This window comes from Streptomyces sp. DH24, from assembly GCF_029813775.1.
In the GTDB taxonomy this organism is placed as follows: Bacteria; Actinomycetota; Actinomycetes; order Streptomycetales; family Streptomycetaceae; genus Streptomyces.
Genome location: NZ_JARVKW010000026.1, coordinates 1 through 56,596 on the forward strand (window position 1 = coordinate 1; position 56,596 = coordinate 56,596).

Annotated in this window: 51 protein-coding genes (1 of these 51 cut by a window edge); 21 read left to right on the forward strand and 30 right to left on the reverse strand. The window is 72.4% G+C overall.

The genetic code is table 11. The annotated features are described in order from the left end of the window. Window positions 1–421 precede the first annotated feature (421 nt). A complete protein-coding gene (locus QC282_RS20925) occupies window positions 422–1,429 on the reverse strand; it encodes a stage II sporulation protein M (RefSeq protein ID WP_279551052.1) in 1,008 nt (335 codons plus the stop codon). 128 nt (window positions 1,430–1,557) lie between these two features. Here QC282_RS20925 and QC282_RS20930 point away from each other — a divergent pair, with 128 nt between their 5' ends. Next, window positions 1,558–2,517, forward strand: a complete 960-nt coding sequence (locus tag QC282_RS20930) for an RDD family protein (protein ID WP_279551053.1) — start codon at window positions 1,558–1,560, stop codon at window positions 2,515–2,517. Window positions 2,518–2,587: 70 nt separating this feature from the next. Here QC282_RS20930 and QC282_RS20935 read toward each other — a convergent pair whose 3' ends face one another. Together QC282_RS20935 and ahcY are read right to left on the reverse strand one after the other, a co-directional pair. Beyond that, a complete protein-coding gene (locus QC282_RS20935) occupies window positions 2,588–3,202 on the reverse strand; it encodes a hypothetical protein (RefSeq protein WP_279551054.1) in 615 nt (204 codons plus the stop codon). A 175-nt stretch (window positions 3,203–3,377) separates the two neighbouring features. Continuing rightward, entirely contained in the window at window positions 3,378–4,835 is a 1,458-nt protein-coding gene (gene ahcY / locus QC282_RS20940) for an adenosylhomocysteinase (RefSeq protein ID WP_279551055.1), read from the reverse strand. A gap of 351 nt (window positions 4,836–5,186) precedes the next feature. On the opposite strand from ahcY, the gene QC282_RS20945 reads away from it, so the two are divergent. Continuing rightward, the gene (locus QC282_RS20945) at window positions 5,187–5,348 is read left to right on the forward strand and encodes a hypothetical protein (RefSeq protein ID WP_279551056.1); all 162 of its coding nucleotides are present in this window, start codon (window positions 5,187–5,189) and stop codon (window positions 5,346–5,348) included. A 68-nt stretch (window positions 5,349–5,416) separates the two neighbouring features. On the opposite strand, the gene QC282_RS20950 is transcribed toward QC282_RS20945, so the two are convergent. The 6 genes from QC282_RS20950 to QC282_RS20975 all read right to left on the reverse strand — a co-directional run bounded on the left by QC282_RS20950 (window position 5,417) and on the right by QC282_RS20975 (window position 11,112). Further along, window positions 5,417–6,397, reverse strand: a complete 981-nt coding sequence (locus QC282_RS20950; protein ID WP_279551057.1) for a cation diffusion facilitator family transporter — start codon at window positions 6,395–6,397, stop codon at window positions 5,417–5,419. 123 nt (window positions 6,398–6,520) lie between these two features. Continuing rightward, complete coding sequence (gene manA / locus QC282_RS20955) at window positions 6,521–7,672, reverse strand: mannose-6-phosphate isomerase, class I (RefSeq protein ID WP_279551058.1); 1,152 nt, start codon at window positions 7,670–7,672, stop codon at window positions 6,521–6,523. 86 nt (window positions 7,673–7,758) lie between these two features. Continuing rightward, a complete protein-coding gene (locus QC282_RS20960) occupies window positions 7,759–8,886 on the reverse strand; it encodes an SIS domain-containing protein (RefSeq protein ID WP_279551059.1) in 1,128 nt (375 codons plus the stop codon). 31 nt (window positions 8,887–8,917) lie between these two features. Continuing rightward, window positions 8,918–9,088 carry a Trm112 family protein gene (locus tag QC282_RS20965; RefSeq protein ID WP_007382472.1) on the reverse strand — a complete coding sequence of 57 codons (171 nt, stop codon included), beginning with the start codon at window positions 9,086–9,088 and terminating at the stop codon, window positions 8,918–8,920. A 149-nt stretch (window positions 9,089–9,237) separates the two neighbouring features. After that, on the reverse strand, window positions 9,238–10,602 hold the full coding sequence (locus tag QC282_RS20970; protein ID WP_279551060.1) for a phosphomannomutase/phosphoglucomutase: 1,365 nt from the start codon (window positions 10,600–10,602) through the stop codon (window positions 9,238–9,240). Between the two features lie 138 nt (window positions 10,603–10,740). Next, entirely contained in the window at window positions 10,741–11,112 is a 372-nt protein-coding gene (locus QC282_RS20975) for a DUF3499 domain-containing protein (protein ID WP_279551061.1), read from the reverse strand. Between the two features lie 340 nt (window positions 11,113–11,452). On the opposite strand from QC282_RS20975, the gene QC282_RS20980 reads away from it, so the two are divergent. Continuing rightward, window positions 11,453–11,902 carry a metallopeptidase family protein gene (locus QC282_RS20980; protein ID WP_279551132.1) on the forward strand — a complete coding sequence of 150 codons (450 nt, stop codon included), beginning with the start codon at window positions 11,453–11,455 and terminating at the stop codon, window positions 11,900–11,902. A gap of 53 nt (window positions 11,903–11,955) precedes the next feature. Here QC282_RS20980 and QC282_RS20985 read toward each other — a convergent pair whose 3' ends face one another. The 3 genes from QC282_RS20985 to QC282_RS20995 all read right to left on the reverse strand — a co-directional run bounded on the left by QC282_RS20985 (window position 11,956) and on the right by QC282_RS20995 (window position 17,606). Then, window positions 11,956–13,476: a DUF5719 family protein gene (locus QC282_RS20985; RefSeq protein WP_279551062.1), complete on the reverse strand. Its 1,521-nt coding sequence runs from the start codon at window positions 13,474–13,476 to the stop codon at window positions 11,956–11,958. Beyond that, the gene (locus QC282_RS20990) at window positions 13,473–17,147 is read right to left on the reverse strand and encodes a glycosyltransferase family 2 protein (protein ID WP_279551063.1); all 3,675 of its coding nucleotides are present in this window, start codon (window positions 17,145–17,147) and stop codon (window positions 13,473–13,475) included. The genes QC282_RS20985 and QC282_RS20990 overlap by 4 nt, the downstream gene beginning before the upstream one ends. Window positions 17,148–17,342: 195 nt before the next feature. Next, entirely contained in the window at window positions 17,343–17,606 is a 264-nt protein-coding gene (locus tag QC282_RS20995) for a WhiB family transcriptional regulator (RefSeq protein ID WP_010034659.1), read from the reverse strand. Window positions 17,607–18,299: 693 nt separating this feature from the next. Between QC282_RS20995 and QC282_RS21000 the strand changes: the two genes are divergently transcribed. The 4 genes from QC282_RS21000 (at window position 18,300) to QC282_RS21015 (ending at window position 22,255) form a co-directional block, all read left to right on the forward strand. Continuing rightward, on the forward strand, window positions 18,300–18,812 hold the full coding sequence (locus QC282_RS21000; protein WP_279551064.1) for a cysteine dioxygenase family protein: 513 nt from the start codon (window positions 18,300–18,302) through the stop codon (window positions 18,810–18,812). An 89-nt stretch (window positions 18,813–18,901) separates the two neighbouring features. Next, entirely contained in the window at window positions 18,902–19,861 is a 960-nt protein-coding gene (gene cofD, locus QC282_RS21005; RefSeq protein WP_279551065.1) for a 2-phospho-L-lactate transferase, read from the forward strand. After that, on the forward strand, window positions 19,858–21,168 hold the full coding sequence (locus tag QC282_RS21010) for a coenzyme F420-0:L-glutamate ligase (protein ID WP_279551066.1): 1,311 nt from the start codon (window positions 19,858–19,860) through the stop codon (window positions 21,166–21,168). Before cofD ends, QC282_RS21010 begins: the two co-directional genes overlap by 4 nt. An 85-nt stretch (window positions 21,169–21,253) precedes the next feature. Beyond that, window positions 21,254–22,255: a DNA-3-methyladenine glycosylase 2 family protein gene (locus QC282_RS21015; RefSeq protein ID WP_279551067.1), complete on the forward strand. Its 1,002-nt coding sequence runs from the start codon at window positions 21,254–21,256 to the stop codon at window positions 22,253–22,255. A gap of 602 nt (window positions 22,256–22,857) precedes the next feature. Here QC282_RS21015 and QC282_RS21020 read toward each other — a convergent pair. Both QC282_RS21020 and QC282_RS21025 read right to left on the reverse strand, forming a co-directional pair. Beyond that, window positions 22,858–23,940, reverse strand: coding sequence for an NDP-sugar synthase (locus QC282_RS21020; RefSeq protein WP_279551068.1), 1,083 nt, complete (start codon window positions 23,938–23,940; stop codon window positions 22,858–22,860). 223 nt (window positions 23,941–24,163) lie between these two features. Further along, the gene (locus QC282_RS21025; RefSeq protein ID WP_279551069.1) at window positions 24,164–25,609 is read right to left on the reverse strand and encodes a peptidoglycan recognition protein; all 1,446 of its coding nucleotides are present in this window, start codon (window positions 25,607–25,609) and stop codon (window positions 24,164–24,166) included. Window positions 25,610–25,769: 160 nt separating this feature from the next. On the opposite strand from QC282_RS21025, the gene QC282_RS21030 reads away from it, so the two are divergent. The 4 genes from QC282_RS21030 to QC282_RS21045 all read left to right on the forward strand — a co-directional run bounded on the left by QC282_RS21030 (window position 25,770) and on the right by QC282_RS21045 (window position 31,637). Further along, window positions 25,770–26,525 (forward strand): TIGR03089 family protein, encoded by a 756-nt coding sequence (locus tag QC282_RS21030; RefSeq protein ID WP_279551070.1) that lies wholly within the window; start codon window positions 25,770–25,772, stop codon window positions 26,523–26,525. Between the two features lie 161 nt (window positions 26,526–26,686). Next, window positions 26,687–27,895, forward strand: a complete 1,209-nt coding sequence (locus QC282_RS21035; RefSeq protein WP_279551071.1) for an LCP family protein — start codon at window positions 26,687–26,689, stop codon at window positions 27,893–27,895. 231 nt (window positions 27,896–28,126) lie between these two features. After that, window positions 28,127–29,869 (forward strand): LCP family protein, encoded by a 1,743-nt coding sequence (locus QC282_RS21040; protein ID WP_279551072.1) that lies wholly within the window; start codon window positions 28,127–28,129, stop codon window positions 29,867–29,869. A 160-nt stretch (window positions 29,870–30,029) separates the two neighbouring features. After that, the gene (locus QC282_RS21045; RefSeq protein WP_279551073.1) at window positions 30,030–31,637 is read left to right on the forward strand and encodes an LCP family protein; all 1,608 of its coding nucleotides are present in this window, start codon (window positions 30,030–30,032) and stop codon (window positions 31,635–31,637) included. 58 nt (window positions 31,638–31,695) lie between these two features. Here the strand turns inward: QC282_RS21045 and QC282_RS21050 are convergent, their stop codons facing one another. Next, window positions 31,696–32,724, reverse strand: coding sequence for a glycosyltransferase family 2 protein (locus QC282_RS21050; RefSeq protein WP_279551074.1), 1,029 nt, complete (start codon window positions 32,722–32,724; stop codon window positions 31,696–31,698). 127 nt (window positions 32,725–32,851) lie between these two features. Here QC282_RS21050 and QC282_RS21055 point away from each other — a divergent pair, with 127 nt between their 5' ends. Both QC282_RS21055 and QC282_RS21060 read left to right on the forward strand, forming a co-directional pair. After that, on the forward strand, window positions 32,852–34,351 hold the full coding sequence (locus tag QC282_RS21055) for an LCP family protein (protein ID WP_279551075.1): 1,500 nt from the start codon (window positions 32,852–32,854) through the stop codon (window positions 34,349–34,351). 106 nt (window positions 34,352–34,457) lie between these two features. Next, window positions 34,458–34,817, forward strand: a complete 360-nt coding sequence (locus tag QC282_RS21060) for a four-helix bundle copper-binding protein (RefSeq protein ID WP_279551076.1) — start codon at window positions 34,458–34,460, stop codon at window positions 34,815–34,817. A 51-nt stretch (window positions 34,818–34,868) separates the two neighbouring features. Here QC282_RS21060 and QC282_RS21065 read toward each other — a convergent pair whose 3' ends face one another. Together QC282_RS21065 and QC282_RS21070 are read right to left on the reverse strand one after the other, a co-directional pair. Beyond that, window positions 34,869–35,495, reverse strand: coding sequence for an HAD-IA family hydrolase (locus tag QC282_RS21065; RefSeq protein ID WP_279551077.1), 627 nt, complete (start codon window positions 35,493–35,495; stop codon window positions 34,869–34,871). Continuing rightward, the gene (locus QC282_RS21070) at window positions 35,488–36,756 is read right to left on the reverse strand and encodes an LCP family protein (protein WP_279551078.1); all 1,269 of its coding nucleotides are present in this window, start codon (window positions 36,754–36,756) and stop codon (window positions 35,488–35,490) included. The genes QC282_RS21065 and QC282_RS21070 overlap by 8 nt, the downstream gene beginning before the upstream one ends. Before the next feature lie 117 nt (window positions 36,757–36,873). Between QC282_RS21070 and QC282_RS21075 the strand changes: the two genes are divergently transcribed. Next, entirely contained in the window at window positions 36,874–37,431 is a 558-nt protein-coding gene (locus QC282_RS21075) for an acyl-CoA thioesterase (protein ID WP_279551079.1), read from the forward strand. A gap of 59 nt (window positions 37,432–37,490) precedes the next feature. Here QC282_RS21075 and QC282_RS21080 read toward each other — a convergent pair whose 3' ends face one another. Continuing rightward, window positions 37,491–38,648 carry an acyl-CoA dehydrogenase gene (locus QC282_RS21080; RefSeq protein ID WP_279551080.1) on the reverse strand — a complete coding sequence of 386 codons (1,158 nt, stop codon included), beginning with the start codon at window positions 38,646–38,648 and terminating at the stop codon, window positions 37,491–37,493. A gap of 211 nt (window positions 38,649–38,859) precedes the next feature. On the opposite strand from QC282_RS21080, the gene QC282_RS21085 reads away from it, so the two are divergent. Then, on the forward strand, window positions 38,860–40,203 hold the full coding sequence (locus QC282_RS21085; RefSeq protein ID WP_279551081.1) for a UDP-glucose/GDP-mannose dehydrogenase family protein: 1,344 nt from the start codon (window positions 38,860–38,862) through the stop codon (window positions 40,201–40,203). 115 nt (window positions 40,204–40,318) lie between these two features. Here QC282_RS21085 and QC282_RS21090 read toward each other — a convergent pair whose 3' ends face one another. Next, window positions 40,319–40,825: a CGNR zinc finger domain-containing protein gene (locus tag QC282_RS21090; RefSeq protein ID WP_279551082.1), complete on the reverse strand. Its 507-nt coding sequence runs from the start codon at window positions 40,823–40,825 to the stop codon at window positions 40,319–40,321. A gap of 90 nt (window positions 40,826–40,915) precedes the next feature. Here QC282_RS21090 and QC282_RS21095 point away from each other — a divergent pair, with 90 nt between their 5' ends. Together QC282_RS21095 and QC282_RS21100 are read left to right on the forward strand one after the other, a co-directional pair. Continuing rightward, the gene (locus QC282_RS21095) at window positions 40,916–41,275 is read left to right on the forward strand and encodes a VOC family protein (RefSeq protein WP_279551083.1); all 360 of its coding nucleotides are present in this window, start codon (window positions 40,916–40,918) and stop codon (window positions 41,273–41,275) included. A 13-nt stretch (window positions 41,276–41,288) separates the two neighbouring features. Beyond that, entirely contained in the window at window positions 41,289–41,678 is a 390-nt protein-coding gene (locus QC282_RS21100) for a VOC family protein (RefSeq protein ID WP_279551084.1), read from the forward strand. A 63-nt stretch (window positions 41,679–41,741) separates the two neighbouring features. On the opposite strand, the gene QC282_RS21105 is transcribed toward QC282_RS21100, so the two are convergent. The 5 genes from QC282_RS21105 to QC282_RS21125 form a co-directional block, all read right to left on the reverse strand. Beyond that, window positions 41,742–42,875 (reverse strand): dipeptidase, encoded by a 1,134-nt coding sequence (locus tag QC282_RS21105; RefSeq protein ID WP_279551085.1) that lies wholly within the window; start codon window positions 42,873–42,875, stop codon window positions 41,742–41,744. Between the two features lie 93 nt (window positions 42,876–42,968). After that, window positions 42,969–43,097: a hypothetical protein gene (locus tag QC282_RS21110; protein WP_279551086.1), complete on the reverse strand. Its 129-nt coding sequence runs from the start codon at window positions 43,095–43,097 to the stop codon at window positions 42,969–42,971. Between the two features lie 21 nt (window positions 43,098–43,118). After that, window positions 43,119–44,306 carry a dipeptidase gene (locus tag QC282_RS21115; RefSeq protein ID WP_279551087.1) on the reverse strand — a complete coding sequence of 396 codons (1,188 nt, stop codon included), beginning with the start codon at window positions 44,304–44,306 and terminating at the stop codon, window positions 43,119–43,121. A gap of 5 nt (window positions 44,307–44,311) precedes the next feature. Continuing rightward, window positions 44,312–44,839 (reverse strand): 5-(carboxyamino)imidazole ribonucleotide mutase, encoded by a 528-nt coding sequence (gene purE / locus QC282_RS21120; protein ID WP_279551088.1) that lies wholly within the window; start codon window positions 44,837–44,839, stop codon window positions 44,312–44,314. Further along, on the reverse strand, window positions 44,836–45,975 hold the full coding sequence (locus tag QC282_RS21125; RefSeq protein WP_279551089.1) for a 5-(carboxyamino)imidazole ribonucleotide synthase: 1,140 nt from the start codon (window positions 45,973–45,975) through the stop codon (window positions 44,836–44,838). Before QC282_RS21125 ends, purE begins: the two co-directional genes overlap by 4 nt. A 165-nt stretch (window positions 45,976–46,140) precedes the next feature. On the opposite strand from QC282_RS21125, the gene QC282_RS21130 reads away from it, so the two are divergent. Continuing rightward, on the forward strand, window positions 46,141–46,647 hold the full coding sequence (locus tag QC282_RS21130) for a GtrA family protein (RefSeq protein WP_279551133.1): 507 nt from the start codon (window positions 46,141–46,143) through the stop codon (window positions 46,645–46,647). Between the two features lie 46 nt (window positions 46,648–46,693). On the opposite strand, the gene QC282_RS21135 is transcribed toward QC282_RS21130, so the two are convergent. Together QC282_RS21135 and QC282_RS21140 are read right to left on the reverse strand one after the other, a co-directional pair. Beyond that, complete coding sequence (locus QC282_RS21135; RefSeq protein WP_279551090.1) at window positions 46,694–47,971, reverse strand: ATP-binding protein; 1,278 nt, start codon at window positions 47,969–47,971, stop codon at window positions 46,694–46,696. Window positions 47,972–48,029: 58 nt separating this feature from the next. After that, window positions 48,030–48,707 (reverse strand): response regulator transcription factor, encoded by a 678-nt coding sequence (locus tag QC282_RS21140; RefSeq protein WP_279551091.1) that lies wholly within the window; start codon window positions 48,705–48,707, stop codon window positions 48,030–48,032. A 507-nt stretch (window positions 48,708–49,214) separates the two neighbouring features. Between QC282_RS21140 and QC282_RS21145 the strand changes: the two genes are divergently transcribed. Further along, entirely contained in the window at window positions 49,215–50,711 is a 1,497-nt protein-coding gene (locus QC282_RS21145) for an oligopeptide:H+ symporter (protein WP_279551092.1), read from the forward strand. A gap of 320 nt (window positions 50,712–51,031) precedes the next feature. Here the strand turns inward: QC282_RS21145 and QC282_RS21150 are convergent, their stop codons facing one another. Next, window positions 51,032–51,649, reverse strand: a complete 618-nt coding sequence (locus QC282_RS21150; RefSeq protein WP_279551093.1) for an ATP-binding protein — start codon at window positions 51,647–51,649, stop codon at window positions 51,032–51,034. 244 nt (window positions 51,650–51,893) lie between these two features. Then, on the reverse strand, window positions 51,894–52,271 hold the full coding sequence (locus QC282_RS21155) for an STAS domain-containing protein (protein ID WP_279551094.1): 378 nt from the start codon (window positions 52,269–52,271) through the stop codon (window positions 51,894–51,896). A gap of 240 nt (window positions 52,272–52,511) precedes the next feature. On the opposite strand from QC282_RS21155, the gene QC282_RS21160 reads away from it, so the two are divergent. Both QC282_RS21160 and QC282_RS21165 read left to right on the forward strand, forming a co-directional pair. Next, a complete protein-coding gene (locus QC282_RS21160; protein WP_279551095.1) occupies window positions 52,512–53,438 on the forward strand; it encodes an RNA polymerase sigma factor SigF in 927 nt (308 codons plus the stop codon). A 260-nt stretch (window positions 53,439–53,698) separates the two neighbouring features. After that, a complete protein-coding gene (locus QC282_RS21165; protein WP_279551096.1) occupies window positions 53,699–55,258 on the forward strand; it encodes an RICIN domain-containing protein in 1,560 nt (519 codons plus the stop codon). A 52-nt stretch (window positions 55,259–55,310) separates the two neighbouring features. Here the strand turns inward: QC282_RS21165 and hutI are convergent, their stop codons facing one another. Further along, window positions 55,311–56,483 (reverse strand): imidazolonepropionase, encoded by a 1,173-nt coding sequence (gene hutI / locus QC282_RS21170; protein ID WP_279551097.1) that lies wholly within the window; start codon window positions 56,481–56,483, stop codon window positions 55,311–55,313. Window positions 56,484–56,530: 47 nt separating this feature from the next. Further along, window positions 56,531–56,596: the end of a formimidoylglutamate deiminase gene (locus tag QC282_RS21175; RefSeq protein WP_279551098.1), read on the reverse strand. Its footprint extends 1,275 nt past the window's final position; 66 of the gene's 1,341 nt are visible here — the last part of the coding sequence; the start codon falls outside the window, past its right edge; the stop codon is at window positions 56,531–56,533.

A 56,596-nucleotide genomic window follows, 5' to 3' on the forward strand; every position in this document is an offset into this window, starting at 1 on the left:
ATCTGGCGTTGACTTTTGGCACGCTGTTGAGTTCTCAAGGAACGGACGCTTCCTTTGTACTCACCCTCTCGGGCTTTCCTCCGGGCGCTTCCCTTCGGTCTTGCGTTTCCGACTCTATCAGATCTTTCCGATCCGATTTCCTCGGTGCTTTCCAGGTTCGCGCTTTCGCGTTTCCCTTTCCGGCGGGTCCGACTTTATCAGAAGTTCCGGGCCGGACTGACCGACCGTCGTTTTCCGAATCATCGGGAGGAGCCTCTTCGGAATCTGAACGTTCCGAGAAGCAGACAGATTACTCACTGTCGCCGGTCCGGGCTCAACCCAACTCCAGGCAACTGTTCAAATCTACCTCCCCGAGCTCACCGTGTCAACGGCGTTTCCGGGGCGAGGAGGAGACTAGCAGCTCCACGGAGGTCTCCGCACATCAGGCCGCCGTCGGCACGCTGGCGCTGCGCTCGGCCGCGTCGACGTCGCCCGTCTCACCCGTGCGAGCCGCGCGTCCGCCGAGGACGTAGACGTAGGCCAGGAAGGCCAGTTCGGCGACCACGCCGATCGTGATGCGGGCCCAGGTGGGCAGGCCGGACGGGGTGACGAAGCCTTCGATGGCACCGGAGACGAAGAGGACCAGGGCCAGGCCGATCGCCATGCCGATGGCCGCGCGGCCCTCTTCGGCGAGTGCCGCGCGGCGGGTGCGCGGGCCGGGGTCGATGAGGGTCCAGCCGAGGCGCAGGCCCGTGCCGGCGGCCACGAAGACGGCGGTCAGTTCGAGGAGGCCGTGCGGAAGGACGAGTCCGAGGAAGGTGTCGAGGCGGCCGGCCTCGGACATCAGGCCGATGCCGATGCCGAGGTTCAGCATGTTCTGGAAGAGGATCCAGAGAACCGGCAGTCCGAGGAAGACGCCCAGGATCAGGCACAGGGCGGCGGCCCACGCGTTGTTCGTCCAGACCTGAGCGGCGAAGGAGGCCGCCGGGTGACTGGAGTAGTAGGTCTCGTACTGGCCGCCGGGGCGGGTCAGCTCCCGGAGTTCGCTGGGTGCCGCGATGGTGGCCTGCACCTCGGGGTGGGTGCCGATCCACCAGCCGAGGAGGGCCGCGACGACGGTCGACAGCAGTGCTGTGGGTACCCACCAGTGGCGCGACCGGTAGACCGCGGCCGGGAAGCCATGGGCGAGGAAGCGGGTGACGTCCCGCCAGGAGGCGCGACGAGTGCCCGTCACGGCGCTGCGCGCGCGTGCCACCAGCTGGCTGAGCCGGCCCGTCAGCTGCGGGTCGGGGGCGCTGGACTGGATCAGGGACAGATGGGTCGCGGTGCGCTGGTACAGGGCGACGAGTTCGTCGGTCTCCGCTCCGGTGAGGCGGCGCCGGCGGCGGAGCAGGGCGTCGAGGCGGTCCCACTCCGCTCGGTGGGCGGAGACGAAGACGTCGAGGTCCATCGGTGTGCCTGCTCCTGGGCTGCTCGTCGGCGGCTCGTCATGGGTCAGCTTGTCGTACTGGGGCGCGATGTGCCCTCAGCTTGGCAGACTGGCCGTGTTCGGGGCAGGTCAGGGGAAGGGCGGCAGGCGTGAGTGAGCTGGTGACGGGCGAGGCGGTGGCGCTGGAACTGCGCCCTGCGAGGTTGCCCAGCAGGGCGCTGGCCGTGCTGCTCGATCTGGTGGTGGCCGTGGCGGTGTACATCGCCGTGACCCTCGCCCTGGTGGCCGCCACCGCTTCGCTGGACGAGGCGGCTCGGACCGCGCTGTCGATCGCGGCGTTCGTGTTGCTGCTGGTGGGCGGGCCGATCGCGGTCGAGACGCTGAGTCATGGGCGGTCGCTCGGAAAGATGGCGTGCGGGCTGCGGGTGGTGCGTGACGACGGCGGGCCCATCCGGTTCCGGCACGCGCTGGTGCGCGGTTTGATCGGGGTGATCGAGATCCTGATGACGTTCGGGGTGGTCGCCTGTATCGCCTCCTTGGTGTCGGAGCGCGGGCGGCGGCTCGGGGACGTCTTCGCGGGGACGCTCGTCGTGCGGGAGCGGATACCGGTGGCGCGCGCGGGTGTGGTGCCGCCGCCTCCGCCCTGGCTGGCCGGGCGGTTCTCGGAGCTCGACCTGTCGGCGGTGCCTGACGATCTGTGGCTTGCCATACGCCAGTACCTGACGCGCATGCAGCAACTCGATCCGCAGGTCGGCCACGCCATGGCACAGCGGCTGGCGGCCGATCTCGCGGCGCGTACGGGGACTCCCGCGCCGCACGGGGTTCCGGCGGGGCCGTATTTGGCGGCAGTGGTGCAGGAGCGACAGGCACGGGAGGCTCGGCGGGCCTTCGGGAACGGTCCTGCCAGGAATGAGGCGGCGCCCCCGGCGGCCTACGCGCCGCCGTACGCGGGGCAGCCCGCGTCTCCTGCCCCTCCGGCGATGCCGCCCGCGCCCGTGGCCCCGCCTCCGGGCGGACAGGTGGCCGGTGCCGGTCCCGTCGAGGCTCCGCCGCAGGACGGGCAGCCATTCGAGCGGCGCCCCTCCACCGGGTTCGTGCCGCCCGCCTGAGCCGCTGCCGATGCGCTTTCGGGCGGCGCTCCCGGGTCGCCGCTTCCGACCGGCCGACGACAACTCCTCGTCAGGGGAAGACGGACGGCGGTGACTCCAGGTCCTCCAGCTCGATCCCGGGTGCCGCGAGGACCACGTCGCCGGCGAGGTGAACGGTGTGCTGCTCGCCGGTGTCCAGGGCTGTGACCTGGTATTCGTCCACGGTCAGGGGGCCGTTGTCAGTGGCGTGTGCTTCGCTGTTGACCAGTGCCCAGGACTGGTCCACGGTGCGCGGAGCGAGGACCGGATCCGTGAAGGCGACGAGGCGTACGCGGGTGGCCGACCCGGAGGGGGTGAGGCGCAGGAGACGGCTGATGGCGACGAGGAACGCGGGGGACGTGCCGGTGAAGGCGTGGGCGCGCACATTGCCTTCGGTGGCTTCGGTTCCGGTGGGGTCGGTGCGGACCCAGGTGACGCCGTCGATGGCGGCGCCGCGCACCTGCCAGCTCGCCGCGTGGAGTTCGAGACGGATGGGGCGGCCGAGTTCGTCCAGGGCCAGGTCGACGGAGCCGCGGTGATCGCCGGACGGGGCGGTCAGCTGGGAGACGTAGCGCCAGCCGGAGGGGCCGACGGCGCAGTGGAAGTGCTCGTCTGCGAGGGGGGTGTGATCGTGCGGATCGTGGAGCGAATAACGGCCGCGGGGCATCGAGGTCCTGGGTCCTGACGGGCTGGTCCGGCAGTGGGTGTCACTGGCGGGGCGGGGAGCCAAAGGGGCAGGCCCCCGGCACGGGGGTGCGGGGGCCTGCCTCTGGTGAACGTGCCGCTGAGGTGCGCGTCCGCGCGCGGGGCACGGACGCGCTCACCGCGAGCTGCGGCGGGGCTCAGTAGCGGTAGTGGTCCGACTTGTACGGGCCCTCGACCTTGACGCCGATGTACTCGGCCTGCTCGGGGCGGAGCGTGGTCAGCTTCACGCCGAGCGCGTCGAGGTGGAGGCGGGCGACCTTCTCGTCGAGGTGCTTGGGCAGCACGTAGACGCCGGTCGGGTACTCGTCGGGCTTGGTGAACAGCTCGATCTGGGCCAGGGTCTGGTCCGCGAAGGAGTTGGACATCACGAACGACGGGTGACCGGTGGCGTTGCCCAGGTTCAGCAGGCGGCCCTCGGACAGGACGATGATCTTCTTGCCGTCGGGGAAGGTCCAGGTGTGGACCTGCGGCTTGATCTCGTCCTTGACGATGCCGGGGATCTTGGCGAGGCCGGCCATGTCGATCTCGTTGTCGAAGTGGCCGATGTTGCCCACGATCGCCTGGTGCTTCATCTTGGCCATGTCCGAGGCCATGATGATGTCCTTGTTGCCGGTCGTGGTGATGAAGATGTCGGCCGTCTCCACGACGTCGTCCAGCGTCGTGACCTGGTAGCCGTCCATCGCCGCCTGCAGCGCGCAGATCGGGTCGATCTCGGTGATGATCACGCGGGCGCCCTGACCGCGCAGGGACTCCGCGCAGCCCTTGCCCACGTCGCCGTAGCCGCACACGACGGCGGTCTTGCCGCCGATCAGGGTGTCGGTGGCGCGGTTGATGCCGTCGATCAGGGAGTGGCGGCAGCCGTACTTGTTGTCGAACTTCGACTTGGTGACGGCGTCGTTCACGTTGATCGCCGGGAACAGGAGGATGCCGTCGCGCTGCATCTCGTACAGGCGGTGGACGCCCGTCGTGGTCTCCTCGGTCACGCCGCGGATCTCGGAGGACAGCTGGGTCCACTTCTGGGGGTTCTCGCCCAGGGTGCGGGTCAGCAGTTCGAGGATGACGCGGTGCTCGTCGGACTCGGCGGTGTCGGGCGAGGGGACCTTGCCGTCCTTCTCGTACTCGACGCCCTTGTGGACGAGGAGGGTGGCGTCACCACCGTCGTCCAGGATCATGTTGGGGCCGCCGGTGGGGCTGTCCGGCCAGGTCAGCGCCTGCTCCGTGCACCACCAGTACTCCTCCAGGGTCTCGCCCTTCCAGGCGAAGACCGGGACGCCCTGCGGGTCGTCCGGCGTGCCGTTCGGGCCGACGGCGACGGCGGCAGCGGCGTGGTCCTGGGTGGAGAAGATGTTGCAGGACGCCCAGCGGACGCGGGCGCCGAGGGCGACCAGGGTCTCGATGAGGACGGCGGTCTGCACGGTCATGTGCAGGGAGCCCGTGACGCGGGCGCCCTTGAGGGGCTGCGCCTCGGCGTACTCCTTGCGGATCGCCATCAGGCCCGGCATCTCGTGCTCGGCGAGGGTGATCTCCTTGCGGCCGAACTCGGCCAGGGACAGGTCGGCGACCTTGAAGTCCTGTCGGTTGTCGACAGTCGTCATTACGAGCTGCTCCTCGGGTTGGGGCGAGGTGGGTACGGCTGATCTGCGCGGCGGCGGACACAGGGGTGCCCCGAAGAGGACACCGGGCATGCCCGCGTACGCGCAGCGCAGTCCGTCGGAGGCCCTCTCTCCCTCGGTCGGCCCGCACGGGGGCCGCCCGACCGCCATCAGCAGCGACGTCTGGCTCCCACCCAAGCTACACCGGTCGGCCCGGCCGACCCCAGTCCGCCTCCGAACACATCGCGTCGATCACGGACCGTGAACCGCCCGGGTGCCGGACCGTCACGCCGGCGGCATCGGTGGCCTCGCCGCGCTCGGAGGGGCCGGCGGGAAACGGGCGGGGAAGGGGTGGTGAGCGACGAACGCGCGGGGGTTGTGCTGCCGGCGGTGGCGTCGGTGGCCGGGTTGCTGCTGGCGGTGGCCGGGCTGTGCTGCGTGCCGGGGGGCGAGGGCGGCGGTCGGCGGCGGGGGCGGCCGGCGGAGTTCTGCGACCTGTGGTCCGTGCAGCTCTGAGGCCGTGACGGCCCAAGGGGCCCGCCGAGCAAGTCGGCGGGCCCCTTCGGTGAACAGCGTCAGAGGACTCAGTGGGCGGCTTCGGGCGGGATGGGCCCGCCCGGGGTGGCCTCGCGGTCGCCGCCCTTGGCGGCCTGGGTCTCGCTGTAGATGTCGGGCTCGAGGTAGATCACGCGGGCGATCGGGACGGCTTCGCGGATGCGGGCCTCGGCGGCGTCGATGGCGGAGGCGATCTCGGCGGCCGTGTCGTCGTGGTCCACGGCGATCTTGGCGGCGACCAGCAGTTCCTCGGGGCCGAGGTGCAGGGTGCGCATGTGGATGATGCCGGTGACGGTCTCGCCGTCGACGATCGCGGCCTCGATCTTCTTGACCTCGTCGAGGCCGGCGGCCTCACCGAGCAGCAGCGACTTGGTCTCGACGGCCAGCACGAGCGCGATCAGGATGAGTAGGACGCCGATGCAGAGGGTGCCGATGCCGTCCCAGACACCGTCGCCGGTGAGCAGGGCGAGGCTGACGCCGCCGAGAGCGAGGATCAGGCCGACGAGGGCGCCGAGGTCCTCCAGCAGGACGACGGGCAGCTCGGGCGCCTTGGCGTGGCGGACGAACTCCTTCCAGGAGCGCTTGCCGCGCACGGCGTTGGACTCCTTGATGGCGGTGCGGAAGGAGATCGTCTCAGCGATGATCGCGAAGACGAGGACGCCGACCGGCCAGTACCAGTGATCGATCTCGTGCGGGTGCTTGATCTTCTCGTAGCCCTCGTAGAGGGCGAACATGCCGCCGACCGAGAAGAGCACGATGGAGACGAGGAAGGCGTAGATGTAACGCTCGCGGCCGTAGCCGAAGGGGTGCTGCGGGGTGGCCTCGCGCTTGGCCCGCTTGCCGCCGAGCAGCAGCAGGCCCTGGTTGCCGGAGTCGGCGAGCGAGTGCACCGACTCGGCGAGCATCGACGACGATCCGCTGAAGAGGAACGCCACGAACTTCGCTACCGCGATCGCGAGATTCGCGACGAGTGCCGCAACGATCGCCTTGGTGCCGCCTGACGCGCTCATGTGTTCGCGTTGTCCCTTCGCCTTCGTACGTTACGCAGTCCAGGCGTTTGCCCGTCCTTTGCCGGTGGGCCATTGTTGCAGCACGGCCCGGCGCCGGTGCGCCGGACCGGCGCACCGGTCGGGTCAGGCCACGACGGTGGCCCGGAAGACCGTACCGGTTCCGGAGAGTTCGGCCCTCTCGCCCGCCGCGACGAACACGGACTGGCCCGGCGTCAGGTCGTGTTCCCCGGTTCGTACGGAACCTGCCGTGCAGAGCAGGATCTGCGGGGTGCCGAGGGTGACGTCGCGGGCGACGCCGCCCTCGGGGAGCACGTAACGGGACAGCCGGAACTCGTCGATCGGGGTCTCGTAGACCTCCTCGCCCTCCGGGGAGGCCTCCGGGCGCAGCACGCCGGGGTCGGCGGCCTCGAAGCGGACGACGCGCAGGAGTTCGGGGACGTCGACGTGCTTGGGGGTCAGGCCGCAGCGCAGGACGTTGTCGGAGTTGGCCATGATCTCGACGCCGAGGCCGTTGAGGTAGGCGTGCGGGATGCCGGCGCCGAGGAACAGGGCCTCGCCGGGCTGGAGCCGGACGTGGTTGAGCAGCATCGCGGCGATGACGCCGGGGTCGCCCGGGTAGTGGTGGGCGATTCCGGCGTAGGGGGCGTGGTCGCCGCCGAGGCGGTCGCAGGCGGACGCGGCCTCGACGACCGTGGCGGCCATCTCCTCGCGGTCGGCGCTGAGGATGGCGGTCAGGACCTCGCGCAGCGCCGCCTCCTCGGGCTGGGCGCGCAGCAGGTCGACGTACGGCTTGAGGGAGTCGACGCCGAGGCCGTCGAGCAGGGCGGCGGCCTCGGCCGGGGCGCGGAAGCCGCACAGGCCGTCGAACTCGGTGAGGGCGCAGATGAGTTCGGGCTTGTGGTTGGCGTCCTTGTAGTTGCGGTGCGGGGCGGACACGGGGATGCCGCGGCGCTCCTCGTCCTCGTAGCCGGCCTTCGCCTGCGCCAGGTCGGGGTGCACCTGGAGGGAGAGCGGGCCGCCGGCGGCGAGGATCTTCAGCAGGAACGGCAGCCGCGGGCCGAACTTCGCCACGGCGTCGGTGCCCAGTTCGCGTTCCGGGGCGGCCTCGATGACCTCCAGCAGCGTGCCGCGCGGGGTGCGCGAGGGCGCGCCCGGGTGGGCTCCCATCCACATCTCGGCCTGCGGTTCGCCGGTCGGCTCGACGCCCAGCAGCCCGGCGATCGCGGTGGTGGAACCCCAGGCGTAGGGGCGGATGGTGTTGTCGAGGCGGTCCATGGGCTCTCTCTGCCGGTTCTCTGCGTACGGGTGCGTACGACGCGGATCGAGCGCCGGGTACGGCGGTCAGGGCGTCGTGGGCAAGATCAGGCCCTCGAAGCGAGCGCCAGGTAAACGGCGGCGAAATCCGTGATGGCGATCAGTTCGGCGAGGGTCTCCAGTTCGCCGCCCTCCTCCGGCTCCAGCTCGCTGATCGGTGTGTCGTGGCTGAGGGCCAGGTCACGGGCGGCCGGGGCTGCGGTGAGGCCGCCGATCGGGCGGTCGCGGAGCAGCACCACGCGTGCGTGCAGGGCGGGCGGTTCCTCGACGCGGTCGCGGAAGAAGTCGCCGGGGTCGGCGCTGGCGGCCAGCGGCCCGGCGAGCAGGGCGCTGTGCGCGGCGAGCGCCTCGGGCAGTTCCGCGACGACCGCGGGTACGCCGGACAGTTCGGCGAGGGCGGAGGCGAAGCGGCGTCCGGCGGGGCCCGCCGAGGTGCCTTCCGTCCAGACCAGCGGGAGCGCGTCGGCGAGTTCCGCTGCGAGGGTCTTGGCGGGGTTGCTGTAGGCGACGATGGCGGGTCCGCAGCGTTCCGCGATGAGGTCGAGGCGGTCGGCGACCCTGTCGACGGCGTCGCGCGGCGCGGCGAGCAGCCCGGTGCGGTCCAGGAGGGCGAGGAGCGGGGTGAGCAGGGCCCACAGGACGCCGGGCGCGGAAGCGGCGAGGGGTTCTTCCAGGTCGTAGGGGGCGGTCGCCAGGGGGACGAACAGGCCGTGCGAGCCGTTCACCGACTCGGCGAGCGGGGTGCCGGCCGGGGCCACGGCGACGACGGTGCAGCCGCGGCGGTAGGCCTGTTCGGCGAGCAGGGACAGGCCGGGTTCGGTGCCGTCCGGGGTGGCGATCAGCAGCAGGTCGACGGAGCCGGCCCAGCCGGGCAGTTCCCAGCGCAGGGCGCCCGCGGCGGGTGCGACGCCGGTGGGGGCCAGGCGTGTGACGGGGCTGCCGGCGCCGGCGAGCGTGCCGAGCAGGTCGGCGGTCTGGGTCGCGGCGGCGCCGGGGCCCGCGATGAGGACGGCGCGGGGGCGGCCGTCGGGCTTGAGGTCGTGGATGCCTGCCTCGGCGGCGTGCCGGGCGGCGGTGCGGACTCGGGCGCCTGCTTCGGCGGCGCCGCGGAGCAGTCCGCGGTGGTCGGCCGCGGCGAGCCCTTCCGGGCTGTCGAGCAGCGATTCGTCAAGCATGGGTGGCAGCCTCCGATCGCCGGGACGTCGATTACGCGGGGCGTCGAGCCTCGTCGACGAGCAGGACGGGGATGCCGTCGCGGACGGGGTAGGCCAGGCCGCAGTCCTGACCGGTGCAGATCAGCTCGGTGTCCTGCTCCTTGAGGGGGGCGTGGCAGGCGGGGCAGGCGAGGATCTCCAGGAGGCCGGCTTCGAGCGGCATGGGATGTCCCTTCGGGGGCGGATGAGTCGCGGATGTGCCTGGTCAGGGTACCGCCGTGGGGGCCGGTTGCGGGGGTTGGTCGAGCAGGTCGAAGGCCTTCGCCCCCGGTCTCCCCGCCGCCGGCCCCGGGCCCGCCGGCGTCGGACCCGTCAGCCTCGGATGATCGCCAGGGCCTCGTCCCGCACCTTGGCCATCATCGTCTCGTCTCTCGCCTCCACGTTCAGGCGGAGGAGCGGTTCCGTGTTGGACGGGCGGACGTTGAACCACCAGTCGGCGGAGGTGACGGTCAGGCCGTCGAGTTCGTCCAGGGTGACGCCCTCGCGGCCCGCGTAGGCGGTGCGGACGGCGGTGAGCCGGGCCTGCTGGTCGTCGACCGTGGAGTTGATCTCGCCGGACCCGGCGTAGCGGTCGTACTGGGCGACGAGGCCGGACAGCGGGCCCTCCTGGCCGCCGAGGGCGGCGAGGACGTGGAGGGCGGCCAGCATGCCCGTGTCGGCGTTCCAGAAGTCGCGGAAGTAGTAGTGCGCGGAGTGCTCGCCGCCGAAGATCGCGCCGGTGCGGGCCATCTCGGCCTTGATGAAGGAGTGGCCCACGCGCGTGCGTACCGGTGTGCCGCCGTTCTCCACGACGACCTCCGGGACCGACCAGGAGGTGATCAGGTTGTGGATGACCGTGCCCTTGCCGCCGTTGCGGGCGAGTTCGCGGGCGGCCACCAGTGCCGTGATCGCGGACGGGGGGACGGGCTCGCCGCGCTCGTCGACGACGAAGCAGCGGTCGGCGTCGCCGTCGAAGGCGATGCCGAGGTCGGCGCCCTCCTCGCGGACGCGGCGCTGCAGGTCCACCAGGTTGGCCGGGTCGAGGGGGTTGGCCTCGTGGTTGGGGAAGGTGCCGTCCAGTTCGAAGTACATCGGCACGAGCTCGACGGGCAGGCCGCCGAGGACCGTCGGGACGGTGTGCCCGCCCATGCCGTTGCCCGCGTCGACCACGGCCTTCAGGGGGCGGACGGCGGTGAGGTCCACCAGGGAGCGCAGGTGAGCCGCGTAGTCGTCCAGCGTGTCGCGCCTGGTGACCGTGCCCGGCTCGGCGGCCGGCTGCGGGGCGCCCGACTCGCTCCAGCGCTCGACGAGTTCACGGATCTCGGCGAGGCCGGTGTCCTGGCCGACCGGGGCGGCGCCCGCGCGGCACATCTTGATGCCGTTGTACCGCGCCGGGTTGTGCGAGGCGGTGAACATCGCGCCCGGCAGGTTGAGCACGCCCGAGGCGTAGTAGAGCTGGTCGGTCGAGCACAGGCCGATCTCGGTGACGTCGGCTCCGCGCGCCGCCGCGCCGCGCGCGAAGGCGGCCGACAGGCCCGGGGACGAGGGGCGCATGTCGTGTCCGGTCACGATCGCGGTCGCGCCGGTGACCTGGGCGAACGCCGCGCCGAACAGCTCGGCCAGGGGCTCGTCCCACTGGTCGGGGACGACACCGCGTACGTCGTACGCCTTCACGATCTGCGACAGATCAGCAGCCACGGCCAACCCTTCTGAAAGTCCCGTCGGTCACCACAAACTACCCGTACGGGCCGACAATCCGCTGGGGGTGCCCGAAGTGGACGTCCGGCCGGCTCCGGGGCCGGGGCGGCACCCAGTCCGGCGCCGGTGGGTTCCGGGTCAGTTGTCGGGCGACCGCAGGACCCGCAGGTGCCCGCGCCGGGCGACCTCCATCGGGTCGGCCGACCGTCCGCCGCCGGCCTCCGCGACCCGCTCCTGGGGGCGCGCGGCCTCACGCACGGCGTTGGCGAGCGCTTCGAGGTCGTCGCCGCTGGGCCGGGCCGGGGCCGAACCGTCGAGGAGCCGGACGACCTCCCAGCCGCGCGGGGCGGTGAGGCGCTCGGAGTGCTCGGCGCACAGGTCGTAGCAGTGGGGTTCGGCGTAGGTGGCGAGCGGGCCGAGGACCGCGGTCGAGTCGGCGTAGACGTACGTCAGCGTCGCAACGGCGGGTCGGCCGCAGGCGGTGCGCGAACAGCGACGTACAGGGCTCACGACGTTGGACGGTACCGCACTCTTGAGCGGGCCGCGACGACTCTCCCCCAGGTCGCTCCACCGTGTCGTGGTGTGAAACGCCCCACACGTCCCATCTGCCCAACACTGTTGACCTGCACGGACATCGGCGCCCGGGACGCCGTGCCGCGCGGACACTCGTCGGCGGCCGGGACAAACCCCGCCATTCGCCCTGGGTTCGGCGGTCCCGGGAGGCATGCATTCGAGCCAACCTTGGCCGGATCGGTCATCCGGTGTCGCATTGTGTCGCATCCTGTCCGGCGGCCGGATGGCGCGCCGGGGCCGGGCGCCCGGGCCCGGCGGGGACTACCCTTCACCAGTGATGGACAACCCCGTGACTCCCCGTGCCGCCGGCCGCGGGCCCCGCCGCCGTGATCGCCACGGCAGGGGCATGCGCGGCCCGATCGCACCTCCTCAGGTGCCCCTCGCCGCGAGCCGCGCCGAGGTGTTCGCCGATCTGGTGCAGGACTCCGTGGAGCGCCTGGAGCGTCGGTGGCCACAGCTCGCCGACATCGATTTCCTCGTCCTGGAGGTGCCGCGCCTGGACGGCCCCGGCCAGGCCTGGAACGACGAGGCGGTCCCGCTCGGCGGCACCGTCCCGGCCCGGGACGGCCACCGCGCGCGCGTGGTGGTCTACCGGCGGCCCGTCGAGATCCGCACCAAGGGGCGCGACGAGCGGGCCGCGCTGGTGCACGAGGTGGTCGTCGAGCAGGTCGCGGACCTGCTCGGGCTGACCCCGGAGACGGTGGACCCGCGCTACGGCGAGGACTGAGCCGGGCCGAGCCGCGGGCCCGGGGCACCCACGGCCGGGTCCTGGCCCGAGCCCTAGCGCTGGAGCACCGCCAGGTCCTCGTCCGCGTCCGGCACCGCCACCATGCCCCGGTCGTCCGGGAGCGTCTGGACCGTGAAGCCCGGCACGTCCCCGGTGGCCGTGAGCGTGCGGGCCGCGTAGACCGCCGCGCCGCCCGGAACCGGCTCCACCGTCAGGGCGTAGGTGCCCTTGGCGCCGCTCGGCACCGGCGCCTCGACGTTCTGCGTGGTGCCGGCCTTGATCGTGAACGTCCTCGTCGTCGTGCCGCCCTCGCCGCCCGCGGACGCCGTGACCTTGACCTTCGCCGTCCCGCCGGGCGCGGTCAGGGACAGCGTGGTGCCCTTGGCGCTGTTGCCCACGGACGTCACGCGCGTGTCGACCGGGCTCGTCGCCGGGACGAACGCCGTGTCCTCCTCGCCGGACTTGCCGCGCACGACCCGCGCCGCGGCCACGACCGGCACGGCACGGTCCGTCGGCGTCAGCACCAGGGAGCCCGCCTCGCCGCGCGTGACGTCACCGAGGTCGACGGCGGTCGTCATGCCCGCCTTCACGTGCACCGTCTCGTGCCCGGCCGGCGTGATCAGTCCGGACGGCGAGGCCAGCTGCACCTTCAGGTCGGCGTCGGCGTCACCGGGCGTGAACAGCACGAGCCGCACCTCTTTCGCGTCCTTCGGAAGACCCGGCAGCACCAGGCTGCCCGCCGGATCCGTGGCCGCCGCCAGCCAGTCGCCGCCCAGCTTGTCGTCGAGCGCCTGCACGGCGGCGCCGACCCGGCCGCTGCGCACGCTCACGTGCACGGTGAGGTTGGTCTGCTCGGCCTCGGTCAGCGTGGACAGCAGGATCGGCTCGCTCGCGTGCGGCTTGACCGTGATGCCCTCCCCCACCTCGGACTTCAGCGCCCCGTCCTTGCCGTACAGCTCGATGTCCACGACGGCGGCCGAGTCGTCCGGGTTGGTCAGGTGCACGTAGTCGGTGCGGTCGGCCGCCGTGCTGGTGCCCGGGAACCAGAACTCGGTGTCCGGAGCGGTGCAGTTGACGCCCTGCAGGCCGCGTCCCGTGCCGGCGGCGACCTCCGTGGTCTCCTGCACGGTCCAGCCGGGCGCGTACCGTCCCTCGGCCGTGCCGACGAGCGCGGGCGCCTCGCCCCCGGAGGTCTCGCCGGTCACCGGCTTGCCGGGCTCGGCGGGCTTCAGCACGGACTTGCCGGACCGCGCCGTGCTCCTGTCCTCGTCCTTGCCGGCGCCGTCGCCCTCCCCGTCCGCGCCGCTCGATCCCGTGACGGCCGGGCGCAGTTCGGCCTTGCCGCCGCTCTCGGCGCCCTTCGTGACGGGTGTGAAGGACGTGTACGTCGTCTCGGCGAGGTCCGAGGTGCTCGGCGCCGGGCACAGCAGGCTCGTGCGCTCCACGGGCAGTTGGGCGGCCGCCTTCCCGGCGGTGTCCGTGCCGGACGCGTCCGGTGCCGTGAGCGCGGCGAATCCGGTGACGGCGGCGAGCGCGGTCGTGCCGGCGATCAGGGACAGGGTCGTGCGGTTCACTGCTGGCTCCCGTCGGAACGCTCACTGCCGGTGCCGTGCGGCGGCTGCTGACCGGGGTCGTACGCCGGGTCGTAGCCCTGCTGGTACGGCTGCTGGTACGTGCCCTGCCGGCCCTGGTCGCCGTAGCCGTACGGGTCGTACTGGCCGCCCTGGTACGGGTCCTGGTAGCCCTGGCCGTACCCGGCGTACTGCTGGTCGCCCTGGTACTGCTCTCCCTGGTAGCCGCCGTAGCCGCTGTAGTCGGCGCCCTGGTAGGCGTTGGCGTCCCACTCCCCGTAGGGCTGCTGCTGCGGTACGGGCACCGGTGCCTCCTGCGGCGGGGGCGGCATCTCGCCTTCCCCGGGCGTCTCCTGGGCGCCGCGGGCGGCCTCCTCGGCCTCCGCCTGCGCGCGCAGCCTGCGGGCCCGGCGGCCCTCCCCCTCGACGGCCTGTGCGGGGACGGCCGGCTCGTCGGGCAGGTCGTCGTCGATGTCGCGACGGCGGCCCGGCAGGGCGAGGACGACGAGGACGACGGCGAGGGCGCCCTGCGTCCACAGCCACGCGGTGTGCCCGAACGAGTCGTCGAAGGTGACGTCCAGCTTGCCGCCCGAGGCGGGGAGTTCGAAGCCCTGGGCCCAGCCGTCGACGGTGGTGGGGGTGAGCGCCCGGCCGTCCAGGGTGGCCGTCCAGCCCTCGGCCGCGGTGTCGGCCAGACGCAGGACGCGGCCCTGGGAGCCGGCCGGGATCGTGGTGTGGATCTCGACGGGGCCCGCGGCCACCGGCTGGGGCTCGGCCGAGCCGGAACCCGAGTCCGACGCGGGGACGATCGCCGCGCGGGAGACCTGCCGGTCGACGCGCCACAGGGCGCCGCCGTCCTGCTGGCTCAGCCGGCTCAGGCCGGGCGTGGCGTCCAGGATGCGGCTGATCTCGCGGGGCGCGCCCGAGTGGACCATGACGTAGCGCACGGCGAAGCCGCCGAGCTGGTCGGCCTGGTCGGCGCCGGAACCGGCGACGAGGTTGGCGACGACCTTGTCGAGCCTGCTGTTCTCGCCGTCGGCCGCGGCGATCTCGGCGTCGCCCAGGCGGGCGCCGGAGCCGCGCACCAGGACGTACCCGACGTGGGCGCCGGAGTCGCTGTCGAGGACGAGGGTGCGGGCCTGGTCGCGTGTGCCGCTCTCCTCGGCGACGAACGCGGGCACCTGCACCGGGTCGCGCCGCTCCAGCGGTCCGTCGGCGCCGCGGATCATCCAGCCGGCGGCGACGAGCAGCGGGCCCGCCGCGCAGGCGAAGGCGATCAGCGCGGCCACCGGCTGGCGCCAGCCGAAGCTCTGCTCGGCGACACGCGAGCGTGCCCCGTCGGCGCCGAGGGCGGCGGCGGACAGCAGGGCGATGCCGTAGACGAGGGTGGCGGGGCCGGCCCAGGTTGAGCCGTTGGACAGGGCCGCGAAGACCAGGCCGACGAGGGCGACGGCCCAGGCGGTCCGGATGCCCAACTGCCGCTCGGAGCGCAGCAGGGCGGCCAGCGCGGCGAGCACGATGCCGACGAGCAGCAGCCCGTCGACGGTGCCGGGGCCGCCCGGGCTCATGCCGAGCAGGTCGAGCGCGGAGGCGGCCGAGGCGCCGTACTCCAGGCCGGACTCCCGGAAGAAGCCGAACGGCAGCAGCGACAGCGACCAGGGGGCGAGCACCAGCAGCGGCGTGCCGAGCTGGACGAGGAGCCGCAGCCCGTGGGCCACGAGGTCGGCGCGGCGCAGGGCGAGCAGGCCGATGCCGAGGACCAGCGCGACCGGCCACACGATGGGCGTGAACGCGGTGGTCAGCGTCAGCAGCAGTGCGTACGCCCAGGTGGCGCGCCAACTGCCGCGCGCGCCCGAGGCGTTCGCGAGGCCGCTCGCCGCGATGCCCGCGCGGGCGAGGAGCGGCAGCAGGACGGCCAGTACGGCGGTGCCGATGCGGCCTCCGGCGAGCGCGCCGGTGGCGGCGGGCAGGAAGGCGTAGCCGACGGCCGCCCACGCGCGCAGCAGCCGGGACTCGACGAGCGGCCGGGAGGCGAAGTAGGCGGTGAAGCCGGCCAGCGGCACGGAGGCGACCAGCAGGACGGTGACGGCGAGGCCGGTGGAGCCGAACAGCAGGGACGCCAGCAGGGCCACGATCGCGAGGTAGGGCGGCGCGGACGCGGTACCGCCGGCGCCCACGGCGTGCCAGGAGTCCAGGTAGCGGGACCACAGGTCGCCGGCGTCGGCCGGGGCGGGCAGCAGGGCGCCGCCCGCGAGCGCGCCGCCGCCGAGGAGTTGGCGGCAGGCGACGAGCGAGACGAACAGCAGCACCAGGAAGAGCGCCGGGCCGGGATTGCGGGCGATGCGCTTGAGCCGGGCGAACCGCTCGACCTGCATGAAGTCGGCGTCGTCGCCGCCGGGTCCGGACTCGATGGCGCCGCCGTGCCGTCCCGCGCCGGTGGCGACCTCGGGGTCGGAGCGGCCGACGAGGTTGCTCGCGACCTGTTCGACGGTGACGCGGACGGTCGCGCCGGGCGGCGGGAACAGCTCCCGCATCTCGGCCCTGTCGACCTGGGGCCGGCCGCGGCGGCGCCGGGCGGCGATGATCCGCTCGGGCCGCAGCAGGGTGCCCATGAGGCCGCGGATCTCGTCGAGTGCCTGCCCGGGGACCTTGCCGACGAGGTAGGCGAGGGTCCTCAGGAGCGTGCCGAGCACCAGGCGCAGCAGCACCCAGGGCAGGGTGGCCGTGGGGGTGTTGACGAGGAGGGTGTAGGCGGCGCCGGCCTTGTCGACCTTGTGCGGGGAGGCGGCGGTGCGGCCGACGCAGTCGACGGCGCGGCGCTCGCGGGAGGCGGCCTCGGCGTGCCGGACGACCGCCTCGGGTGCGACGAGGACGCGGTGGCCCGCGGCGTGGGCGCGCCAGCACAGGTCGACGTCGTCACGCATGAGGGGCAGTCGCCGGTCGAAGCCGCCGAGCTGTTCGAAGACGTCGCGGCGGACGAGCATGCCGGCGGTGGACACCGACAGCACGGGCCGGACGTGGTCGTGCTGGCCCTGGTCCTGCTCGCGGCGGTCCAGGCCGGTCCAGCGGCGGCCGGAGTTGGCGATGGTGACGCCGACTTCGAGGAGCTGCCTGCGGTCGTACCAGCCGCGGAGCTTGGGGCCGACGACGGCGACGTCGGTGCGGCCGAGCTCGTACTCGTTCTCCACGACGCGCAGCAGCTGGGCCAGGGCGTCGGGTTCGGGGGCGCAGTCGTCGTGCAGGAGCCAGAGCCACTGGACGGGCTCGCCGTACGGGAGCTCGGGTAGGTCGTAGGCGTCGTCGCGCCACGTGCGCGTGACGGGGTCCCAGCCGCTGGGGCGGCGCAGGTACGGCAGCTCGTCCGGGGTGAGGTGGGGCGCGGTGCGGTGGGCCTCCTCGACGGCCTGGCCGAAGCCGGTGCGGCGGGCGAGGTGCAGGACGCGGTCGGGGCCGAGGGCGTCGGTGACCAGTTGCGCGGAGTCGTCCGCGCTGCCGGTGTCGGCCGCCATGGCGTACTGCACGGGACGCTCCTGGCCGAGCAGCGCGGAGAGCGCGTCGGGCAGCCAGCGGGCGCCGTCGTGGGAGACGAGGACCGCGGTCACCACATGACGCGGAAACTCAGGGACGGCAGCAGCGGCGTCTTGCCGGTCTGCCGGGTGGCTGTGCACGGACATCGAGGTACGGGCCCCGGTTCGGTGGACTGCGGTGGACGCCCGTGCCCCGAGGGGGCGGCGGGGCGTCTCGGACGAGCGACCACACTATCGGCTGGGCAGCAGAGCGGCCCGCCGCCTGTGGATAACCCACCCGCGACGGGCCGTTCGAGATGTTTGTCCGTAAGTGTCCGCGCCGGTCGGGCACGTGGCGCCGGTTCAGACGGCGGCCTTCTTGAGCCGACGGCGCTCCCGCTCGGACAGGCCGCCCCAGATGCCGAAGCGCTCGTCGTTGGCGAGGGCGTATTCGAGGCACTCGGAGCGGACCTCACAGGCGAGGCAGACCTTCTTGGCCTCTCTCGTGGAGCCGCCCTTCTCGGGGAAGAAGGACTCGGGGTCGGTCTGGGCGCACAGTGCGCGCTCCTGCCAGCCGAGTTCCTCGTCCGCGTCGTCGACCAGCAGTTGCTGCACCGTCTCTGTCATGTGCGCCCCTCGTCCGTCTTTCGCGTCCCCGTGATGCGGCCGTTACCGATTCCGGCTGAACGACACGAGTGAAATTACAAGTGTGCTGCTCCGGGCGAGTCAAGCCGAGATCTGCTATTGGGCCCCTTATTCACTCTGCGGAACCAAGGCCATGCGGAAAGTGTTCAAATCGGCATAAACCTTGACACGCAGACGAGACCCCGGGAAGACCCAGCCTCCGTACGGATCCGCTACGGATCCCATACAGGGGTAGACGCCCCGTTGTTCGATCTCGTTCCGACCTGGACGACGAAGCGAACCGGATCACATTCGGATCACGGGATCGCAACGACGCACGCGCCCGGATGGACGCCATGTGTCCCGGCAGGCGGCTGAACAAACCTTTCGCCACGCAGATGGACCGAATCGGGTGAACCCCGTCCCACATACCGGCAACGAGTTGACAGTGCAGGTGTGACCCGCTGTCCTTGTGGGCATGCTCGCGAACTTGGCACTCACCTCGACCCGCACCGCCGGGTCCCTCGGTGCTGTCCGCGCTCGCTGTAGCTGTCGCTGTTGCTGTCCCGGCTGTTGAGCCCCACGCGCTCCGGCTGACGCCGAGTCCACGCGACCCGGTGCTGCTGTTCCCCCGCTTTCCCCTGCCTCCCCTTCTTTCTCCCTCCACGCCTTCACCGCCGAGGACCCACCGCACCCATGAACAGCGACAGCGACCTCCAGATCGCCGGCGACATCCTTGAAGTCCCCCACCTCCTGCAGCCCCCGCGCGAGCACCCGGCCACCGTCGCCGAGTTCGTCGGCCTGGCGCGCTCCGTCGCCGCCGACCGCTCCCAGTGGGAGCACCTCGTGCGCTACGACGCGACCACGCGCTGGTACCACCGGCTGCGCACCGGCCCCGGCTACGAGGTCTGGCTGCTGTCCTGGCTGCCCGGACAGGGCAGCGGACCGCACGACCACGGCCCCTCCTCCGGCGTGCTGACCGTCCTGGACGGCACCTTGACCGAGCGCACCGGGCACGGCACGCACGCGTGGGGCCCGGGTGCGCAGCGCGTGTTCGCGCCGGGGTACGTGCACGAGGTGGTCAACGACACACTGGAGCCGGCGGTCAGCCTGCACGTGTACTACCCGGGCCTGACGGAGATGACGATGCACGCGGCCCACTGCACGGCCGCCGCACCGCACGAGCCGGCCGATGCCGTGACCGCGTGAGGCACGCCCGTACCGGCCTGCCGGACCGCCCCGCCCGTCACCGTCCACACCCCTGACCGCGCCGGGCCGGCGGCTGACACACTGTTTCCATGCGCATTGTGGTTCTGGCAGGCGGCATCGGCGGTGCCCGGTTCCTGCGCGGTCTGAAGCGGGCCGCGCCGGACGCCGACATCACGGTCATCGGCAACACCGGCGACGACATCCACCTCTTCGGTCTGAAGGTCTGCCCGGACCTCGACACGGTGATGTACACGCTCGGCGGCGGCATCAACGAGGAGCAGGGCTGGGGCCGCGCCGACGAGACCTTCCACCTCAAGGAGGAACTCGCGGCGTACGGCGTCGGGCCCGAGTGGTTCGGGCTGGGCGACCGGGACTTCGCCACGCACATCGTGCGTACGCAGATGCTGGGCGCCGGCTTCCCGCTGAGCGCCGTCACCGAGGCCCTGTGCGACCGCTGGAAGCCGGGCGTCCGGCTCATCCCGATGTCCGACGACCGTGTCGAGACGCATGTCGCGGTCGAGCTGGACGGCGAGCGCCGGGCGATCCACTTCCAGGAGTACTGGGTGCGGCTGCGGGCCTCCGTGCCCGCCGAGGCGGTCGTCCCCGTCGGCGCCGAGCAGGCCAAGCCCGCGCCCGGCGTGCTGGAGGCCATCGCCGAGGCGGACGTGATCCTCTTCCCGCCCTCCAACCCCGTTGTCTCCGTCGGCACGATCCTCGCCGTGCCCGGCATCCGCGAGGCGATCGCCGACGCCGGGGTGCCGGTCGTCGGCCTCTCCCCGATCGTCGGGGACGCACCCGTGCGCGGCATGGCCGACAAGGTGCTCGCGGCGGTCGGCGTGGAGGCGACGGCCGCGGCGGTCGCCGAGCACTACGGCTCCGGCCTGCTGGACGGCTGGCTCGTCGACTCGGTCGACGCGGGCGCGGTCGAGCGCGTGGCGGCGGCCGGCATCCGCTGCCGGGCCGTGCCGCTGATGATGACCGACATCGACGCGACGGCGCGGATGGCCCGCGAGGCACTCGCGCTCGCCGAGGAGGTACGGACGCCGTGAGCGCAGCCCCCGCGGACGGCTACCGGGTCTGGGCGGTGCCCGGCCTCCCCGAGGTCACGGCGGGCGACGACCTGGCCAAGCTGATCGCGGCCGCCGAGCCCGGCCTCGCGGACGGCGACGTCCTGCTCGTCACGTCGAAGATCGTGTCCAAGGCGGAGGGCCGGTCCGTCCGGGCCGCGGATCGCGAGGCCGCGATCGACGCCGAGACGGTACGGGTGGTCGCCAGGCGCGGCGCGCTGCGCATCGTGGAGAACCGGCAGGGCCTGGTCATGGCCGCCGCGGGAGTCGACGCCTCCAACACCCCGTCCGGCACGGTCCTGCTGCTGCCCGAGGACCCCGACGCGTCGGCGCGCGCGATCCGCGCGGGGCTGCGGGACGCCCTCGGCGTCGACGTCGGCGTGATCGTCACCGACACCGCCGGCCGCCCCTGGCGCGCGGGGCTGACCGACATGGCGATCGGCGCGGCCGGCGTGCGCGTGATCGACGACCTGCGCGGCGGCACCGACGCGCACGGCAACCCGCTCAGCGCCACCGTCGTCGCCACGGCGGACGAACTGGCCGCCGCCGGCGACCTCGTGAAGGGCAAGGCAGCCGGGCTGCCCGTCGCGGTCGTACGGGGACTGCCGCACGTGGTCGCCGAGGACCACGGCGCCGGGGCGAGGGCCCTGGTGCGCGTCGCGCGCGACGACATGTTCCGCCTCGGCACGTCCGAGGCCGTACGGCAGGCGGTGACCGGACGTCGTACGGTCCGGTCGTTCACGGACGAGCCCGTGGACCCGGGCGCGGTACGCCGGGCGGTGGCCGCGGCCGTGACGGCGCCCGCCCCGCACCACACGACGCCGTGGCGTTTCGTCCTGCTGGAGTCGCAGGCGTCCCGCACCCGGCTGCTGGACGCGATGCGGGACGCGTGGATCGCGGACCTGCGGCGGGACGGCAGGAGCGAGGAGTCCGTCGCCAGGCGGATACGCCGCGGCGACGTCCTGCGCAACGCGCCGTACCTCGTCGTGCCGTGCCTGGTCATGGACGGCTCCCACACGTACGGCGACCCGCGCCGGGACGCTGCCGAGCGGGAGATGTTCGTCGTCGCCGCGGGGGCGGGCGTGCAGAACTTCCTCGTCGCGCTCGCCGGGGAGCGGCTCGGTTCGGCCTGGGTGTCGTCCACGATGTTCTGCCGGGACGTCGTACGCCGGGTGCTGGACCTGCCGGACAGCTGGGACCCGATGGGCGCGGTGGCCGTGGGGCACCCGTCGGAGGACCCGCGCCCGCGCCCGGACCGGCGGCCGGACGCGTTCATAGAAGTGCGCTGAGCATCACGGAGTCACACGAACGGCACCCCTTCACCCATACTCTCCTACTCTCGTAGGACACCTCCGCAACCCTGGGACCTCATCCGTGGCAGGACGTTTCGCACCCCGGTCCACGCGTACGACCGTGCGCGGTGGCCATGTCGCCGTGCCCGGGGGCGTGCCGCGGCAGGCGGCGGCGCCGCCGCGGGTGCGTACGTGGACGCCGGAGGGGCCGCTCGACCTGGGGCTGGTGCTCGGTCCGCTGCGGCGCGGGCCGGGCGACCCGACGTTCCGCGCGATGCCGGACGGCTCGGTGTGGCGGGCGAGCCGGACACCGGCCGGGCCGGGGACGCTCCGGGTCACCCGGTACGGCGACGAGATCCGCGGCGAGGCCTGGGGCCCGGGGGCCCAGTGGCTGCTGGACGGGCTTCCCGACCTCCTCGGCGCGGCGGACGACCCGTCGCTGTTCGAGCCGCGGCACAAGCTGCTGGCGCTCACGAGGCATCGCCGGCCCGGACTGCGGCTGACGCGCACCGGACTGGTGCTGGAGTCGCTGATCCCGTCGGTCCTGGAACAGAAGGTCACGACGGTCGAGGCGTACCGGGCGTGGCGGCTGCTGGTGCGCAAGTACGGGGAGTCGGCGCCGGGGCCCGCGCCGGGGCGGATGTACGTCATGCCGGAGCCGCGGACGTGGGCGCTGATCCCGTCGTGGGAGTGGCACCGGGCCGGGGTCGACAACAAGCGGGCGTCCACGATCCTGCGTGCGGTGCGGGTCGCCGCGCGGATGGAGGAGGCGACGCGGATGGAACCGGCGGCGGCGCAGGCGCGGTTGGAGGTCCTGCCGGGGATCGGGCCGTGGACGTCGGCGGAGACGGTGCAGCGCAGTCATGGGGCGCCGGACGCGGTGACCGTCGGGGATCTGCATCTGCCGGGGATCGTCGGGTGGGCGCTGGCGGGGGACCGGCGGGCCGACGACGCGGTGATGCTGGAGCTGTTGGCGCCGTATGCGGGGCAGCGGCACCGGGCGGCGCGGCTGATTCTGCTGAGCGGACAGGTGCCGGCGCGACGGGCGCCGCGGATGCCGGTGGGGGACATCGGGCGGCTGTGACGCGTTCCGCGTCGCGGTGAGCGGGGTGGCTTGCCGTCCGGCGTCGCGGTGCGCCCCGGCGCGGGGGTGTGCCGACGGCGTGACGGTCGCCGGGGTTGTCGTGTGCCCCGGCGGCGGCGTGCCCGCGGCTTGCGACGTGCCGCCGCCCGGCTGCACCGCCGCTCAGCTGTCCGGCGTTGCCCGGTCGCCCGGCGTTGCGCTGACCGCACGGGGTTCGCGCAGCCCGGCGCTACCGGGTTGCCGCCCGCGCCCACCCGTGCCGCCTCAGCGGCACGACTGCCCGCGGGGTGCGGCGTGCCGCCGCCGCAGCCGTCCGCGCGGGATAGGCGGGACGGGATGGGCCACCGGGCCGCAGTCGCGTACGACGAGAAGGGGACGTGTCGGGGGGTGTCCGCCCGCAGCGGTTGGCGCGTCAACGCCAGCCAGTTGATAACTCACCGATTCCGCGCCGTTCCGAGGACGGACACCCCCCGGCGCGGCCCCGACCCACCCACCGAACCGACAGCGCAACGCGCGCCACTCACCGAACCCGCACAGGCCGCCGCAGGCATCACACCCGCCACCACCGACCCCGCACAGGCCGCCGGAAGCACCGGCAGGTCTCACGTGTCCGAGGAGAATCTCACCGCCCCCGCCGGTATCCGCGCGTCGCACCACACCCGCACCCCGTCGCGCAGTTCGTTGTCCGCGCCGACCACCGCGCCGTCCCCTATGACCGTCCCCGTCAGGATCGCGCGCGACCCCACCCGCGCCCGGCTCCCGATCAGCGAGTCCGTGATCACCGCACCCGGTTCGATCACCGCGCCCGGCAGGATCGTGCTGCCGAACACGCGCGCCCCCTCCGCCACGAACGCCCCTTCCCCGACCACCGTGCCGCCCGCCAGCTTGGCGTCGGCCGCCACCGTCGCCGTGGGCAGCACCAGCCGGTCGCCGCAGCGCCCCGGCACCGCGGGCGACGGCACCCGCCCCAGCACCAGGTCCGCCGACCCCCGCACGAACGCCGCCGGCGTCCCCAGGTCCAGCCAGTACGTCGAGTCGACCATCCCCTGCAGATGCGCCCCCGCGGCCAGCAGCTCCGGGAACGTCTCCCGCTCCACCGACACCGGCCGCCCCGCCGGAATCGTGTCGATCACCGAACGCCGGAACACGTACGCCCCCGCGTTGATCTGGTCGGTGACGATCTCCTCCGGTGTCTGGGGCTTCTCCAGGAACGCCAGCACCCGTCCCGTGTCGTCCGTCGGGACCAGCCCGTAGGCCCGCGGGTCCGTCACCTTCGTCAGGTGCAGCGAGACGTCCGCGCCGGTCGTCTCGTGGGTGCGCACCAGGGCCCCGATGTCCAGCCCCGTCAGGATGTCCCCGTTGAAGACCAGCACCGGGTCGTCGGGCCCCGAGCGCAGCCGGGACGCGACGTTGCGGATGGCGCCGCCCGTCCCCAGCGGCTCCTCCTCCGTCACGTACTCGAGGTGCAGCCCCAGCGAGGAGCCGTCGCCGAAGTACGGCTCGAAGACCTCGGCCAGATAGGACGTGGCCAGGACGATGTGCTCGACGCCCGCCGCCTTCGCCCTCGCCAACTGGTGCGTGAGGAAAGGCACCCCGGCCGCCCGGACCATGGGCTTCGGTGTGTGCACCGTGAGCGGGCGCAGCCGTGTGCCTTTGCCGCCGACCAGGAGGATCGCTTCTGTCACCTGTCGTCTCTGCTTCCTGCCGGGACCGGCCGAACTGTCTTTTCGGCCGGCCAGTGTATGCAGCCCGTTCCGTGGCGCCCTCGACGACCGTGCGGTGGCGGCGAACGCACGAGTGTCCTGGGCCGGACCCGGCCCAGGACACTCTGACGAACCAACGAACCAACGAACCAACGAACCGACGAACCGGCGAACCGGCGAACCGGCGAACCGACGAGCCCCGCCCTCAGCGCCCCTGCAACCGCGCCGCCGCCGAGCGGGCGGAGCCGAGCTTGCCGTACAGCTTGCGGCCCGGGCACTCCGTGGCGAAGCCGTCACGGTGACCGGAGATGACATTGAGTCGTACGTACCTGCCCTTCCGGTAGAGGTTGCCGCCACCGGACTTCAGGTACGTCTTGCCGCGCGGGTTCATTCCGAACAGCCCGAGCTTCCACGCGGTGAGCCGCGAGACGGCCCGCACCGCGGAGGACGGCGGCTTGGACGAGCCGTAGGAGCCGAGAACGGCGATGCCCATGCTGTTGGAGTTGAAGCCGAGGGTGTGGGCGCCGAGGACCGGTTTCGCCACGCCTCCCGCGCGTCCCTCGTAGATCTTTCCGCACTTGTCGATGAGGAAGTTGTAGCCGACGTCCCGCCAGCCCATGCTCTTGACGTGGTAGCGGTAGATACCGCGAATGAGCGAAGGCACCTGTGAGCACCGGTAGTTGTTGCCCGAGGCGGTGTGGTGCACGAAGGCGGCCCTGACCTTCTTGGTGTAGACGAACTTCCGCTCGCGTAGCCCTTCGTTCGCCCCCCAGCCCCGCCGCGTGACGATGCCCGGACGCGGTCCGACGTACGGCTTCGCCCGCTGCCCATCGGCCCGTCGAGGCAGCTCCTGACCGGCCGGACGAGGCAGCTCCTGACCAGCCGGCCGAGGCAGCCCCCGCCCGGCCCACCGAGACAGTTCCCGCCCCGCCGGCCCGCGCAGCTTCCGCTCGTTCGACCGGAGCAGCTCCCGCTCGGTCTCCTCCCGGCTCAGGGCCGGGATCTCGGTCGCGCCCAGCGGCGCGAGGTCGGCGTTGGCGGCGGACGCCGCGGTCGCCTCGGCGTCGGGCGCGCCGCCGTAGCGGGAGCCGTCCGCGAACGCGCCCCGGTCGCCCGCGCCGGGGTCGACGAGTTCGAGCCGGAGGCCCATGTCGCCCAGGCTGCGCGTGCCGTCGGCCTCGGCACGCACCCGCACCTCCACGCCGTCCGACTCCCCCACCCACAGCGGCGCCGTGGCCCCGCGCACCCGCCCGGAGGCGCGCTCGGCGGTGTCCGGGTCGGCGGCGTGGTCGGCGTTGTGCGTCTCCAGGTCCTGCCAGCCGGACCAGGTGCCGGTGCCGGCGGCGCGGGTGCGGACCTGGACGCGGCCGTGCAGTTCGGCCTCGGGGTCGTCCCAGACGACGCCGACGAGCGAGAAGTGCCGCACGGCGCGGCGCGACAGGCCTTGTTCGGCGGCACCGGCGGCACCGGTGGCGCGGTCGCGGGCGAGGGGTTCGAGGGGCAGCGACTGGGTGCTGCCGGGGACGGGGTGCCCGGCGGCTTCCGCGGTCGGCGCCGGTCTGGCGGTCGCCGCGGTCGCGGGCGGGGTGAGCGGAAGGGCGAGAGCCGCCGCGCACGTGACACCGATCGAGGAAGCAAGGAATCCACGCATGCTCCTGATCCTGGACACAATCAGACTTATCTGTCCATCCGGGACTTGACGGACTGTCGGCTGCTCACTCCCCGGATTCCCCCGAACCGGTGGCACGCGGAGGGCGGTCCACCTGGCCGGAGCGCCCCGCGCGCCCCGCCGCCCGCGTACGCTTGCCCGGGTGAACGCCACCGACCGCACCCCTGCCGACCTGCTGGGTTCCGCGCTCGCCGCGGACCCGGGACGCCCTCTGGTGACCTTCTACGACGACGCCACGGGCGAGCGCGTGGAATTGTCCGTGGCCACCTTCGCCAATTGGGTGGCCAAGACCGCCAACCTCCTCCAGGACGAACTGTCCGCCGAACCCGGCGACCGGGTCGCGCTGCTGCTGCCCGCGCACTGGCAGACGGCGGCGTGGCTGCTGGCGTGCGCGTCGGTCGGCGTGATCGCGGACGTCGGCGGGGAGCCGGCGGCGGCCGACCTGGTGGTGAGCGGTCCCGACACGCTGGAGGCGGCGCGGGCCTGCTCCGGCGCACGGGTGGCGCTCGCGCTGCGCCCGCTCGGAGGCCGCTTCCCGCAGCCGCCGGAGGGCTTCGCCGACTACGCGGTGGAGGTGCCGGGGCAGGGCGACCGCTTCGTGCCGTACGCGCCGGTCGACCCGGAGGAGCCCGCGCTGATCGTGGCGGGACGGGAGTTCAGCGGCGCGGAGGTCGTCGAACGGGCGCGCGCGGAGGCGACGGCGCTCGGGCTGACGGGGCCGGGTTCGCGCATCCTGTCCGGGCTGCCGTACGACACGTGGGAGGGCCTGAACGCCGGGCTGTACGCGCCGCTGGCCACCGGCGGGTCGGTCGTGCTGTGCCGGAACCTGGAGCGGCTGGACGCGGACGCCCTGGACAAGCGGATCGAGAGCGAACGGGTCACGACGGTCGCCCGCTGACCGGACGCACCACCGCCGACCTCGCCCCGCTCGCCCCCGCCCTCACCCACTCGCCGCTCTCACCCGTTCAGCCCCCGCAGACCCATCCCCCGCCCGGCATCCGCGTCATCGTCGTAGGAGCACGCACCACACGCCCGTACGCCGTGAGGGGTGGACCAGACGTGACCGACACCGCGGGCTCGCCCTCCGGACGCCGGGCCGCCGGCGGAACCCCCGGGCCGGGTACGGGAGCGTCCGCGAGCGGGAACCGGCCGGTACGGCAGCGCCGCAGGCGGTGGCTGCGGCGCACCGGGCTCGGCGTCGCCGTGCTCCTGGTCGTCGCGGCGGGCGCCGGCTGGGCGGTGTACACGAAGCTGGACGGCAACATCACACCGGACGAGGCGGCCGCCGCGGAGCTCGCCCGGTACGAGAAGGACCGGCCGACCTCACTGGTCAGGGACGCCCAGAACATCCTGCTGATCGGGTCGGACTCGCGCTCCGGGGACGGCAACGCCCGCTACGGGCGGGACTCCGGGACGGAGCGGTCGGACACCGCGATCCTGCTGCACCTGGCGGCGGGCCGGCGCAGCGCCACCGCCGTCTCCCTGCCGCGCGACCTGATGGTGGACGTGCCGGGCTGTCTGCGCCGGGACGGATCGCGCACCGAGCCGACGTTCGCGATGTTCAACTACGCCTTCCAGGCGGGCGGTTCGGCCTGCACGATCCGGACCGTTGAGCGGCTGACGGGGATTCGCGTCGACCATCACGTGGTCGTCGACTTCCACGGCTTCAAGGAGATGGTCGACGCGGTGGACGGCGTCGAGGTCTGCCTGCGCAGGCCCGTCGCCGACAAGGCCGCCAAGCTGAGGCTGCCCGCGGGCCGCGTGAAGCTGAACGGGGAGCAGGCACTCGGGTACGTCCGGGCCCGCAAGTCGCTCGGCGACGGCAGCGACACCGACCGGATGGAGCGGCAGCAACGTTTCCTCGGGGCGCTCGTCAACAAGGTGCAGAGCAATGACGTCCTGTTCAATCCGGTGAAGCTGTATCCCGTCCTGGACGCGGCGACGTCGTCGCTGACGACCGACCCGAAACTGGCGAATCTACGGGGTTTGTACGAACTCGTCCGGGGCTTGCGCGACATCCCCACCGAACGTGTGCAATTCCTCACGGTTCCGCGCGAGTCGTACGTCTACAACGCCAATCGCGACCAGCTCGTGGAGCCCGAGGCGGAGCGGCTCTTTCAACGGCTGCGCACCGACGCGCCGGTGGCGGTCGCTCCGGAGGTCCCCCGGGATTCCACCGCAAAGAGCGACAATTCACCGGCCTCCCCGTCGGCGTCCCCGGCGCCCACCTTCCGCGGGAACACGGCCGCCGAGGACGTCTGCGAGTAAAGCGCCGCCCAACTGGCGAACACCGGTTCAAAGAAATGCGCCGTATTGCCCGGTTGTAGGGACGTGGAATTTGTCACCGGCGTCGCTCGACGCTGAACTGGGCGGATAGTGTGAGCGATCCGGTGCACCCGGCCGCGCGAGGTCCTTCCTTCGGTCGTGCACTGCATGTACGAGACCCGGGCGCCTTTGGGGGTAAGGCGCCGCGTGCCCCGACGGAGGATTCGGACAACCGTGGACGCGCAAGGCCGTGGGCGGGCGGAGAACATCGACCCCGCAGACCAGTGGGTGCTCAATCCGAACACCGGTGAATACGAACTGCGACTGAATACATCCGCAGCGCAATCGCCGGTTCCCGGACCGCGTCGTTCCGCCTCTGCCGCGCGCCGGGCCAAAGCCGCCCCGCGCGGCCGTACGGCGGCACCCGGCCGTCCGGCGCCCGACAGCCCGGACCGTGAGGTACCGGCACCGCGCAGGCGTCGGGGCGCGCCGGCCGAACCGCCCCCCGGGCGACGGGGCCGGCGGCCGGAGAAGAAGTCGAAGGCGAAGAAGGCCCTGCTGTGGACCGGCGGCGTGATGGCGTTCGTCGTGCTCGCCACGGCGGGCGGCGCCTACCTCTACATCGAGCACCTCAACGGCAACATCGACTCCTCCCCCGACGACGGCGCGAGCACCGGTGGCTTCAGCAAGGACCAGGCGATCAACATCCTGCTGATCGGCACCGACAAGCGCACCGGCGAGGGCAACGAGTCCTACGGCGACTCGGGCAGCGTCGGGCACGCCGACACCACGATCCTGCTGCACGTCTCCAAGGACCGCTCGAACGCGACCGCGCTGAGCATCCCGCGCGACCTGATCGTGGACGTCCCGGACTGCCCGACCACGCAGGAGGACGGCAGCCAGAAGGTCATCCCGGGCTCGCAGGGCGTCCGCTTCAACACGAGCCTGGGCCAGGACGGCCGTACGCCGAGCTGCACCATGCGTACGGTGACGGAGCTGACCGGCATCAAGCCGGACAACTTCATGGTCGCCGACTTCAACGCGGTCAAGACGCTGACGACGGCGGTCGGCGGGGTCGAGGTGTGCCTGGCGAAGGACATCAACGACGAGGACTCGAAGCTCAACCTGAAGAAGGGCAAGCACGTCGTCGAGGGCGAGACGGCGCTGGCCTTCGTCCGCACCCGGCACTCGGTGGGCACCGGCGGCGACCTGAGCCGCATCAACCTCCAGCAGCAGTTCCTCAGCGCGCTGATGCGCAAGCTGAAGTCCAACGACACGCTCACCAGCCCGTCGAAGATGGTGAAGCTGGCGGAGGCGGGCACCGAGGCGCTGACCGTCGACTCCCAGCTGGACAGCATCGGCAAGCTGAAGGACCTCGGTCTGGAGCTGGGCAAGCTCAACGTCAAGAACCTGACGTTCGTCACGGTGCCGGTGGTCGACAACCCGGCCGAGACCGTCAAGGCGACGGTCGTCCCCCACCCGGAGAAGGCGCCGCAGGTCTTCCGGTCGATCCAGCAGGACGTGTCCTTCACCGCGGTCAAGCAGAAGAAAAAGAAGGAGGCGGCCGCGGTGGCCGCCCGGCTCAAGGGCGAGAAGGCCGACCCGTCCGAGGTGCGGGTGCGCATCCTCAACGGCGGTGCGAAGTCGGGCAGCGCCTCGCTGACACTGACCTGGCTGCAGACCGAGCAGGGCGTGACGAAGTCCGAGAACGCGGGCAACGCGCCGGAGGTCCTGAGCAAGACCACGCTCGAGTACGCGCCCGACCAGGCCGCCGAGGCGCGGCGGCTCGCCGACATCATGGGCCTGTCCGGGTCCGCGATGAAGGAGGGCGAGAGCGTGACCAACTCCCAGGGGCTGCCCGCGATGACGCTGACGCTGGGCGAGGACTTCGAGGGCGCGGGTATCCCGCTCACCGGTCCGGCGAAGGCGCCGGACGTGGAGAAGTCCACGGCCGACAAGGTCGAGTGCGCCCAGTAGGGACCGTCCGCGGTTCCGGCGGGGAGGCCGGCCGCGGTGCGAGGAAGGGCCGGGGACCGACCGGCCGGTGACTTGGGGGGTAACCCAACGGGTCCGTCGTGCGTCTGACTTGACGCGGGGCGGACCCGTGTCAGGCGCAGGGGTGGGGAAGGGCAGGCACGTGGCGCGTAGCAGTGTGCGGGAGGAGGCGCCCGGGGCCGAGGACACGACGTCCCCGGAACCACGGGAGCAGCGGGGGGAGCCGTCCGGCGAGGGCCGCGGCGGCAACGGACGGCGAGCGGCCGGGACCCGGCGGCGCAGACGGCGCGTGCTGCGCTGGTCGGCGACGGTACTGGCGGTGGTGACGCTGGGCACCGCGGGTGCCGGGTATCTCTACTACCAGCACCTCAACGGCAACATCCGCAAGGACGAGCTGAACCTCGGCGACAACAAGGTCGCCGAGCCCACGCCGAACGCGGCGGGCCAGGTCCCGCTGAACATCCTGCTCATCGGCTCCGACGCCCGGGACACCAAGGCCAACCAGGACCTCGGCGGCGCCAGGGAGACGTTCGGGTCGACGCCGCTGGCCGACGTGCAGATGCTGCTGCACCTGTCCGCGGACCGCACCAACATGTCGGTCGTCAGCATGCCCCGCGACACGTTGGTGCAGATACCGAAGTGCACCGACCCGGACGACGGCAAGGTGTACGCGGCGAGCAACGGCCGCACGATGACCAACCAGAGCCTCGGGCACGGCGGTCCGGGCTGCACGGTGGCCACCTGGCAGGAGCTCACCGGCATCCACATCGACCACTTCATCATGGTCGACTTCGCGGGCGTGGTGTCGATGGCGGACGCGGTCGGCGGTGTCCCGGTGTGCGTCGACGCCAACATCCACTCCCGCGACAGCAAGGGCCACGGGTCCGGCCTGAAGCTGAAGAAGGGCACCACGTACGTCAAGGGCGAGCAGGCCCTGCAGTGGCTGCGCACCCGCTACGGCTTCGAGGACGGCAGCGACCTCGCCCGCGCCAAGGCGCAGCACATGTACATGAACGCGATGGTCCGCGAGCTGCGCGAGAACGCCACCCTGAGCAACCCCAACAAGCTGCGCAGGCTGGCCGAGAAGGCCACCGGGGCCCTCACGGTGGACACGGGCCTGGACACCGTCAAGAAGCTGTACGACCTCAGCAACGAGCTGCGGAAGGTGGAGCCGGAGCGCATCACCATGACCACGATGCCGAACCGGTACGTGGGCGCGCGCGTGGAGCCCACGGAGGACGCCGAGCAACTGTTCCGGCTGGTGCGCGAGGACATCGCCCTGGACGGCAGGGACAAGAAGAGGAAAGCCCCGGAGAAGGCCTCGGACGATCCGGCGGCGCCCGACGCGGAGATCGCCGTCCGGGTGCAGAACGGCACCCGGACCGACGTCCTGGCCCCCGCGCGCGGACGCGCCGGCACGGTGGCGGGGCTGCTCGTGGAGAAGGGCTTCACCGGGGCGGTCGCCGACCAGAGCGTGGCGCCGGTCGAGGAGCGCACGGTGGTCCGCTACCCGAGCGCGGACCTGGAGGGCGACGCCGAGCGGATCGCCAAGTCCCTCGGGATCCCGCTGAGTTCGGTGAAGCGGTCGACCGAGGTGACCGGGGTGACGCTCGTCGTGGGAGCGGACTGGCGCGAGGGCACGGCGTACGCGCCGCCCGCCGAGAACGACGAGACACCCGAGTCGGCCGAGGCCCTCAACGGCGCGGACGACACGGCCTGCATGCACGTGAACCCGGCGTTCACCTGGTGACCGCCGGCGCGGTCCGGCGGGCTCAGCGGCTCGCGCCGAGCCCGCGGGGCCGCCGGGCTCACGCGGAGCCGAGTACCGCCGGACGCCGGGACGCGATGACCTTCTTCGCCAGCGACCTGGGGCTGGTGAGGAAGCCCCAGCCCCACGACATGTGCATGGTGGCGAGCGCCACGGGGATCTGGAGCCGGGCCTTCAGCGGCAGCCCCCGGCCCGCGGGGACGGAACCGGCGACGATCGCCGCCAGGTAGCCGCCGGGCACCACGAACGCCCACGGCGTGAGCGCGACGCCGGCCACGAGCCCCGCCGCTATCGCGCACACCGCGACCGGCGGGGCGAGGTAGCGCAGGTTGATGGAGCCGGCGTGGTAGCGGGCCACGACGTGCCGCCAGCGGCCGTAGTCCCTGTACTGCCTGGCCAGCGCGCGCACGCTCGGCCGGGGCCGGTACGACACCTTCAGCTCGGGCGAGAACCAGATCAGCCCGCCGGCCTCACGGATGCGGAAGTTCAGCTCCCAGTCCTGGGCGCGGATGAACTCCTCGTTGTAGCCGCCCTGCTGCTCCAGCGCCTCGCGCCGGAACACCCCGAGGTAGACCGTCTCGGCGGGGCCTGCCTGGCCGCCGGTGTGGAAGGCGGCGTTGCCGACGCCGATCCTCGACGTCATCGCGGCGGCGACGGCGTGCTCCCAGTCGTTCTCGCCCTCGGCGTGCATGATGCCGCCGACGTTCTGCGCGCCGGTCTCCGCCAGCAGCCGTACGGCCGTGGCGATGTAGTTCGGCGAGAGCATGCCGTGCCCGTCGACGCGCACCACGACCGGATGGCGGGAGGCCTTGATCGCGGCGTTCAGCGCGGCGGGGGTGCGGCCCGTCGGGTTGGGCACCGTGTGCACACGCGGGTCCTCCCGGACGAGTTCGGCGGCGATCTCGTCCGTGCGGTCCGTGGACGGACCGAGGGCGATCACGACCTCCATCTCGCCGGCGTACTCCTGCGCGAGGATCGCTTGGACGGCCCCGCGCAGATGCCGCTCCTCGTTGAGGACGGGCATGATCACGGAAACGGCGGGCGGCCGCATGTCGGGATTGGCGTTCATCGGTGCTCACGTTACCGCGAACGGGGGACACGGTTGCGCCCCGCCGGGGGCGCTGCCCCGGGCACCCGGTCGTATCGGCCTACGGTGACACGGATCCCACGTACGGTCCCAGCGGAGGTGCCCCCCGATGCCCAGCACGCCGCCTCGGTCCCCCTCCCCCAGGTCCTCGTCCACGCCCGGGGCATCGCCGGGACCGCAGCGCCGGCCACGGCCGTCCGGCGGCCGGCGGACGGCCGTACGGCGCAAGCGCCCGCGCTGGGCCGTACGGGCGATGACGACGCTCTCCGTGGTGATTCTCGCCTCGGCCGGCATCGGGCACGCGGTGGTCACCACGCTGGACGCGGACATCGCCCGCGTCGACCCGTTCCGGGACATGAAGAACCGGCCGCAGGCGGGCGACGGCATGAACGTTCTGCTGGTCGGCACGGACGGCCGGGACCGGATCTCGCCCGAGGAGCGGCGCAGGTACAGGCTGGGCGGCGCGCCCTGCAACTGCACCGACACGATGATGATCGTGCACATCTCGGAGGACCGGAAGCGCGCCAGCGTGGTGAGCCTGCCGCGCGACTCCTACGCGACGACGCCCCCGCACACCGACCGGACGACCGGCCAGAAGCACCACGGCCACCCGGTCAAGCTGAACGCCGCGTACGCCGAGGGCGGGCCGCAGCTGACCGTGCGCACCGTGGAGAGCATGACCCGCGTGAAGATCGACCACTACCTGGAGGTCGACTTCACCAGCTTCATGAAGACGGTGGACGTGCTCGGCGGCGTCCGGATGTGCACCCCGAAACCGCTGAAGGACACCTACACCGGACTCGACCTGCCGGCCGGCACGCACCGGCTGACGGGCGGACAGGCCCTGCAGTACGTGCGCGCCCGGCATGTCGACGGGGCCTCCGACCTGGGCCGGATGCAGCGCCAGCAGCAGTTCGTGGCGGCGCTGATCGACCGGGCGACGTCCTCCGGGATCCTGCTGAACCCGATGAAGTTCCGGGACGTGACCCGGGCGGTCCTCGGGTCGGTGCGGGCCGACAAGGGCTTCGGCACCGACGAGTTGCTGGACCTGGGCCGGGCGATGCGGAACTTCTCCCCGTCGTCGTCCGAGTTCACGACGGTGCCGATCGGGCGGATGGGCTACGCCGTGAAGGGCGTCGGCTCGACCCTGAAGTGGGACCCCGTGAAGGCCGAACGCCTCTTCAAGGCGCTGCGCGAGGACAAACCGCTGGCCGTGCGCCGGCCGCCCGGGAAGGCACCCCGCATCGAGGTCCCCCCGCAGCAGATCCGCGTCCAGGTGGAGAACGGCACGGAACGCGCGGGCCTCGGCCGGCGCGTGGACACGGCGCTGGCCGCGACCGGCTTCCGCACCACCCGGATGCCGTCCAACGCCGCGGACCGCACGGTACGGCGCACCGTCGTCGTCCACGACCCGCGCTGGGACCGCTCGGCGAAGTCCCTCGCGGCGGCGCTGCCGGGCAGCGAACTGCGCGCGGTGAAGGGCCGGGGGGCGACGCTGAAGGTGATCGTCGGCGCAGACTTCAGGCAGGTCCGCACGGTACGGGCCGAGGAACCGGCGCGGCAGGGGTCCGGGGTGCTGCGGGGCGACGAGGTGGTGTGCCCGTCGTAGGGGCGTCCCCGGAGCGCGCGCCCCGATGGCGGGGTGCGGCGGGCGGGCGTAGGACGGAACCACACGGGACGCGTCCCCGGCGTCCCGCCGACCCCAGGAGGAAGCCATGCAGCCCACCACCACGCCCGCGATGAGCCAGGAGATGCAGGACTGCGTCGAGGCGTGCATGTCGTGCCACGCCGTGTGCGAGGAGACCATGAGCTCCTGCATGCAGATGGGCGGCCAGGCCCAGATGCAGATCATGCGCACGCTGATCGACTGCACCGAGATGACGCGCTGTTGCGCCGACATGATGATGCGCCGCTCCCCGCTGGCGGCCGAGATGTGCGCGCTGTGCGCCAAGGCCTGCGACATGTGCGCCGAGGCGTGCATGTCGATGCCGGACGACCCGCAGATGGCGCGCTGCGCCGAGGCGTGCCGCCGCTGTGCCGACATGTGCCGGTCGATGGCGGGCGCCGCCATGTGACGTCGCGCGACGGATCTCGGGGGCGCCCGCGGGTGCCCCCGAGCCGGGTGCTCAGTGGAACAGCGGCGCCAGCGCCCGTTCCAGGTCGGCCGCCTGCCGGAAGTGCACGGCCCGCATGCCCAGGGCCCCGGCCGCGTCGGTGTTCTCGGCGGTGTCGTCGACGAAGAGGCAGCGCTCGGGGCGTACGCCGGCGAGGGACGCGGCCAGCCGGAGGATGCGCGGGTCCGGCTTGGCGAGGCCGACACGGGCGCTGTTGACCACGTGGTCGGCGAGGTCGGCCAGGCCCAGCACGGCGAGGTCGTCCTCCAGGCGGAGCATGGCGTTGCTCACGAGGACCAGCGGGACGCGGGTGCGGGCCCGGCGCAGCAGCGCCACCACGTGCTCGTCGGCCGTGAACGGCGCCTCCAGCAGGGCCGTGCCCAGGTCCCACGCCGTCGGCTCGGGCACCAGCCCGGCCAGGCCCTCGGTGATCGACCGCACCCACTCCTGGGCGTCGATCCGGCCCAGCAGCAGCGGCAGGTCGGTCTCCGGGGCGAACGCCACCTTCATCGTGGTGCCCTCGGCCAGGCCGGCGGCGCGCTCCAGCGCGTACAGCCCGGCCGGGTCGTAGTGGCGGATCACGTTGTCGACGTCGCAGAGCACCGCGCCGAACGGGGTCCGGCCCGGACGGTCAGTCACTGGAGACCGTGACCTTCTCGTCGTTCTTCAGCTGGTCGACCAGCGTCTTGACCTTGTCCATGTCCCACTGGAGGTTGCCGTTCGCGGCGCTGCCCGATATCGGCATGTTCATCGACTTGCCCTCGCCGCCGCCGCTGACGCCCTTCATCGCCCAGAACATGGACGCCAGGTCCCACAGGCCCATGTCCTTGTCGACGACCAGGGAGTCCAGGCCCGCGCCCATGGTCGGGTAGAGCCTGAAAGGGTTGAGGACCGTGCTCGGCGTGGCCACCTGGTTGGCGAGCGCGGACAGGAACTTCTGCTGGTTCTTGGTGCGGTCCAGGTCGGAGCCGGCCAGCGCGTACCGGGTGCGGACGAAGGCGAGGGCCTGCTCGCCGTTCAGGGTCTGCTTGCCCTTCTTGAGGTCCGCGCCGGACTTGGTGTCCTTGATGTCCTGCGGGATGTCCATCTCCACGCCGCCGACCGCGTCGACGATGCTCGCGAAGCCGCCGAAGCCGATCTCGACGTAGTGGTCGATGTGCAGGCCGGTGTTGAACTCGACCGTGCGCACCAGCAGGGTCGGGCCGTCGATCGAGTAGGCCGCGTTGAGCTTGTTGGCGCCCATCGCGGGCCGGGTCTTGCCGGACTCCGAGCCCTTGAACTCCGGGATCGTGACGTTGGAGTCGCGGGGCAGGGAGATCAGCGTCGGTCCGTTGCTGCCGGTGTGCAGGATCATCATCGAGTCCGTGCGCTTGCCCGCGGCGGACCCGGTGTGCAGCTTCTTCTTCTCCTCGTCGGACATGCCCTCGCGGCTGTCCGAGCCGACGATCAGGTAGTTGGTGCCCTCGCCGGCCTCGGGCCGGTCGATGACCGTCGCGAGGTCGACCTCGCGGTTGAGCTTGGAGTCGGCCCAGAAGTACGTGCCGACCGTCGTGACGAGCAGCACCACCGCCACGGTGATGGCGGTCACCTTGATGCGGCGCCGCCAGTCCGGACGGGCGTACGGGCCGTGGCCCGGGTCCACGTCGCCGCCGCGTCTGCCGCCACCGCCGTAGACCTGGCCCGTGTTGTAGCCGGGCTCCTCCCCGTGGCCGTCGACGTACGACGGCTGCCGCGGCACCCCGCCCGCGTACGGCGGGGTGGGCCGGCCCGCTCCGGGCGGTGCCTGGCCGCGGCGGACCTGCCGCATCACGCGCGCGCCTTCGGGCTGCGCGCCGGCGCTGCCGTGTCCGTAGCGGGGGCCGCGGTTGTCGTCGGACCGCCCCTGGGGCCAATCGTTCATGGGCTCAGTGTGCAGGGCCCGGCTGTGTGCCTTACAAGGTTCAGCCGAAAATAGGGGCACGGCTGTTGCGAAGCTGACACAAATTCCCCGGATGTCAGTTCGCATATGGTGGAGGCCATGACAGACCAGGCCTCAGCTGCGGATACGGAGACCCCGGACATTCCGGGCAAGCCCACGTCGGCGTCCCGCACCACCCTCAGCCACATCATGTCCCACAACGACACCAACCTCCTCGGTACGGTGCACGGCGGCGTGATCATGAAGCTGGTCGACGACGCGGCGGGAGCCGTCGCCGGGCGGCACTCCGGCGGTCCCGCCGTCACCGCGTCGATGGACGAGATGGCGTTCCTCGAACCGGTCCGCGTCGGCGACCTCGTCCACGTCAAGGCCCAGGTCAACTGGACCGGCCGGACGTCCATGGAGGTGGGCGTGCGGGTGCTGGCCGAGCGCTGGAACGAGTCCGCGCCGCCCACCCAGGTCGGCTCCGCCTACCTGGTGTTCGCCGCGGTGGACGCCGACGGGAAGCCGCGCCGGGTCCCGCCGGTGCTCCCGGAGACCGAACAGGACAAGCGCCGCTACCAGGAGGCGCAGATCCGCCGCACCCACCGCCTGGCCCGCCGCCGGGCGATCATGGAGCTGCGGGAGAAGCGGGCGGCGGAGGGCTTCGAGGACTGAGCCCGCTCGCAACGGAGAACAGCCCCCGGCGTCGCCGGGGGCTGTCGTCGTCCGGCCCGTTACGGCAGGTTGCGCGCCATGACGATGCGCTGGACCTGGTTGGTGCCCTCGTAGATCTGGGTGATCTTCGCGTCGCGCATCATGCGCTCGACCGGGTAGTCGCGGGTGTAGCCGTAGCCGCCGAGGAGCTGCACGGCGTCCGTGGTGACCTCCATGGCCACGTCGGAGGCGAAGCACTTGGCGGCGGCGCCCTGGAAGGTGAGGTCGCTGTCGCCGCGCTCGGACTTGGCGGCGGCCGCGTAGGTCAGCTGGCGGGCGGCCTCGATCTTCATGGCCATGTCGGCGAGCATGAACTGGATGCCCTGGAAGTCGGCGATCGGCTTGCCGAACTGCTTGCGCTCCTGGACGTAGCCCTTGGCGTAGTCGAGGGCGCCCTGGGCGATGCCGAGGGCCTGGGCCGCGATGGTGATGCGGGTGTGGTCCAGGGTCTTCATCGCCGTGGCGAAGCCGGTGCCCTCCTCGCCGATCATGCGGTCGGCGGGGATGCGGACGTTGTCGAGGTAGACCTCGCGGGTCGGGGAGCCCTTGATGCCGAGCTTCTTCTCCGGGGCGCCGAAGGAGACGCCCTCGTCGGACTTCTCGACGACGAAGGCGGAGATGCCCTTCGAGCGCTTCGTGGGGTCGGTGACGGCCATCACCGTGTAGTACTCGGACACGCCCGCGTTGGTGATCCAGCGCTTCACGCCGTTGAGGACGTAGTGGTCGCCGTCGCGGACGGCCTTCGTCTTCATGCCGGCCGCGTCGGAGCCCGCGTCCGGCTCGGACAGGCAGTACGAGAACATGCCGTCGCCCTTGGCGAGCGGCGCCATGTACTTCTTCTTCAGGTCCTCGGAGCCGGACAGGATCACCGGCAGCGAGCCCAGCTTGTTCACGGCCGGGATCAGGGACGAGCTCGCGCAGACGCGGGCCACCTCCTCGATCACGATGACCGTGGCCAGCGCGTCGGCGCCCGCACCGCCGTACTCCTCGGGTACGTGCACGGCGTGCAGGTCGTTCGCGACGAGGGCCTCCAGCGCCTCCTGCGGGAAGCGGGACTCCTCGTCCACCGCGGCGGCGTACGGCGCGATCTTCGCCTCGGCCAGCGCGCGGACGGCGTCGCGGAGCATGTCGTGCTCCTCGGACGGGCGGTACAGGTCGAAGTCAGCCGATCCGGCCAAGGTCTCTCACGCTCCAAAACGCTGTGATGCCTGCGCTAACTACCGTTAAGTAACTCAAATTTTATGGCGCTGCTCACTCCAGGGATACGTGAGCTTGGCGACAGGGGGAATCACCAGACCTGAGGTTGCCCGGTGGGGGCGTCACCCATGCCCCGACTATGCTCGGTCAGCGCATCGCAAGCCCCGCCCCTGCCGTACCCCTGGAGCATCCATGGCCCTGAAGATCACCGTGATCGGCACCGGCTACCTCGGCGCCACGCACGCGGCGGCCATGGCCGAGCTCGGCTTCGAGGTGCTGGGCCTCGACGTCGTGCCGGAGAAGATCGAGATGCTCCAGCGCGGCCAGGTCCCCATGTACGAGCCGGGCCTCGAGGACCTGCTGCGCCGGCACGTCGCCGGGATCGACGGCTCGACCGGCCGGCTGCGGTTCACCACCGACTGGGCCGAGGTGGCCGCGTTCGGCGATGTGCACTTCGTCTGCGTGAACACCCCGCAGAAGCACGGCGAGTACGCCTGCGACATGTCGTACGTGGACTCGGCGATCGCCTCGCTGGCCCCGCATCTGACCGGTCCCGCCCTCGTCGTCGGCAAGTCGACCGTGCCCGTGGGCTCCGCCGACCGCCTCGCCGCCTACCTGGCCGCGCACGCGCCCGCGGGTGCGGACGCCGAGCTGGCCTGGAACCCGGAGTTCCTGCGCGAGGGCTTCGCGGTCGACGACACGCTGCACCCCGACCGGATCGTGGTCGGTGTGCGCAGCGAGCGCGCGGAGAAGCTGCTGCGCGAGGTGTACGCCACGCCGGTCGCCGAGGGCTCGCCGTTCGTGGTGACGGACTTCCCGACCGCGGAGCTGGTGAAGACGTCCGCGAACTCCTTCCTGGCCACCAAGATCTCCTTCATCAACGCGATGGCGGAGGTGTGCGAGGCCGCGGGCGGCGATGTCGCCAAGCTCGCCGAGGCCATCGGGTACGACGACCGGATCGGAAGCAAGTTCCTGCGGGCCGGCATCGGCTTCGGCGGCGGGTGTCTGCCGAAGGACATCCGGGCGTTCATGGCGCGCGCCGGTGAGCTGGGCGCCGACCAGGCGCTGACGTTCCTGCGCGAGATCGACTCCATCAACATGCGCCAGCGCGGCCAGATGGTGGAGCTGGCCCGGCAGGCGCTGGGCGGCGGGCCGTTCCTGGGCAAGCGGGTGGCCGTGCTCGGCGCGGCCTTCAAGCCCGACTCGGACGACGTGCGGGACTCGCCCGCGCTGAACGTCGCCGGGCAGATCCACCTCCAGGGCGGCCAGGTCACGGTGTACGACCCGAAGGGCATGGACAACGCCCGCCGGATCTTCCCGACGCTCGGCTACGCGGACACCGCCCGGGACGCGGTGCGCGGCGCGGACGTGGTGCTGCACCTGACGGAGTGGCGGGAGTTCCGCGAGCTGGACCCGGCGGAGCTCGGCGAGGTCGCCGCGGTCCGGACCGTGCTGGACGGGCGCAACGCGCTGGACGCCGAGCGGTGGCGGAAGGCCGGCTGGACGTACCGGGCGATGGGGCGGCCCACCGCCTGACGCCCCGTCACGCGGGTGGCGCCGGTTCGGCCGAGGCTCAGTCGGCCGAACCGGCGTCTTCGCGCATTCTGCCGCACCCTGCCCCCGGCGGGCCCGGCCGTGGACCCCGCGGTGCTCACGCCCCCTTGGCGCGGTAGCGGCGCATCTTCGCGCGCGCCCCGCACACCTGCATCGAGCACCAGCGGCCCCGGCCGGCGGGGCTGCGGTCGTAGTACGCCCAGAGGCAGTCGGCGGCCTCGCAGGCCTTGAGCCGGGTCCAGGTGCCGGCGACGAGGGCCTCCGCCACGGCCGCGGCGACACGGGAGAGCAGGGTCCGGCCGTCGGCGGGGGCGAGGGCGGCCGACCCGTCGCGTTCGTCGACCGTCACGTGCAGGGGCGCGCGGGCGAGGAGGTCGCCGAGCGGGGTGACCTCGCGGTGCGCGGGGTGGCCCGCGTGGGCGAGCAGGGCGGCGCGCAGCGACTCGCGCAGTTCGCGGGCCCCGGGCAGGTCGTCCTCGGTGAGTCCGAAGGCCGTTCGGCCGTCCGGGGTGTCGAGCGAGTCGGCGCCTGTCTCCACGTCCAGCGTGTTGACCAGGGACTCGATCAGCGCCAGCCCACCGGGGGCGGGCGATTTCTCACTCATGCTTGCGACGTTACCGCCAATGCGGCAGCATGCAGTAACCGTTACCGGTTACCCGGCTCTACAGGTAACCGCGACTTCAAGGAGGAAGTCATGGCTGTCGCCGAACTGGGCGTCGTCGTCCTGGACTGTCCCGACCCCCGCGCGCTGGCCGGGTTCTACGCCGGTGTGCTGGGCGGCACCGTGGAGGGCGAGGGGGACTGGGTCGACCTGAAGCTGCCCGACGGGAAGGCGCTGGCGTTCCAGGCCGCCCCCGGCTTCGTGCCGCCGAAGTGGCCCTCGCCCGACCACTCGCAGCAGTCCCATCTGGACCTGCTCGTCAAGGACCTGGACGCGTCCGAGAAGGCCGTGCTGGAGCTGGGGGCGAAGCCGCTGGACGCGGAGGACCGCTCGCGGACCTTCCGGGTTTACGCGGATCCGGCCGGGCACCCGTTCTGCCTCTGCGCCTGCTGAACAGGAGGACCTCATGGCCGTGGCCCGCTTCCGTTCCGTCGTCGTGGACTGCCCCGAGCCCCGTGAGCTGGCCCGCTTCTACGCGGAGGTCGCCGGCGGCACCCCGCAGGAGGAGGACCCCGACTGGGTGGTGCTCCAGGTGCCGGGCGGGCCGCGCATCGCCTTCCAGCGGGCGCCGGGTCTGACCCCGCCGGAGTGGCCGCGCTCCGACCGGAACGCGCAGCAGTTCCACCTCGACTTCGACGCCGGGTCGACGTGGGAGGAGATCGACGCGGCGCACGAGAAGGTGCTGGCGCTGGGAGCGCGCCCGCTGGACCTGGAGGACCGGGAGAAGAAGGACTTCCAGGTGTACGCCGACCCGGCGGGCCATCCGTTCTGCCTGTGCCGGATCGAACACGGCTAGCCCGGCCGCAGTCGGCGACCGGGCGGGCCGTCCGCCAACGGGCTCGTCAGGCACGGCGGGCCGTCAGCCGTCGAGGGCGGTGATCGTCGCCGTCGACGGCGGGCGGCGGGCCTGTGCGGCACGGGCCGTGAAGTCCGCGCCGCACAGGATGCGCTGGACGTTGCCCCAGGTCAGCAGCGCGATGTCCGTGTCGCTCCAGCCACGGTCGAGCAGCTCGGCGATCAGCCTCGGGTAGCAGGAGGCGTCGCCGAGTTCCTGCGGGTGGGCGGTCCCGGTGTCGTACGTGCCGGACAGGCCGACGCCCTGCGGCCCCGCGACCGCGCGCACGTGGTCGAGGTGGTCGGCGACGTCGCGCACGGTCGGGCCGGTCTGCTCGGCGGTGAGCGGCACCATGCACAGCCCCCCGGCCGCGCCGAGCTCGGCGAGCAGGTCGTCGGGGAGGTTGGCGGGATGCGGGCGCAGCGCGCGGGCGGCGGACCGGGTGCACAGCGCGGGCGCCTTGGAGACGGCGAAGGTGCGGCGGACGGTCTGTTCGCAGGCGCCGGTGAGGTCGGCGATCACGCCGAGCCGGTTCATCTCGCGGACGACCTCCTCGCCGAACGGGGTGAGCCCCGCCTCGCCCGCCCAGGAGACGCCGCTGAGCGTGAGGACGCGCAGGCCCAGCACGTGCAGGGCGCGCAGCACGGCGAGGGAGTCGCCGAGGGCGGCGGCTCCGGCGGGGCCGAGCAGCACGGCGGCGCGTCCGCAGTTGCGGGCGTCGGTGACCTCCCCGGCGCTGTACGCGAGGCGCAGGCCCTCGGGGTAGGCGCGGGTCACGGACTTCACGAGGTCGAGTTGCTCGACGGTGGCGGCGACGGCGCCGTCGCCCCGGCGGCCGTCGGGCAGGTGCAGCGACCAGAACAGGGCACCGACGTGGCCCCGCCGCAGCCGCGGGATGTCGGTGTCGACGCCGCTCTCGCCGAGTTCGAGGTCGTACCAGTGCAGGTTGCGCAGCGTCCACGCCAGTCCGCTGTAGCCGTCGGCGACGGGGTGGGCGGCGAGGAGCGCCCGGGCACGCCGCAGCGTGGGGTCGTCGTCCTCGCCGGAGGCCGACGCGGGGGATTCGGACGGGTACGGCTCGGTGGGGAACGGCTCCGTGAGCTCACCGAGCTCGCCGATCTCGCCGGCGGTGTGCAGGTCGTCCTGGAGATCTGCCATGGCGGGCTCCGTACGTCGTGATCGCGGTACTGTCACCGTCGCACGGAGCCGTGCACGCTTCCTGGTGGGTGCGCCGTCCGGGCGTCCCCCGGTTCAGCGATCCGGGGCCGCGTCGATCACCTCGTCGAGGGTGTCGGCTGAGCGGACCGGGTCGGCGGTCATCCGGTCGACCCGGTCCCGCTCGGCGCTGAGGTCGGACGTGGGCGGGGCGGACGGCTGCACCGACCACCCCGCCCACGGCGATCAGCCGTCCAGCTCGTCCAGCGTCGCGTTGGACGGGCCGCGCGTCGCCCGGAGGTCGCGGGCCACGTCCTCGGCGGCGCCCAGCACCCGTACCGCGTTCTGCCAGGTCAGCTTGGCCAGGTCGGTCTTCGACCAGCCCCGGTCGAGCAGTTCGGCGACGAGGTTGGGGTAACCGGAGACGTCGTCCAGCCCGTCCGGGGTGAACGCCGTGCCGTCGTAGTCGCCGCCGATGCCGAGGTGGTCGATGCCGGCGGCCTCGCGCATGTGGTCCAGATGGTCGGCGACCGTGGCCGCCGTGGCGACCGGGCGCGGGTGGCGCTCCTCGAAGGCGCGGTGCACCTTCATCGCCTCGGCGGTGGTGTCGAGGTGGTGGAAGCCGTGGGCGCGCATGTTCTCGTCCGCGGCGGCCGTCCAGTCGACCGCCGCCTGGAGCACGAACTTCGGCACGAACGTCACCATCGCGACGCCCCCGTTGGCGGGCAGCCGCTCCAGCACGTCGTCCGGGATGTTGCGCGGATGGTCGCAGACGGCTCGCGCGGAGGAGTGCGAGAAGATCACCGGCGCGGACGTGGCGTCCAGCGCGTCCCGCATCGTCGTCGCCGCCACGTGCGAGAGGTCGACGAGCATGCCGAGGCGGTTCATCTCCCGCACGACCTCGCGGCCGAAGGCCGACAGACCGCCGACGCCGGGCTCGTCCGTCGCCGAGTCCGCCCACGCCACGTTGTCGTTGTGGGTGAGGGTCAGGTAGCGGACGCCCAGCGCGTACAACCCGCGCAGGGTGGCCAGGGAGTTGGCGATCGAGTGGCCGCCCTCCGCACCCATGAGGGAGGCGATACGGCCCTCGGCGCGCGCCGCCTCCATGTCGGCCGCCGTCAGCGCCGGGGCCAGGTCCTGCGGGTAGCGCGCCAGCAACTGCCGTACGCAGTCGATCTGTTCGAGGGTCGCGGGCACCGGGTCGGGCAGGTCCGAGCGGACGTACACGGACCAGTACTGGGCGCCGACACCGCCCGCGCGCAGCCGCGGCAGGTCGGTGTGCAGATGGGCGCCCTGGTCGGTGGCGATGTCGCGGGCGCCGAGGTCGTAGCGGACCTGCTCGCGCAGCGCCCAGGGCAGGTCGTTGTGACCGTCGGCCACCGGGAACTCGCGCAGGAGTTCCCGGGCCCGGTCCAGGGCGGACGGGGTGGCCATCCGTGTCACTTCCCGAAGCCGAAGCCGGCCGTGCCGCTCTCGACCTTGGAGCGCAGCCGCCTGCCCTTCTCGGTGGCCTGGTCGTTCAGGTCCTGCTGGAACTCCCGCATGCGGCCGAGGAGTTCCTCGTCGTGCGCGGCGAGGATGCGGGCCGCGAGCAGACCGGCGTTGCGGGCACCGCCGACGGAGACGGTCGCCACCGGCACACCGGCCGGCATCTGCACGATGGACAGCAGGGAGTCCATGCCGTCCAGGTACTTCAGCGGCACGGGCACGCCGATCACGGGCAGCGGCGTGACCGAGGCGAGCATGCCGGGCAGATGGGCGGCGCCGCCCGCGCCCGCGATGATCGCCTTCAGGCCCCGGTCGGCGGCCTGCTCGCCGTACGCGATCATCTCGCGCGGCATGCGGTGCGCGGAGACGACGTCGACCTCGTAGGCGATCTCGAACTCGTCCAGGGCCTTGGCGGCGGCCTCCATGACGGGCCAGTCGGAGTCCGACCCCATGACGATGCCGACAACGGGGCTGCTCATTCGGTGATCGTGCCTCTCAGGTAGCCGGCAGCGTGACGGGCGCGCTCCAGCACGTCGTCCAGGTCGTCGCCGTAGGTGTTGACGTGGCCCACCTTGCGGCCGGGCTTCACGTCCTTGCCGTACATGTGGATCTTGAGCTGGGGGTCGCGGGCCATGCAGTGCAGGTACGCGGAGTACATGTCCGGGAAGTCGCCGCCGAGGACGTTGACCATGACCGTCCACGTGGCGCGCGGGCGCGGGTCGCCAAGCGGGAGGTCGAGGACGGCGCGGACGTGGTTGGCGAACTGGCTGGTGACCGCGCCGTCCATGGACCAGTGGCCGGAGTTGTGCGGGCGCATCGCGAGCTCGTTGACGAGGACGCGGCCGTCGCGGGTCTGGAACAGCTCGACGGCGAGGTGGCCGACGACGCCGAGTTCCTTCGCGATGGTCAGCGCCATCTCCTCGGCCTTCAGGGCGAGGCCCTCGTCGAGGTCAGGGGCGGGCGCGATCACCGTGTCGCACACGCCGTTCACCTGCCGGGACTCCACGACCGGGTACGCCACGGCCTGGCCGTGCGGGGAGCGGACCACGTTGGCGGCCAGCTCGCGCACGAAGTCGACCTTCTCCTCGGCGAGCACCGGGACGCCGGCCCGGAACGGCTCGGCGGCCTCCTCGACGGAGTCCACGACCCACACGCCCTTGCCGTCGTAGCCGCCGCGGACGGTCTTGAGGACGACCGGGAAGCCGTCGCCCTCGGCGGCGAAGGCCGCCACGTCCTGCGGATCGGAGACGATGCGGTGCCGCGGGCAGGGCACGCCGATCGCGGTGAGCTTCTGGCGCATCACGCCCTTGTCCTGGGCGTGCACGAGCGCGTCGGGACCCGGGCGCACGGGGATGCCGTCCGCCTCCAGGGCCCTGAGGTGCTCGGTGGGCACGTGCTCGTGATCGAAGGTGATCACGTCACAGCCGCGCGCGAAGTCACGCAGCGTGTCCAGGTCGCGATAGTCGCCGATGACGACGTCGCTCACCACCTGTGCCGCGGAATCCTGAGGAGTGTCACTGAGGAGCTTGAATTTGATGCCCAACGGGATGCCCGCCTCGTGTGTCATACGAGCGAGCTGACCACCGCCGACCATGCCGACTACCGGAAACGTCACCTCTCTAGGGTATCGGCCACGCCGGCATGGCCGGTTTCCGGACCGTCCGGGAGCCATTACCGGCCGTGCGGCCCGGTCCCGCCACCGTTCGCCAGGAAGATCGCGCGCAGGGGTGGTTAGCATGGCGTGATTGACCCAACCGACCAGACGGGGGCCTGCACGACCATGGAACGCGGTTCCTCGGGGCTCCGACGGATCGCCCACGAAGTCGCCAAGTTCGGCGCGGTGGGCGGTGCCGGTGTGCTGGTCAACCTGCTCGTGTTCAACCTGGTGCGGCACACCACCGACCTCCAGGTGGTGCGGGCGGGCGTCATAGCGACCGTCGTCGCGATCGCCTTCAACTACGTCGGCTTCCGCTACTTCACCTACCGGGACCGCGACAAGAGCCGCCGCACCCGGGAACTGACCCTGTTCCTGCTGTTCAGCGCGATCGGCCTGGTCATCGAGAACGGCGTGCTGTACGTGGCGACGTACGGCTTCGGCTGGAACACGCCGCTGCAGAACAACATCTTCAAGTTCGTCGGCATCGGCGTCGCCACCCTGTTCCGCTTCTGGTCCTACCGCACGTGGGTCTTTCGCGCGCTGCCGGCCCACGGGGCGGTGGCCGACGTGGAGGCGCTCCTGAAGAAGGAACGGGAGAAGGCCAAGCGGAAGCAGCGCGTACGCGCCTGACCTGCGCCTTTCTCGATGCCGCTCCCGTTCCCGATGCCGCTCCCGCTCAGCGGACCGTCTGCTCCTGCGCGCCCCGCTTCGACGGTGGCGTACGCGACAGGAACAGACCGAACACCGGCGGCTTGGTCTGGAGCATCTCCAGGCGCCCCCCGTCGGCCTCCGCCAGGTCACGGGCCACGGCCAGGCCGATGCCCGTGGAGTTGCGTCCGCTGATCGTCCGCTCGAAGATCCGCGCCCCCAGGTCCGGCGGTACGCCGGGCCCCTCGTCGGTGACCTCGATGACGGCCTGGTTGCCCGTGACGCGGGTGCGCAGCGCGACCGTGCCGCCGCCGTGCATCAGCGAGTTCTCGATCAGCGCGGCCAGCACCTGCGCCACCGCGCCCGGCGTGCCGACGGCCTCCAGATGCCGCTTGCCGGAGCTGACGATGGCCCGGCCGGCCTGGCGGTAGGCCGGACGCCACTCGGCGAGCTGCTGCTGGATGACCTCGTCCAGGTCGAAGGTGACGGCGGAGCCGGTGCGCGGGTCGCGGGAGTTCGTCAGCAGCCGCTGCACCACGTCCGTCAGCCGCTCCACCTGCGCCAGCGCGATGGTCGCCTCCTCCTTCACGGTGGCCAGGTCCTCGGTGAGGGTGATCTCCTCCAGGCGCATGGACAGCGCGGTCAGCGGGGTGCGCAGCTGGTGGGAGGCGTCGGCGGCCAGGCGGCGCTCGGCGGTGAGCATGCGGGCGATGCGCTCGGCGGAGGCGTCCAGCACGTCCGCCACCCGGTCCAGCTCGGGGACGCCGTACCGCTTGTGCCGGGGCCGCGGGTCGCCGGAGCCGAGGCGCTCGGCGGTCTCGGCGAGGTCGGTGAGCGGGGAGGCGAGCCGGTTGGCCTGGCGCACCGCGAGCAGGACGGCCGCGATGACCGCGAGCAGCGCCACCGCGCCGATGATCAGCAGCGTGCGGCCGACCTCGCGGGTCACCTCCGAGCGGGGCTCCTCCACGACGACGGTCTCGCCGCCCTCGCCGATGGCCTCGCCCCGGATGACGTCGCCCTCGGGCTTGGAGCCGACTTGGATGGCCCGCTCCCCGGGGATGCGGATCACGGCGTAGCGCTGCTGGGCGACCTGCTCGACCTGGGCGCGCAGCACCTCGGTGTCGACGTGCTCGGTGGTGAGCAGCCTGCTGTCGACGATGCTGGCCAGGCGCAGCGCCTCGGACTCCACGCGCTCCTGGGCGCTGTTGCTGATCGTCCGGGTCTCGACGATCACGAGGGAGACGCCGAAGACGGCGATCACGACGAGCACCACGGCGAGCGTGGACTGGATCAGTCGGCGGCGCATGTCCTCTTACCCGTGTCCTCTGGCCCGTCGCCCCGCGAAGCCGCGGACGTCCGGGGGGTCAGTTCTTCTCGAAGCGGAAGCCCACGCCGCGCACGGTCGCGATGTAGCGGGGGTTCGCCGCGTCGTCGCCGAGCTTCTTGCGCAGCCAGGAGATGTGCATGTCGAGGGTCTTCGTGGAGGACCACCAGGTGGTGTCCCATACCTCGCGCATCAGCTGGTCGCGGGTGACGACCCGGCCGGCGTCGCGCACGAGCACCCGCAGCAGGTCGAACTCCTTGGCCGTGAGCTGCAGTTCCTCCTCGCCCATCCAGGCGCGGTGCGACTCGACGTCGATGCGCACCCCGTGCGTGGCGGGCGGCTGCTGGGGCTCGGCGGCGCCGCGCCGCAGCAGGGCCCGGACGCGGGCGAGCAGCTCGGCGAGCCGGAACGGCTTGGTGACGTAGTCGTCGGCGCCCGCGTCCAGGCCCACCACGGTGTCGACCTCGTCGGCACGCGCGGTGAGGATGAGGATCGGCACGCCGTGGCCGTCGGCGCGCAGTCGGCGGGCGACCTCCAGGCCGTCCATGCCCGGCAGGCCGAGGTCCAGCACGACCAGGTCGACGCCGCCCCGCAGCCCCGCGTCGAGCGCGGCGGGTCCGTCCTCACGGACCTCGACCTCGTACCCTTCGCGGCGCAGTGCGCGGGCCAGCGGCTCCGAGATGGACGCGTCGTCCTCGGCGAGCAGTACACGGGTCATGAAGTGATGGTAGTCCCGTGACGACAAGAGCCGGGGTGTGATCGCCGAGCTCGTTTCTTACCCCCCGCACACCGGGTTCTTACCTCCGGGGGCTGGTGGCCGGACCTGTGGCTGTGGGGTGCGATCCTGGTAAGGACCTTGGAAAAGGTGGCTGCGGTTCCCCCGTCACCTGTGATCCGCGTCTCAAGTCCTTCCATACCAGGCAGTGTCCTGACGTATGGTGAATCAACGCCTGTAGCACCGCGGGGACCTTTGGCGAGCCGGTTCGCCGAAGGTCGCTTTTGCGTGCGGGCTGGTGCGCCAGCCCTGAACCGAACGACCTGTGGCCGGGCCTCGCAGCGCATCGACGCGCGCAGAGGCGTGGATCCCGGTGGGCGCCGCCCACCGCTCCGTGATCCGGAGCGGACTCCCCCTGGGCGTGGGGTGGACGGCCCTCCGCCGGTGCCGGCCTCCCCCACCGGGCGCGCATCGCATCTGGGAGCGCGTCCCGACCAGCAAGGATCGACCATGGCGTCCAGCCTGACGAAGGACTCGGTCAACCCGGGCACCCCCGGGTCCGAGAAGACCTTCTTCGGCCACCCCCGCGGACTGGCCACTCTCTTCATGACCGAGATGTGGGAGCGGTTCTCCTACTACGGCATGAGGGCTCTGCTCCCGCTGTACCTCGTCGCACCGGGCGGCCTGAACCTCGACGCCGCCACGGCGACGGCGATCTACTCCGTCTACGTGTCGCTGGTCTACCTGCTGGCGATGCCCGGCGGCTGGTTCGGCGACCGGGTCTGGGGCCCCCGCAGGACCGTCGCCGTCGCCGGCGCGGTCATCATGCTGGGCCACCTGACGCTGGCCCTGCCCTCCTCCGGCACCTTCTACGCGGGCCTCGGCCTGGTCGCGATCGGTTCCGGTCTGCTGAAGGCCAACATCTCCACGATGGTCGGCCACCTCTACGACGGCCCGGACGACCCGCGCCGTGACGGCGGCTTCACCGTCTTCTACATGGGCATCAACCTGGGTGCCTTCGCCGCGCCGCTGATCATCGGCACCATCGGCGAGAGCGTGAACTGGCACCTGGGCTTCGCCCTCGCCGCGCTCGGCATGGGGCTCGGGCTCGTGCAGTTCCTGTTCGGCAGCCGTCACCTGGCCGACCGCTCCAGCGTCGTCCCGAAGCCGCTGACGGCCGACGAGAAGGCGTCCACCCTGCGCAAGGCCGCCGTGTGGGCAGGCATCGCCGTCGTCTTCTACGCGATCGTCGGCTTCTCCGGCGTCTACACGCTGAACTGGATCCTGGTCCCGCTGACCCTGCTCGGCGTGATCATCCCGGTGATGGTGCTGGTCAACATCAAGCGCGACAAGGAACTCGACCGCGCCGAGCAGTCGAAGATGTCCGCGTACATCTGGTTCTTCGTCGCCGCGGCCGTCTTCTGGATGATCTACGACCAGGGCGGTTCGACCCTGTCGATCTTCGCCGACTCCTCCGCCGACAACAGCGTCCTCGGCTGGGAGTTCCCGGTCTCCTGGTACCAGTCGGTCAACCCGGTCCTGATCATGGCCCTGGCCCCGGTCTTCGCCTGGTTCTGGCTGGCGCTGAACCGGCGCGGCAAGGAGCCGAGCACGATCGTGAAGTTCGCCTCGGGTCTGGTCCTGGTCGGCGCGTCGTTCTTCCTCTTCCTGGCCCCGCTGTCCATCGCCGACGGCGGCCACAAGGCGGCGGCGCTGTGGCTGGTGGCGATCTACTTCACGCAGACCGTCGGTGAGCTGCTGCTCTCCCCGGTCGGCCTGTCGGTCACCACGAAGATGGCGCCCGCGAAGTACGCCTCGCAGATGATGGGCGTCTGGTTCCTGGCCGTCACCGCCGGTGACGCCACGACCGGTCTGCTCTCCATCGCCGGTGTCGACCTCAACCGGACGGGCGTCGTCGCCCTGGAGGCCACGCTCGCCGTGGTCGCCGGTGTCGCGGTGTGGATGTACCGCAACAAGGTCAAGGAGCTCATGGGCGACGTCCGCTGACACACGCCCCGCTCAACGCGCGGAAGGGCCGCCGCACCGTGAGGGGCGGGCGCCCGTTGGTGGTTTGGCGGGGCGGGGTGGGGTGGGAGGTGGGGGGTGCGCGTGCGGTACGTGCACGTGGGCGGTGCGCGTGCGGGCGATGCGCGCCTTCTCGCGTGGGCGATGCGGTGCAGCCCCGCGCCGACGGACAGTGCGGGCGCGCACGAGGAGGGCCGGGGGTGGGCCCCGCGCGTCGGCGGACAGTGCCGTGCGTACGAGGGAGGCCGGGGTGGGCCCCGCGCCTGCGGTTGCGTGAGAGGCCCGGTTCCGCCCGCGCGGGCCTACGCGGGAGCCCCCAGCTCCGCCCACACGGTCTTGCCCGCTACGCCGGGGGTCCGGAAGACGCCCCAGTCCAGGCACAGCCGCTGGACGATGAACATGCCGTGGCCGCCGGGGCGCCCGGCGCGGTGCGGGGTGCGTGGCGACGGCTGGCCCGTGCCGCGGTCGGAGACCTCGACGCGGATCACCTTGTTGTCGCAGGCGATCCCCAGCTGGTCCGGGCCCTCGGCGTGCAGACAGGCGTTGGTGACCAGCTCGGACACGACCAGCAGGACGTCCTCCGCGGCGGCCCGCTGGTCGGCGGTCGCGGCGGGGAGCCAGCCCCACGCGTACAGCGCCTGGCGGGTGAAGTCGCGGGCGAGCGGCACCACTCCGCTCTGGTCCTCGAAGCTGAGCCTGCGTACCTGCTGACGCCCTCCGGACGCCACGGACGGCACGGCGGTCACCGGACCGCCGCCGGAGCCGCCGGTCGCCGGCCCACCGCCCTGGTCCCCCGGAGCCGCCGCCGACAGGGCCCGCTCGGGCACCCCGGTCGCCGGTACGCCCCCGTCGGACGCCCCGGAAGCGCCGCTGGGCTCCGGACCGCGGTCGCCCGGCGGGTAAGGCCGGGTGGTGCTCATCAGCGCTTCACCTCACCGATTCACCAGTTCACGATTCTCAACGTCACTGCACTGCCGGTCGCCCCGACCGTGGGGCGCGTCACCCCACGGGGTACCCACCGTCACGGCGTTCGACCGGTCCAGGTTGTCTCCTGCCCTGCCATTCCGGCAGAACACCCCTGTATTCGGCACGGACGGCACGACAGGAGCGATCCGCCGGTCACACGGTGACTCGGGGGGCATGGCCACGACCCGGCCCGCCCGCTCAGCCGGGCCCGTCGGCCAGGGCGTCCTCGAGGGTGGCATGAACGGTGAAGACCGCCTCAGCCCCCGTGATCTCGAACACCCGGGCCACCACCGGCTGCATGGCCACGAGGTGCACCCCGCCGCCGCCGGACTCCGCCTTCAGCCTCGCGCCCAGCAGCACGTTGAGGCCAGTGGAGTCGCAGAACTCAAGACGTGAGCAGTCGATGACCAGCCTTGTGAAGCCCTTGGCGATGCAGGCGTCGAGTGGCTCGCGCAACAGATCGGCGGTGTGGTGATCCAACTCACCCGCCGGGGTCACGACGGCACTGGGGCCCTCTTCCCGCACCTCTACCAAGAGCCGGCCCGACTGTGCGCTGCCGACCGTCCCGCGGTCCATGCCGTCTCTCTCTCCCGACGTCGTCGCTGCTTGCTGACGCCCTCGAACACTACGCCTTCCGGCGGGGGTTCGACAGCCGAACAACCCCCTGGAACCGGACATACCAGGATAGAACGCACTTGCGATCGCCCTGGTAAAGCGGGTAGGGCTAGTAAGGACACGTACCCGAACACGGCCGGCTTTGGAGGCGCCGCACACCGCAGTGCACGTACTGGCTTCGGCAGCCATATGCCGAGAACGATGGAGGACATCATGTCACCCCGGCTCGACGGATCGCCTACCCCCAAAGCGACGTCGGCATCCCCTCCGGAACATCCGGATCCCATCGAGCGCGACGACGTCGCCGCACTGGCGGACGACCTGCTCGCGGGACTTCCGGACATCCCCCCGTACGACGAGGTCGCACCGGACGACGCGCGAGCCCTGTCCAAGACCCTCTTCGAGCGCCTCGAGTCGCTGGAGGAAGGCACGTACGAGTACTCGTACGTGCGCAACACACTCGTCGAACTCAACCTCGCCCTGGTCAAGTTCGCCGCCTCCCGGTTCCGCTCCCGCAGCGAGCCGATGGAGGACATCATCCAGGTCGGCACCATCGGCCTGATCAAGGCGATCGACCGCTTCGAACTCAGCCGCGGTGTCGAGTTCCCCACTTTCGCGATGCCTACCATCATCGGCGAAATCAAGCGTTTCTTCCGCGACACCTCGTGGTCCGTGCGCGTGCCGCGCCGTCTGCAGGAGCTCCGGCTCGACCTGGCCAAGGCCGGTGACGAGCTCGCCCAGCAGCTGGACCGCGCGCCGACGGTGTCCGAACTGGCCGAGCGTCTGGGCATCACCAACGACGAGGTCGTCGAGGGCATGGCGGCGTCCAACGCCTACACCGCCAGCTCCCTGGACGCGCAGCCGGAGGAGGACGACGCCGAGGGCACCCTCGCCGACCGCATCGGCTACGAGGACCACGGACTCGAAGGCATCGAGTACGTCGAGTCGTTGAAGCCCCTGATCGCCGAACTCCCGCCCCGGGACCGGAAGATCCTCTCCCTCCGCTTCGTCGCGGGCATGACCCAGTCGGAGATCGGCGAAGAACTCGGCATCTCCCAGATGCACGTCTCGCGGCTGCTGTCCCGGACCCTGGTGCGGCTGCGCAAGGGACTGACCGTCGAGGAGTGACACCCGCCCGCGGTCGGCGCCCCAGACTTCCGGACAACCCGGCCCGACACGGGCCGGGTTGTCCTTTTGGCGGCCGGCTCCGCGCCGTTCCGGCTTCCTCGGGGGCAGAACGCGCTTGCCCCGCGAAACCGTCGGGAGTTACCCGAAGAAACCCTTTCCTCCCCCCACACCTTCCTCCACTATGGGCACCGCCCTACCGGTCGGTACGTCTGGCCGCCGCGTCACACGTGGCCCGACGGGGCGGATGAGGAGGCAGCTGGATGGCCCGGGTCGACGGGACCGACGACGACGCCCGCACCGGAGCCGGAGCGCACGCCGGCGTGTCCGACGCCCGGCTGACCGACCTGCTGCGCGCCGACACCGCCACCGCGTACCCGGCGCTGAGAGAGCTCCGGGCCAGACACAGCCCGTCCCTGCTGGCCTATGCCCGCCTGTGCACGGCGGGCGAGTCCTCGGCGCGGCAGCTCGCGGCCCACGCCTTCACGCAGGCCGCCCGCGAGATCGGGCGCGGCACCGACGCCGGGACACCGCTGCGGCACCGCCTCCTGCTGCTGGCCGGGGAGTCGGCGCGGAACTGGGCCGCCGACGACCGGTCCGGCGCGCTCGACCCGGGGCTGCTGCTCGTCCTGAACACCGCGGGCCCCAAAGGCCCCGTGCCGCCGCTGCTCACCGCGTTCCGCAACCTGTCGCCCCGGGCGCAGGGCCTCGTCTGGTACGGCGTCGTCGAGCAGGAGAGCACCGACCGCACCGCCGTCCTGCTCGGCGTCAACCGCGAGGACGTCGTGCGCGGCACGCCGGCCGCGCTCTGGACCCTGGCGCGGTCCTGTCTGCGGTCGCGGCTCGCCGGCTCCGACGACCCGCGCTGCGCGGACCTGCTGCGCCTCATCGAGGAGTCGGTACGGCAGGGCGGCCCCGGGGACAGCGCCGACCTGCACACCCACATGGCCCGCTGCCCGCACTGCATCGCCGGTTACGAGGAGCAGTGCGCGCTGCGCGACAACCCGCGCACCACGCTGGCCGAGGGACTGCTGCCGTGGGCGGGCACGGCGTACGCGCGCGGCAGGGGGCCGGTGCCGCCGATGCCCGCGATCCGCGCGTCGGACGCGGTGTGGCCGGCGTCCCGTCGGTTCGCGCTGGCCTCGGCGGCCCTCGGCGTCGCCCTGGCCCCGCTGCTGCTGTTCCTGCTGAACAGCGGCGCCCCGGACCAGGAGCCGGTGGGCACCGGCGGCGGCCCGTCGAGCCCGCCGCCGGTGACGGTGACGGCCACGGTTCCGGTGTCGCCCACGGCCTCCCCGTCCACCTCGCCGTCGCCGTCGGTCTCGGCGACCTCCAGGTCCCCCTCGCCCTCGAAGAGTCCGGCACCGACGCGGACCGCGCGCCCGGGGCCGACGCCGAAGCCGCCCGCGCCGGCGCATCCGCCGGGCGCCACCTACGCCCAGGTGGTGAACGCCGCGACCGGTCTCTGCCTCGACATCCGCGACGGCTATGTGGAGCGGGGCACGGACGTCGTCACGGCGCCCTGCTCGTCCTCCCCCACGCAGCGCTGGCGGGTCGACGCCGGGCGGGGCGTCGTGCAGTCGTACGCCGACCCCGGCTACTGCCTGGACAGCCGCGGTTCGGTGGAGCGGGGGGTCGGCATCTGGGAGTGCGCCTCGGTCGACGGGAGCAACGGCCTGAACCTGCGGTTCGCCGTCGACCACGAGGGCCGGATCCGCCCGGCGATCGCCTTCGACACGGCGGCGGCTCCGGACGCGTACGGGGTGGCGCTGCGCCCGCTGGACGGCGGCAGCGCGCAGCGGTGGCGGGCGGGAGCGCGCTGAGGCCCGGTGGGCCCGGGTCCGGTCGCGCAACCGCGTTCGCCGGCGCGGCCGTTCAGACGGCCCTGACGCCGGCGCGCCACACCTGGCTCACCAGCGGGACGCCCGGCCGGTAGGCCAGGTGGACGTGGCTGGGGGCGTCGAGGACGATCAGGTCGGCGCGGGCGCCCGGCGACAGGCGGCCGACGTCGGTGCGGCGCAGGGCCGCGGCGCCGCCTGCCGTGGCGGACCACACCGCCTCGTCGGGCGTCATCCCCATGTCCCGTACGGCGAGCGCGACGCAGAACGGCACGGAGGACGTGAACGACGATCCGGGGTTGCAGTCCGTGGACAGCGCGACCGTGACACCGGCGTCGAGCAGCCGGCGCGCGTCGGGCCACTCGGCGCGGGTGGAGAACTCGGCGCCGGGCAGCAGCGTCGCGACGGTGTTCCCGCTCGCCAGGGCGTCCACGTCGGCGTCGGTGAGGTGGGTGCAGTGGTCGGCGCTGGCCGCGTCGAGTTCGACGGCGAGCCGCACGCCGGGGCCGTAGGAGAGCTGGTTGGCGTGGACGCGCGGATGCAGGCCCTTCGCCTTCCCCGCGGTGAGGACGGCGCGGGCCTGGTCGCCGTCGAAGGCGCCCTTCTCGCAGAAGACGTCGATCCAACGGGCGTACGGCGCGCAGGCGTCGAGCATCTCGCCGGTGACGAGGGCGACGTAGGCGGCCGGGTCGTCGGCGTGGTCCGGGGAGACGATGTGGGCGCCGAGGAAGGTGACCTCGTCGGTGTGGGCGGCGGCGATGCGCAGGGCGCGGGCCTCGTCCTCGACCGTCAGGCCGTAGCCCGACTTCGTCTCGAAGGTGGTCGTGCCCTGGCGCAGGGCCTCGGCGAGGTAACGGGTGAGGTTGGCCTCCAGTTCCGCGTCGGTGGCGGCGCGGGTGGCGGCGACGGTGGTGCGGATGCCGCCCGCGCTGTAGGGGCGGCCGGACATGCGGGCATTGAACTCTGCGGTGCGGTCGCCCGCGAAGACCAGGTGGGAGTGGGAGTCCACGAAGCCCGGGAGCACCGCCCGGCCGCCGGCGTCGACCCGGTTGTCAGTGGCGGGTGCTTTGCTTGATTCACCGGTCCACGCGACCCGGTCGCCGTCGAGGACGACGGCCGCGTCGTGGACCAGTCCGAGGGGGGAGCCGTCACCGAGGGAGGGGTCGTTGGTGACCAGCGTGGCGATGTTGGTGATGACGGTGCTGCTCATGGCGTCCTCGTGGGTGGCGGTGCGGGGGGCGTCGGTGGTCGCTCGGGTCAGGCGCGCAGGTGGTCCACGGCCCGCGCCAGGGCCTCGGGCACGTCGGGTACGAGGGTGTGGGC

Bases quoted from the DNA above. Each gene is read 5' to 3' on its own strand.
- QC282_RS20925 (WP_279551052.1), bottom strand. From the start codon at position 1,429: ATGGACCTCGACGTCTTCGTCTCCGCCCACCGAGCGGAGTGGGACCGC.
- QC282_RS20935 (WP_279551054.1), bottom strand. From the start codon at position 3,202: ATGCCCCGCGGCCGTTATTCGCTCCACGATCCGCACGATCACACCCCC.
- ahcY (WP_279551055.1), bottom strand. From the start codon at position 4,835: ATGACGACTGTCGACAACCGACAGGACTTCAAGGTCGCCGACCTGTCC.
- QC282_RS20950 (WP_279551057.1), bottom strand. From the start codon at position 6,397: ATGAGCGCGTCAGGCGGCACCAAGGCGATCGTTGCGGCACTCGTCGCG.
- manA (WP_279551058.1), bottom strand. From the start codon at position 7,672: ATGGACCGCCTCGACAACACCATCCGCCCCTACGCCTGGGGTTCCACC.
- QC282_RS20960 (WP_279551059.1), bottom strand. From the start codon at position 8,886: ATGCTTGACGAATCGCTGCTCGACAGCCCGGAAGGGCTCGCCGCGGCC.
- QC282_RS20965 (WP_007382472.1), bottom strand. From the start codon at position 9,088: ATGCCGCTCGAAGCCGGCCTCCTGGAGATCCTCGCCTGCCCCGCCTGC.
- QC282_RS20980 (WP_279551132.1), top strand. From the start codon at position 11,453: ATGGACAACCCCGTGACTCCCCGTGCCGCCGGCCGCGGGCCCCGCCGC.
- QC282_RS20990 (WP_279551063.1), bottom strand. From the start codon at position 17,147: ATGTCCGTGCACAGCCACCCGGCAGACCGGCAAGACGCCGCTGCTGCC.
- QC282_RS20995 (WP_010034659.1), bottom strand. From the start codon at position 17,606: ATGACAGAGACGGTGCAGCAACTGCTGGTCGACGACGCGGACGAGGAA.
- QC282_RS21000 (WP_279551064.1), top strand. From the start codon at position 18,300: ATGAACAGCGACAGCGACCTCCAGATCGCCGGCGACATCCTTGAAGTC.
- cofD (WP_279551065.1), top strand. From the start codon at position 18,902: ATGCGCATTGTGGTTCTGGCAGGCGGCATCGGCGGTGCCCGGTTCCTG.
- QC282_RS21025 (WP_279551069.1), bottom strand. From the start codon at position 25,609: ATGCGTGGATTCCTTGCTTCCTCGATCGGTGTCACGTGCGCGGCGGCT.
- QC282_RS21050 (WP_279551074.1), bottom strand. From the start codon at position 32,724: ATGAACGCCAATCCCGACATGCGGCCGCCCGCCGTTTCCGTGATCATG.
- QC282_RS21055 (WP_279551075.1), top strand. From the start codon at position 32,852: ATGCCCAGCACGCCGCCTCGGTCCCCCTCCCCCAGGTCCTCGTCCACG.
- QC282_RS21060 (WP_279551076.1), top strand. From the start codon at position 34,458: ATGCAGCCCACCACCACGCCCGCGATGAGCCAGGAGATGCAGGACTGC.
- QC282_RS21070 (WP_279551078.1), bottom strand. From the start codon at position 36,756: ATGAACGATTGGCCCCAGGGGCGGTCCGACGACAACCGCGGCCCCCGC.
- QC282_RS21075 (WP_279551079.1), top strand. From the start codon at position 36,874: ATGACAGACCAGGCCTCAGCTGCGGATACGGAGACCCCGGACATTCCG.
- QC282_RS21085 (WP_279551081.1), top strand. From the start codon at position 38,860: ATGGCCCTGAAGATCACCGTGATCGGCACCGGCTACCTCGGCGCCACG.
- QC282_RS21090 (WP_279551082.1), bottom strand. From the start codon at position 40,825: ATGAGTGAGAAATCGCCCGCCCCCGGTGGGCTGGCGCTGATCGAGTCC.
- QC282_RS21095 (WP_279551083.1), top strand. From the start codon at position 40,916: ATGGCTGTCGCCGAACTGGGCGTCGTCGTCCTGGACTGTCCCGACCCC.
- QC282_RS21100 (WP_279551084.1), top strand. From the start codon at position 41,289: ATGGCCGTGGCCCGCTTCCGTTCCGTCGTCGTGGACTGCCCCGAGCCC.
- QC282_RS21105 (WP_279551085.1), bottom strand. From the start codon at position 42,875: ATGGCAGATCTCCAGGACGACCTGCACACCGCCGGCGAGATCGGCGAG.
- QC282_RS21115 (WP_279551087.1), bottom strand. From the start codon at position 44,306: ATGGCCACCCCGTCCGCCCTGGACCGGGCCCGGGAACTCCTGCGCGAG.
- purE (WP_279551088.1), bottom strand. From the start codon at position 44,839: ATGAGCAGCCCCGTTGTCGGCATCGTCATGGGGTCGGACTCCGACTGG.
- QC282_RS21130 (WP_279551133.1), top strand. From the start codon at position 46,141: ATGGAACGCGGTTCCTCGGGGCTCCGACGGATCGCCCACGAAGTCGCC.
- QC282_RS21135 (WP_279551090.1), bottom strand. From the start codon at position 47,971: ATGCGCCGCCGACTGATCCAGTCCACGCTCGCCGTGGTGCTCGTCGTG.
- QC282_RS21140 (WP_279551091.1), bottom strand. From the start codon at position 48,707: ATGACCCGTGTACTGCTCGCCGAGGACGACGCGTCCATCTCGGAGCCG.
- QC282_RS21145 (WP_279551092.1), top strand. From the start codon at position 49,215: ATGGCGTCCAGCCTGACGAAGGACTCGGTCAACCCGGGCACCCCCGGG.
- QC282_RS21150 (WP_279551093.1), bottom strand. From the start codon at position 51,649: ATGAGCACCACCCGGCCTTACCCGCCGGGCGACCGCGGTCCGGAGCCC.
- QC282_RS21155 (WP_279551094.1), bottom strand. From the start codon at position 52,271: ATGGACCGCGGGACGGTCGGCAGCGCACAGTCGGGCCGGCTCTTGGTA.
- QC282_RS21160 (WP_279551095.1), top strand. From the start codon at position 52,512: ATGGAGGACATCATGTCACCCCGGCTCGACGGATCGCCTACCCCCAAA.
- QC282_RS21165 (WP_279551096.1), top strand. From the start codon at position 53,699: ATGGCCCGGGTCGACGGGACCGACGACGACGCCCGCACCGGAGCCGGA.
- hutI (WP_279551097.1), bottom strand. From the start codon at position 56,483: ATGAGCAGCACCGTCATCACCAACATCGCCACGCTGGTCACCAACGAC.